Source organism: Corynebacterium sp. HMSC074A01, assembly GCF_001831515.1.
Taxonomy (GTDB): Bacteria; Actinomycetota; Actinomycetes; order Mycobacteriales; family Mycobacteriaceae; genus Corynebacterium.
On sequence record NZ_KV825628.1, the window covers coordinates 1 to 57,671 of the forward strand.

Below are 57,671 nucleotides of genomic sequence, written 5' to 3' on the forward strand. Positions count from 1 at the left end.
CTTACCAGAACCATCCTCGTAGCCCGGCTCAAGGGTTGCGGCGTCGGTCGGGTTACCCGGCTCCAGCGGGGTTGCCGGAATCGAGCCCTTATCCTTCGGGTTAGAGCCCTTCTCCTCCTCTTCCTCATCCGGGATGCCGTCACCATCATCATCCGGATCCGTCACATCAGGATCGCCGTCACCATCGGTATCCAGCTTGAAGTTCGCGTCCGTCTTGTCGGTGCTGCCATCCGGGTAGGTCACCGTAACCGGAACATCGAACTCCTCAGTGGTGTCGCCATTCAACTCCTTCGGAGCAGTGACAGTAATTACACCCGTGTTCTCGTCGATATCGACCGTGTAGCCCTCAGGCGCCTCAAAGTCATCCGAAATAGCAAACTTGGAACCCTCAGGCGCCTTGGTGTCCTTACCATCCTTATCGGTGAACGTCGGCTCAGACTCTGTCGGGGTACCCGGAACAACCAGCTTATCCTCGTAGCCCGGCTCGAACTCGTCGGCAGCATCAACAGCAACAGTAAACGGAGCCTTACCAGTTGCGGTGGTGCCATCTTCGTAGGTGACCTTCACCGGCACGTCGATCGACTTCGCATCCTCTGCAGGGAAGGTCACAGTGACCACACCAGAAGCCTCGTCGACCTTAACATCGTAGCCTTTCGGCACCGCGAAGCCCTCTGCCAGCTCGAACTTCGTCGGCTTCTTATCCGGGTCCTGCTTGGCCAGCTGCTCAGCAGTCAGCTTTTCGACCTCGTTGGTGTCGGTGCGGTCGAACGTCGGCGCATCAGAGGACTTCGTCTCACCCGGTTTTGCCTCAGTCGACTGATACTCCGGTGCCCAGTCAACCAGCACCGTAAACGCATCGGTAGCAATACGGCTGCCACGCTCACCCGTTTTAGCATTAACCGGGTACAGGTTCGCAGCAAACGTCGTCGTCTGGGTAATCCCATCCGGGAACAGGTTCTTGTCACCAGTATTCAGCGGGCACGATTCAATCGTGGTATCACCCTTAGCCGCCTGAGCCTCACACTTGTGCACGACCTCGCCGGTTGTGGTGTTGACCCACTCGATCTCGTACTTCAGACCGTCAACGAACTTCGACGGCAGACCGGACGTAAACGTTTCAGCCGTATCACCCGGCTTCGCGTAGTTCTGCTGCGTGTCGTACTCCAACACATCAAACACGGTGTAATCCGAGTACAGCGCGATATTGTTGTTCGCCAAACGGCCCGCCTGCACGGTATTCCATACGCCAGCCCAGGTCTGGTCCGTATTGACATCCGTTTTGTCAGTGTAGGCATTGGTGTGGAACGGTGTCACGACAGCAGCACCATCAACATCCTCGGTCGAAACAAACAACCAATCCCAGTTGATGTGCTTCGGCAGGTTCTCCCCACCACGACCAGAAGCATTCGACATCCAGCTACCGTAATCAGCTGCCGGTGCGACCGTGTTGAACAGGTCATACGCCTTGTGCTTCGAACCATCCGGGAAGATCGCCTCAGCATCATTATCGCGAGCAAGATCCGTGTAGATCAGCGATCCATCGTCGTAGCCACGATTATCCCAGGCCTTACCGAACGTGCCCTTAAACTGCAGGACGTAGTCGCCGTCTTCGCCAACAGTGGTCTCGGTGGTCTCAGCGATCCACTTATCCTTGCCCTCTTCGGCAATCTTGCGCTTAATCCAGTTCTGCAGCGCAGCCTCATCATCACGAGACCAGCCGGAACCGCGAATCTTCTTGCCACCCAGATCCTTCGGAGCCTCGTTGAGGATTTGCCCAACAGCGTAATCAGACAGGTACGAGCCATAAACCTTCAGGCCCTTCGCCGGCACATCCGCCTTGTTGTAGGCGACCCAATCGCTCCAACCTGCAACAGTTGCCGCACGAGTCAGATCCCAGTGCACCGTACCTGTGACCTGACCATAGGCATTTACACTGGGTTGCTTCCATGGCGCGTTTTCCTCAGACGCCTGAAGGTTGTGCATCACATCGTTTTGCGCCTTCTCACCAAACGCAAAACGAGCATTCTCAAGCCGGTCCGAACCAACAAGGTTCCTCATACCGGCCGAGAGCTCCATGGTGTTACCCAACGGGAACAGCTTGCCCTGGCCAGAGCCATAGAGCTGGGTGAACGCATCCGGATCTGGGTTCTCTGCCCAAATGCGGAACTTCTCACCCTCCGGTAGATTCGGGTCTGCGTCGAACTTGCGCACCTTGCCCAGCGAGTCCACGAAAGACTTCATCCCGATGGTGAAACGACCATCAGCACCAGTCGTGGTCGTGTAGATCGGAGAGGTAGCGCCGTCGCGCTCAACCCATTGTGCGTAAATACGCACCCCCTCCATCGGGATCGGCTTCAGGTTATTCGTACCTGGGTGCACCGACATGTTGCCGTTGCGCTGGTTAATAACATAACCCTCAATGGAGTTATTCGAACCGGCCTCGACATCAGATTCAATAGCGCCTTCAACCTTGATGGGCTGATCGCCAACGGTGTAGCGCGGTTCACCAACACCCGTCTGATACACACCCTCAGCATTCTCGCCCGGGTACTTAACACCATTGCCCTGAGCGTTGGGCTGTCCAGCCTCATCATGCGTGCCAGCATATGCTGCCGCAGCAGACTGCGGTGCAGCGATCGGCTGCGCAAACGGCGCAACCAGCGCAAAAGACAATGCCGCTGCCGCGAGTGACGTGCCGCGGCGGCGATTCACGAGATTCTTCTTCATGAAAACTCCTTCGGAAGACAGTGCCCCACGTTGAGACACATCGGTCATCCCCAGAAAACCGCAATCAAAAGATTAGACGATTCTGAGCTACCGCGTCCGATCCTAAAGCCTTGGACACTCGCTTGCAAGAAGTTTCCAAATTAAAAATACGCTACTGTTCTGTACGCCTGCTCCAATTGTTAGGAAATGCCACCGGACTGCCCGAGTAGCGTCTCACCGCTCACCCACGCAGCGCAGCCAGGACAGCCCAGCGAACCTACCCCTATTAACCTCTTACACCATCTGGGAAGCGCGTTAACTAGAGTCACCCGCACCTCTACCGCTCACACCATCGTTCACGTTGCCTCTGATGAGGCGGACAGCCGATTGGAAATGTAGCCAAACCAACATACTTTAGCTGGAACGCTAACACTCACGTTTCACACGAAATTGTATTGCACACTCAATCCTAAAAAGGCACTCGTTTGTCATTTAACTGAGAGATAGAGTATACGTTTCAAAGCCATTCAACTACGCATTCTTAGAGGAACTCTTAAGCTCCAGCCCCTTCACAAAGCTGCCTCCGCCATTCGGGGAGCAGTTGTCGTAGATCAGCGTGCCAGCAAGGATGCCAGCCGCGATCAGCACCAGACCACCAGCAACAGTAGCCAGGTCAGCACCGAACATACCCAGCTGCTGGTTGACAGCATCAACCTGCGCAGCCAGCTGCGCGTTGAACAGACCAGCCTGCTGCTGAATCTGGGTATTCGCAGCCTGGATCTGGGCATTAGCCTGACCAACGAAGTCAGACAGACCCGGGATTTGCATCTGGGTAGCCAGACCGATCGGGATCAGTGCCAGCAGCGGCAGACCGAAACCAGCCGCAGTAGCAGCACACTTGCCCGCGTCGATGCCAACCGTGCCAGTGGATTTGTTGCCATCACCGTCGGTCGCAATGACCTTGTCACCAGGCTTGAGCTCCACACCAGACGGAACATCAACCTTCCAGTTACCATTCTCATCCGTCGTGGTCGTGACAGTCTTACCACCCGGGAAGGTCACCGTAATCTCCTCATTCGGACGATCCCCCTTACCGGACACGGCCTTGTCACCCAAGTTCAGGACAGAAGGTCCATAACAAAACCCCGCTGCATGGTCGTTAAACCAATACAGCGGGGTTCGTGATGGTAGAGAATCTTAGTTCTCCTCAGCCTTCTCCTCGGAAGCCTCGGCTTCCTCAGACTCAGCCTTCTCGGCAGCCTCAGCGGCGGCAGCGGCTTCAGCCTCGGCAGCAGCCTTGGCCTCTTCCTCTTCCTTTGCCTTCTTGCGCTTCTCGGTGATGGCCTCGGCGGTCGGGCCGTTGTTGGCCTCCTCGAGTGCCTCGTTGAACAGTTCGAGCTTGGACTTCTTCTCCTCGGCAACCTTCAGGGTGCCCTCGGCGCCGTCCAGGCCCTTGTGCTTCTGCCAGTCACCGGTGATCTTCAGCAGTGCGGCAACCGGCTCGGTCGGCTGTGCGCCGACGCCCAGCCAGTACTGTGCGCGCTCCGAGTCGATGCGGATGAGCGAGGGCTCTTCCTTCGGGTGGTAGATGCCGATGTTCTCGATGACGCGACCGTCGCGACGGGTACGGGAGTCAGCGACGACGACGCGGTACTGTGCGTTGCGGATCTTGCCCACACGCTGCAGCTTGATCTTGACAGCCATGAAAATTCTTCCTTTACGGTCACTGGGCAGTGCAGACACCCGCCGTGTGCTGGCGGGCCGGTTCAACCCTTCTTCTTTAGCCTGCGCGTGACTGGCCGGTCGACCGCCCGAGTAAGACGGGTGCAGACGCTTCCGACGCGTACGCAGTATGCTGTCCCCGACATACATGCCGGGTAACTCGCAGTACTTTACCGTGGACGCAGCTGAAGACCAAAAAGCACCCAGCTCCCCCGCCTTCGGTGACATGCGTAGCGCTGCCCGCCGCGACGGTTCCGGCTTTTCTCCCGATACGCGGTAAGGTTTGCACAGTCACGGGAGCGTCCCGCGTATTGGCATGCCTGCACTTCGCAGAGCATTCGCCTGCGGATTGATGTTTCCCACACCATACCAAGAGTCAAACGGTTCGCAGAGGTTTTGAGGATAGATGAGCGCAACGACGGCGAAGCCTGCGCAGCACGATGCGGGAGAAAGTACACGAGCACGAACCTCGGCCTACCGCGTTGATATCGACGGCCTGCGTGGCTACGCCATCGGTCTCGTGGTGCTCTTCCACGTCTTCGTTGGCCGCGTCTCCGGCGGCGTGGACGTCTTCCTGCTGCTGTCCGGCTACTTCTTCCTCGGCGGGCAGCTGCGTTACGCGATGCGCCCCAACCCGAGCCTGAACCCATGGTGGCCGTTGTGGCGGACGATCCGCAGGCTGGTGCCAGCGCTCGTCGTGGTGATCCTGTCCGTGTTTGTGGCGGTGCATTACCTCACCCCAGAGCTGATGAGCGACGAGCTGGCCGCGCAGTTCACTGCCTCCATGCTCTATTACCAGAACTGGGAGCTCATGGTGCAGGCGGCAGACTACGCCGCGGCAAGCCAGGACACTTCTCCCCTGCAGCACCTGTGGTCGATGGCCGTCCAGGGGCAGTTCTACCTCTTTGGCATTTTGCTGGGCACGCTCATCGCCTTCCTTATTACCAAGTGCAACCTCCCGCGCACCTACGCCAAGCGGGGTGCGATCACGGTGCTCGCGATCATCACTCTCGCCTCACTCGCTTGGGCCTCCCGCTTCGGCTTCATTGGTACCGGCGCAAACTACTACTCCACCTTTTCCCGCGCCTGGGAGCTTTCGCTCGGCGCACTGCTGGCGTTTGTGCCCACCAGCCGCTTCCTGCCGCAGAAGACAGCCTGGCTCACTTCCGCGATCGGCATCATCTGTATCACCATTACCGGCGCGGTGGTCTCCAATACGCTGGCCTTCCCCGGCCCGATCGCCTTGCTGCCACTTATCGGCGCTGCGCTTGTCATCCTCAGTGGCGACGACAACCCCGTCTCCAAGGTGCTTGCCTCCAAGCCGATGACGTGGCTGGGTGGGATCGCCTACTCCCTGTACCTGTGGCACTGGCCGATGCTGATCATCGTCACCGTCATCGGCGGCTTTGGCACCCCGCCAGCGTGGGTTGGCGTGATCGTGATCGCGGCGTCACTCGCACTGGCGCACGTGACCCATGTGCTGCTGGAGCAGCCGCTGCGCCAGCACCGCAAGCGTCCGAAAGCCACCGATACGCCGGTTGCCGACGCCCGCCGCAGCCTGCGCACGCCCGCAGGCATCGGCCGCGCCGTCGGTGGCGTTGTCATCGCCGCACTCGTCGGCGCGGCACTGACCATCCAGCCGCTGTGGAACCAGAAGGTGGAAAACGCGAACCGTCCGCTGGACATAGAGATGTACCCCGGTGCAATGTCGATTGTCGGTACACCCGTCCCCGACGTCACGCCACAGCCGGACCCGAACCTCGTCTCCGGCATCTACCCTCCTGTCGGATCCGAGGGCTGCATGGTGTTCCAGAACGAGGACGCGGACGTCATGCCGCGCCCCGAGTGCATCTACGGCGACAAGGACGCCGAGACCACCGTGGTGATGGTCGGCGGCTCGCACATCGAGCCCTATGTCATCCCGCTCGACCGCCTCGGCCGCGAGCACGGATTCAAGGTCGTTCCTTTTGTCCGCCAGACCTGCCCGCTGACCATCGGCGGCGAGGACGGCACAGAGCTGGTCTCGGACGTGTGCTTCGAGTGGAGTCAGAACGTCTTCGAGGAAGTCGTGAACATGCAGCCGGATCTGGTGGTCTCCACCTCCACGCGCCCTGAGGGGCGCGCCGGCGACGTGGAGGTGACCGTCGACCACGTGCCGGACTCCTACCTCGTGCTGTGGGATGCGTTCGCGCAGTACGACATCCCGTTCTTGGGCTTCCGCGACAACCCGTGGATCTTTGACATCTTCGGCCAGATCATGGACCCCAACATCTGCATCGTCTCCGGCTTCACGGAGGAAGAGTGCTCGATGCGCACCGACGACGTCTACGGCCCCGTCGACCCGGCGGCTGAGTACCTCGACGGAACGAACAAGCAGTTCAGCGTGGATACCGCCCCGTGGTTCTGCGACGCCGAGCTATGCCGCCCCCAGATCGGCAACGTCTACGTCTACCGGGACCAGAACCACATCTCGAACGCCTACATGGCAACGCTGACGCCCTTGGTGTGGCAGGAGCTGCGCAAGGTTTTCGACGCCCTCGAGATCCCCTACGTAAGCACCGACGCCCCCGAGTACGAGGTCCCGCCACTGCGCCCGGACCCCAACGCCGAGATCCCCGTCGGTGAAGACGGCTCGGCCCCGGAGAACCTACCGGTCAACCCCGTCGACGGGCAACGCCAGCCGCTGGGACTCCTCGGCCAATAGGCCGGAGCCCCTCCGAACGAAAAGAGGTGGCCCCGCAACGCTTTCCAGCGTTGCGGGGCCACCTCTATCTGTTGGCTACTTGCCCTTGCCCATGCGCTTCATTGCCTCGTTGAAGTCGAGCTTGTCCAAGTCCAGGCCCTCCATGCCGGGTGGCATCTGCTCCTGCAGCTTCTTCAGCTCCTGCATGTCAGGCATACCACCACCCATGCCCGGCATTGGCGGCATACCCGGCATACCGCCGCCACTACGGCGCTTCGGCGGCTTGCGCTTGCCATTCTTGCCCCTGCGGCCCTTCGGCTTCTTCTTCGTCGCCGAACGCCCGCCGGGCATCCCCGGCATTCCGGGCATGCCGCCCATGCCGAACTGACCGGCCATCTTGCCCATCATCTTCTTCGCTTCGAAGAAGCGCTCCACAAGCTGGTTGACGTCGGAGACTTCGACGCCGGAGCCCTTGGCGATACGCTTGCGCCGAGAAGCATTGAGAATCTTCGGATCCTCACGCTCGGCAGGGGTCATACCTCGGATGATGGCCTGAATGCGGTCGAGCTGCTTCTCATCGACCATGTCGGCCATCTGGTTCATCTGCTTGCCGCCGGGCATCATCTTCAGCAGGTTGCCGATCGGGCCCATGCGGCGGATCATCAGCAGCTGGTCCAGGAAGTCCTCGAGCGTGAGCTCTCCGGAAGCCAGCTTGGTCGCAGCCGCCTCCGCGTCCTTCTCGTTGTAGGTCTGCTCCGCCTGCTCGATCAGCGAGAGCAGGTCGCCCATGCCCAGGATGCGGCTGGACATGCGATCCGGGTGGAAGACGTCGAAGTCGTCGAGCTTCTCGCCCGTGGACGCGAACAGGATCGGCTTGCCGGTGACCTCACGAATGGAGAGTGCGGCACCACCGCGGGCGTCGCCGTCGAGTTTGGTCAGCACAACACCAGTGAAGTCGACGCCGTCGGCGAAGGCCTGCGCGGTGCTTACCGCGTCCTGGCCGATCATGGCGTCAATGACAAAGAGGACTTCGTCCGGGTTCACCGCGTCGCGGATGTTGCGGGCCTGGGTCATCAAAGTCTCGTCGATACCCAGGCGGCCCGCGGTATCGATGATGACCACGTCGTGCTTGGTCTGCTTCGCATGCTCGATACCCTGCTGCGCCACCGCGACCGGATCGCCGTGGGAGGAGCCCATCTCGTGCTCGTAAGAATCGATCGAGGTGCCCGGGTCCGGCGCAAAGGTATCGACGCCCGCACGCTCGCCCACAATCTGCAGCTGCTGAACCGCGCCAGGGCGCTGCAGGTCACAGGCCACCAGCAGCGGGGTGTGCCCCTGCTTGGCCAGGTGCTTGGACAGCTTCCCGGCGAGCGTGGTCTTACCGGCACCCTGCAAACCGGCGAGCATGATCACCGTCGGCGGGTTCTTCGCCAGGTTGAGGCGGCGGGTCTCGCCGCCCAGGATGCCGGTGAGCTCCTCATCAACAATCTTGATGACCTGCTGCGCAGGATTCAGCGCCTCGGACACATCCGCGCCGAGGGCGCGCTCCTTGACGCGCTTGATAAAGGCCTTGACCACGGCAAGCGAGACGTCGGCCTCCAGCAGTGCGAGGCGGATCTCGCGCGCGGTGGCGTTAATGTCAGCCTCGGTGAGCTTGCCTTTACCACGCAGGCCACCGAGGGCGTCTTGCAAGCGGTCGGACAGTGACTCGAACAACGTAAGGTACTCCTGTTCGCTTCGTTTTATCAGCGTGCGCGGGGCGCTCGCCGTCAAAAATGTACTCGTTACAGCCTAGCGCCTAGCTGGGCGTACCCAGAACTTGCGCTAACTTGCGCTAGCCCAGCAACGCGTCGACGAAGCTTTCCACCTCAAACGGCGCGAGATCGTCCGCGCCCTCGCCCAGGCCGACAAGCTTGACCGGCACGCCCAGCTCCTCCTGCACCTGGAAGACGATGCCGCCCTTGGCGGTGCCGTCCAGCTTGGTCAGCACCACGCCCGTGATGTCCACAACCTCGCGGAAGACGCGCGCCTGCGCAATGCCGTTCTGCCCCACCGTGGCGTCGAGAACCAGCAGCACCTCGTCGACGTTGCTCTTCTTCTCCACCACGCGCTTGACCTTGCCCAGCTGGTCCATCAAGTCGGTCGAGGTGTGCAGGCGGCCCGCGGTATCAATGAGGACGACGTCCGCACCCTCCTGCACGCCGGTAGCAACAGCGTCGAAGGCCACGGATGCTGGGTCCGCGCCCTCCTTGCCGCGCACTGTGGACGCGCCGACGCGACGGCCCCAGGTCTCGAGTTGGTCGGCCGCGGCCGCGCGGAAAGTATCCGCCGCGCCGAGCACCACGGAGTGACCCATGGAAACCAGCACGCGCGCCAGCTTGCCGGTGGTTGTGGTCTTGCCGGTGCCGTTGACGCCGGCAACAAGGATGACAGCGGGCTTGCCCTCATTCGGCATCGCCTTGATGGAGCGGTCCATCTCGGGACGCGCCGCCTCGATCAGCGTCTCACGCAGCATCGCGCGCGCCTCTTCCTCCGAGGAAACCCCGCGCTCGGCGATCTTGCCCCGCAGCGTTTCGGTCACGCGCATGGTCAGGTTGGCACCGAGGTCCGCCATGATCAGCGTGTCCTCGATTTCCTCCCACGCGTCCTCGTCCAGGTCACCCGCAGTAAGGATGCCCAGCAGCCCCTGGCCGATCGCGTTCTGCGAGCGCGACAGACGCCCACGCAGCTTGCCGATGCGGCCGGCCGCAGGCTCGATCTCCTCGATGTCTTCGGTGGGCTCGTCATGCTTCTCGACGACCACATCCTCACTCACCTCAGCCACCTGAGCCTGGTCAGCCTCCAGCGCACGGGCAGCCTCCGCGCTCGCGGCAGCTGCTGCTGCGGCCGCCTCCTGCGCCTTGCGAGTCTGGTCCGCGTCTGCCTGCGGCTCCTCGGCCGGTTCTGCCTCAGGTTCCGGTGCGGGTTCCTCGGCCGGTTCCTCGGCGGCTGGTGCTTCCGGATTCTCCACCGGCGCTGCCTCATCCGGGGTCACGACGGTCTCGCGGGTCTCCGGGTCGGTCTCCGCGTCGGTGTTCACCACAACCTCGTCAGTCGGCTCCTCAACCTTGGCGGCCTTTTCTACCTTCGCAGCTTCCTCAACCTTGGCCGCCTTCTCAACCTTGGCGGCTTCCTCAACCTTCGCGGCCTTCTCGACCTTGGCAGCCTCCTCAACCGTTTCCGGCTCCGGTTCGACTACCGGTTGCGGGGCCTGGGCAGCCGCCTGCTGCTCTTGTGCAGGCTTCGGCTCGCGCGGCTCGTCGATACGCACCGGCTCCTTCTCCGGCGTGCTGGGGGCTGCAGCCGGCGCGAAGTTAAAACCGCCCTTGGCCTGGTAATTGCCCGACTTTTCCTGCTGTGTAAGCTCCTTCGGCTCCTCCGTCTTAGCAAAAGAGACAGTCTTCTCTTCTTTGCGCTTGCGCCCCACCACGACGATGCCCACAACGATGAGGGCAACGACGATGATGGCGACAACGATCCACAGAAGTGGCGAGTTCATTGCAAGTTCCATATCCATGGCACCCATAGTGCCATAGTGAATCGAACGGGCAGGCTAGCGATGTTATGTCCAAAGAGTTTTTGGACACGGAGTCCCGTGACTTATTGGACAAGGAGTCCATCGGGTTCCTGGGCAACCACAAATGGAGCTAGCTCCATTTAGGAACACCGCCGACCCGCGACCAGGGCTTTTACAACCGGCGCAACTCCAAATGGAGCTAGCTCCTTTTAGACAAACTGCCAACCCGCGACCAGGGATTTTACAACCGGCGCAGACCCAAATGGAGCTAGCTCCATTTAGAAAGCCCCGTGTGAGGAACCGCGCGTTAAGACACCCGCGTCAGCAAACCCGCGACAAACCCCCTAGTCAGCCGCCGGCTGCATGCGCTGCGAAAGCACGCGCGTCACACCGTCGCCGCGCATGGTCACGCCGTAGAGCACGTTCGCCACGTCCATCGTCGGCTTCTGGTGCGTGATCACGATCAGCTGCGAGTCCTCCCGTAGTTCTTTGAGGAGGGCGATGAGGCGGCGGAGGTTGACGTCGTCGAGCGCGGCCTCGACCTCGTCGAGCACGTAGAAGGGACTCGGGCGGGCCCGGAAGATGGCTACGAGGAACGCGAGCGCGGTGAGCGACTTCTCGCCGCCGGAAAGCAAGGACAGACGCTTGACCTTCTTGCCGGGCGGGCGGGCCTCGATCTCGATGCCGGTGGCAAGCATGTCCTCGGGCTCGGTGAGGATGAGGCGGGCCTCGCCACCCGGAAAGAGCGTGTGGAACACACGCGGGAATTCGGCCTCGACGTCTTTCCAGGCGTCGGTGAACAGCTGGAGGATCTGTCCGTCCACGTCATTGATCACGCCGATCAGGTCCTCGCGCGCCTGGATCACGTCATCAAGCTGCGTGGACAAAAACGCGTAACGCTCCTCGAGCGCCTTGAACTCCTCCAGCGCGAGCGGGTTGACCTTGCCAAGTGCCCGCAGATCCTTTTCCGCCTGCGCCAGGCGCGCCTTCTCCGACGCCTCGTCGAAGTCCTCGCCCGGCGTGTAGTCCCGCAGCAGATCCGGAATCGCGATGCCGAGCGATTCGGTGATCTTCTTCTCCGCCTCGTCGATACGCACCTGCGCCTGCGACTGCGCGATCTCCGAATTGTGCGAGCTCTCCGTGAGCCGCTTCAGCGTCTGCCGCGCCGCCGAGACCTGGCTGCGGGCTTGCTGCAACTGAGCCTGCAGCTTAGCGACGCCCGCCTGCCACCGGTCCCTCTCACTCCCCGCGCGGACAAGCGCGTCCTGGACGCGGGCGGCCACGTCGCGCCCCTGCTCCGCCACCGCCTGGGCCAGCTCGGCCTGCGCGCGACGCTTCTGCATCGCCGCGTCGTGGCGGGCCTTCGCCTGCTTCTCGTGCTCCGCTTGGCGACGCAACGCGTCTCCCCTACCGGCGCGCTGTTCCGCGGCCTGCTGGGCGGTACGCGAGGCGAGCGTGGCCTCCATCTCCATCGCCTTGACCTGTGCCAGCTCCTGCTGGGCAGCATCGCGCTGGGCCGAGGACGGCTCCTCGCTTGGCTGGTCCTCCGCGTTCACGCGCGCAAGACGGTCGCGGGTCTGCGCCAGCTCCTCGCGGCGGGCGGCGAGGCGGCCCTCTGCCTCGGTGGCGCGCTGGGCTGCGCGCTCGTGTTCACTGCTGTTGGCCTGCCACTGCTTCTCCAGGCGCTCGTGGTCGCGGCCCAGGCGCTGGGCTTCGGCGTCGTGCTCGCGCAGGGCGGCCTTGGCTGAAGCCGCGGTCACGCGCGCGTCCTCGGCGGCGATCTTTGCGCCCTCCAGCGTGCCCGAGAGCTCCTCGAGCTGGGCCTGCGCGATCTCAAGTTCGCTGCGGGCCTGCTCGATTTGAGCGGTGACCTCCACCGCGGTGGTGGTGCCCGTCCCGGCGGCGACCCAGCCTTCACCGACGAGGACGCCGTCGCGGGTCACGGCGCGCAGGCGCGGGTCTTCGGCAACTAGTTCGCGGGCGGTCTCAAGCGTGTCCGCGACCACCACGTCTACCAGCAGGCGGGTCACGGGGCCGAGGACGGAGTCGTCCACGCGCACATGGTCGAGTAGCCAGTCCACCTTTGCGTCGGTGTCGAGGCGCCAGGTGGTGCCGCCGTTGGTGTCGATGATGATGGTGCGCGCGGCGTCGGCAAGCTGGGCCACGGCGTTGGCGTTGACCTCACCGGTGAGCGCTTCCGCGTGCGCGCCGAGTGCTGCGGCCAAGGCTCGGTCCATACCTTCATCGGCGCGGAGCAGCCCGGCGAGCGGGGCGAAGTCTGCGAGCGTGTCCGCGGCCTTTGGGCGCGGGGCCTGCTCGACAAGCGTGGCAATGCGGGATTCGAGCGTGAACACGGCGCGTTCGCGCTCGCGCTGCTCGGCGCGGAGCTGTTCCAGGCGCTTATCGGCGGCATCCGACTCGGTGTAGGCACGCACGTGTTCCTCATCGAGCGGGGCGCGCTGCGTGTCCACCTCTGCGAGCGCTTCCGCGGCCTCGCGGGCTTCCTGTTCGGCTGCGCGGGCGCGAGCGCGGGTTTCTTCCAGAAGTTCGGTCAGTCGCGCGACCTCGTCTTCGGCCGCGGTGATCGCCGCCTGCTGCGACTCCTCTTGCGCGAGCAGTCGCACCACGCCCTCGCGCCGGTCGGCGATCGCGCGGACCTGCGCCATGTGCTCGCGCTCCGCGTCGTCAAAGGCTTCCTGCTTTTCGGCGACCTCTTCGCGCAGCGTCTCGAGCTTCTCGGCGGCCTCCTCGGCGGCTTCGAGCGCTTCGGCGTACTCCTCGTCGGCGAACTCGGCGCGGCGCAACAGCTGGTCCGGGTCCTGGCCCGCGTATGGCACCTGCGCCCCGGAATGCTGGGCGCGCTCGGTGGCGATGCGCACCGTGGCGCTGACCCGCTCCGCCAGGGTGGAAAGCTCAAACCACACCTTTTGTGCCTGCTCCGCCTGCGGCTGGGCTTCTTCCTGCTCGAACTCGATCTCGGCCTGCGCCTGCTCGGCTTCCTCGAGTACGGCCGTTGCGGTTTCGACTTGCTCGGCGAGTGCTTGGGCGGCGGCGGTGGCGTCGTGAAGCGAGGCGCGCAGGGTGACCACCTGGTGTCCGGCGAGTGAAAGGCGGGCCTCGCGCAGGGTGGACTGCACGGTGGCGGCGCGCTTGGCGGCCTCGGCCTGGCGGGCAAGCGGCTTGAGCTGTTTACCCAGCTCCTCGGTCAAATCGCTGAGGCGATCCAGGTTGGCCTGCATGCCGGTGAGCTTGCGCTGCGCCTTCTCCTTGCGGCGGCGGTGCTTGAGTACGCCGGCGGCTTCCTCGATAAACGCGCGGCGCTCCTCCGGGCGCGATTCCAGGATTTCCGAGAGCTTGCCCTGGCCGACGATGATGTGCATCTCACGGCCGATGCCGGAATCCGACAGCAGCTCCTGGATGTCCATCAGGCGGGCCTTGGCACCGTTGATCTCGTACTCGGAGGCACCGTCGCGGAACATGCGGCGAGTAATGGCCACCTCGGTGTACTCGATTGGCAGGTGCTTATCGGTGTTGTCGAAAGTCAGCGTGACCTCGGCGCGCCCCAGCGGCTTGCGGTCGCCAGCACCGGCGAAGATGACGTCCTGCATCTTGCCGCCGCGCAGATTCTTCGCGCCCTGCTCCCCCATCACCCATGCGAGCGCGTCCACCACGTTCGACTTGCCCGAGCCGTTGGGGCCGACGACGGCGCAGATGCCCGGCTCGAACTTCATCGTGGTCGCCGAAGCGAAGGACTTGAATCCTTTAAGCGTCAGCGATTTCAGGTGCATTGCCGTGAGTTTACCTGTCCGGTCTCGCGCTCGTTACTCAGCGCTCGTCGAAGCCGGAAGCACCGCGGGGCTCGCCGTACTGCTCGCCGACGAAGTCGACCCGGCCGGGCCGACGCGTGGTCGTTGGCTCCTCGCGCAGCAGCGCAAGCAGCGCGTCTGTGTGCTCGCGGGTTCCCTCGGCGACGACTTCCACGCGGCCGTCGGCAAGGTTCTTCGCGTAGCCGGCAAGCCCCAGCTCGAGGGCGCGGGAGCGGGTCCACCAACGAAAACCCACGCCCTGGACGTGTCCATGGACGTGGGCGGTGAGACGTACTCGTGTGTTGTCAGTGTGTGCGGTCATGCTCCCACACTAGTGGGGCTTACTTGTCCGGGCGGCCTGCAACCTTCAAATCCTCGACGCTGCGGCGGGTGACCGGGTCGGAGCCATCCCAGAACTCCACGTTTTTCAGCTCCGGCAGCATATCGCGGTGGAAGACAGGGTCGAGGCCCTTGGTGCGCTGCTCGCTGAAGTTGCGCAGCAGCTTGAAGGCCACGCCACCCAGCGGCACGATCGCGATGATGTTGATGATCGCCATGGTGCCTGCCATCGTGTCGCCGAGTGCCCACACCAGCGGCAGGGAGCCGAAGGCACCGAAGATAACAAAACCGATCACGCCGAGGCGGAAGATGGTCATGACAGCCTTGGAGCTGGTGAGGTACTCCACGTTGGCCTGCGCAAGGTAGTAGTTACCAATCACGGAGGAAAACGCGAGGAAGAAGAGGATGAACGTGATCGCGTGCGCGCCCCAGGCACCGACGGAGTCCGCCAGCGCGGATTGGGTCAGCGCAGCGCCCTGGATGTCATCCGTACCGTAGTTCACCGCCGGGCCGAGCAGCACGACGAAGGCGGTGATGGTGCACACCACGAGCGTGTCGAAGTACACGCCGAGGGTCTGCACCAGCCCCTGCTTGACCGGGTGGGACACGGTTGCGGTCGCCGCGGCGTTCGGAGCGGAGCCCTGACCGGCCTCGTTGGAGAACAGGCCACGGCGCATGCCGAAGGCGAAGGCTGCACCCACCGTGGCGCCAGCGACCTGCTGCAGGCCGAGCGCATGGCCGACAATCAGGCTGATCATGCCCGGAACCTCGGAGATGTTCATGATGACCACGACAAGGCCAATGAGGATGTAGGCGGTCGCCATGAACGGCACGATGATCTGCGTGGCGCTGGCGATACGGGTCACGCCGCCAAAGATGATCAGGGCAGTCAGCGTGGCGAGCACGGCGGCGACGATCACCTTCAGGGTCATCGAGTCGGTCTGCAGGGAGCCACCGACTGCCTCAACAATCGAGTTGGTCTGAATGGCGTTGAACACAAAGCCGTAGGTCAGCGACAGGGCAACGGCGAAAATGATGGCGAGCGGACGCCAGTTCAACCCGCGCGTCATGTAGTAGGCGGGCCCGCCGTGGTAGTTGCCGTCCTCGTCTTTCGTCTTCCAGAGCTGCGCCAGAGTGGACTCGACGAACGCGGTTGCGCCACCGACGATGGCGATGATCCACATCCAGAACACAGCACCCGGACCGCCCACGGAGATGGCCAGCGCCACACCGGCGATGTTGCCGGTCCCCACGCGCGAAGCAGCCGAGATCGTGAAGGCTTTGAACGCGGAAATGCCGCCGTATTCCTCGTCCAGGTCACGACCCTGGCGGTCCTTGCCCTGAGGCTTTTCGGTGACAGCCTTGAACATCTCGGGCAGGAGACGGACCTGTACGAAGATGGTGCGAAGGCCGAAGTAAATACCGGCTGCCAGCAGCAGCCAGGGAACGATTTCCCAGATCACGCCGTTGAGCGTGTCGTTTACAAAGGAAGTTGCGGAATCCATGGCGAGAATCTTATCTGGTGAGACAGAATCTCTTGCAACTTAAATGTTGGCTCCCCCACATTCGTGGGCGGAGTGGTGCGCAGCTACAGGACCTGGCAAGCCGGGCAGTAGTAGCAGGAGCGCCCGCCGACCACGCGCTTTGCAATCTCGGTGCCGCACCGGGCGCACGGCCGACCCGCCTGCCCGTAGGCATTAAGCGAGCGGGAGAAATAGCCGGAGGCACCGTTGACGTTGACGTAGAGCGAATCGAAGCTCGTCCCGCCTTGTGCAAGGGCGCGTTCCATTACCTCGCGCGCGTGGACCAACACCTCGACGGCGTCGCGCTGGCGCAACGTGCGCGCCATCCGCCACGGCTTCACGCGCGCGGCCCACATCGCTTCGTCGGCGTAGATGGAACCGATCCCGCTGACCAGTTCCTGGTTCAGCAGTACCGTCTTTAACGCCGAGCGCCTCGTGCGCAGGGCCCGCGCGGTGGCGGTGAGGTCGAAGTGTGGGTCGAAGGGGTCGCGCGCGATGTGGGCGACCGGTGCGGGCACCTCGCCGTCAAACGGCGCGTACTGCCACATGCCGAAGGTGCGCTGGTCCACAAAGTCGAGCTGGAGCTCCCCCAGGCGTGCGCGGATGCGCACGTGTGGGCTTTGTACCCCGCCGGGCGGGCCGACGAGCATCTGCCCGCTCATGCGCAGGTGGACGACGAGTGCGGCCGCGTCGTCAAGCGTGAGCCACAGGTACTTGCCGCGCCTACCGGTACCGGTAATCGTTCTGCCGGGCAGGATCTGGGCGAGGTCTTCGGTGTTTCCGCGCACCGCGCGCGGGTGCAGCACCTCAACGGTGTCAAAGGTGCGCCCCACCACGTGGTTGTCTAGGCCCCGGCGCACCACCTCTACCTCGGGCAGCTCCGGCACTTAGGCCTCCTCGGCGTTGCCAGCGACCCGCTCCGGGTGGTTGTGCAAAAAGCGCATGGCCGCACGTGCCGCTTCCTGCTCCGCGAGCTTCTTGGCGGTACCGCGACCGCGGCCCAGCAGCGTCTCGCCGGAGCGCACCTCGCAGTGGAAGAGCTTCTGGTGGTCCGGGCCGGTGGAGGTCGACGAGTACTCCGCCACCTGCGCGTCCAGCTCGGCGAGTCGCTCCTGCAGCGACGTCTTCCAGTCGCGGTGGGCGCTGGAGGCGGTTGCACCGCGGAGCTTCTCGTCGAAGAGGTCGAGGATGACATCGCGGGCGTACTCGAAGCCGTGAACCAGGTAGATCGCGCCAAGGAGCGCCTCGGTCGTATCCGCCAGGATCGAGTCCTTGTCCCGTCCGCCGCCGAGCTCCTCACCTCGGCCCAGCAGAACATGTTCGCCGAGGTTGATCTCGCGCGCGACGTCGGCAAGCCCGTAGCGCGACACGATGGAGGCGCGCATGGGCGACAGATCCGACTCAGGGCGCGAGGGGTAGAGCTCGAAGAGCTTCGTCGCCACGGTCAGTCCGAGCACTGCATCGCCCAGGAACTCGAGGCGCTCGTTGTTCGGCAGGGTGCCGTGCTCATTGGCAAAGGAACGGTGCGTCAGTGCGTGGCGCAGCTGATCCCTGCCCAGCTGCACTCCGATGCGGTCCAGCAACGGCTGGTGGTCTACGGCGGCAAACGCCTCCTGCCAGGCCTGCTCGTTGGAGATCCGCTTCTTCTTCGAGCGGCTCACAGGAACTTCTCCAGGTCCGCCCACCGCGGGTCAACCAGGTTGTTCTCCTCGCCCGAGACCCCGTCGGGGGCCGGGACGTCGGTGTCGCCCGCGCATTCAGGTTCGCAGACTGGGTTAAACGGCAGGGTCAACCCCGCCTCGTCGACAAACGCCTGCTCCACATCCACCGTCTCGTTCTCAATCCGGTGGATCTCGTCACCCGAGCCCTTGTCCTCCTCGGTCTCCTCGTCGCCGACGATGAAGCCGTCCTCGGCCTCGAAGACCTGGGAGATGGACAGCGTGTGGGTGGGCGTGAGCGTCTTCAGGCAGCGCACGCACTGGCCTTCGAGCTGGGCGGTCACCGATGCGTCGACAAGCACGCCCGCGCCCAGCGGGGTAATCGTTGCCTCCAGCTCAACCGGCTGGCCCTGCGGGATGGCAATCATCTCGGGGCCGATCCGCGAGGGGCTTTCGCCGGTGCGGTTCACGGTCACTGCCATGCCGTCGCCGTGCAACGCATCGGCGACATTAATGATGAAAGGATTCGTAGCCATAACAGCCCCTACCCTACAACCACTGCGGCCCGAAAGCGCTGCTAGTACTGATCCCGCTGCTCGCCGCGGGAACGGCGCGGGTAGCGGCGCGGTTCGTAGTGGCCAGTCTGCTCCTGGCGCTCGTTGCGACGCCCGCCGGACTCGCCCGCCGCACCAGCAACTCCGGCCCCGCGGCGCAGCGCCGAGCGGTCGGAGGCCACGGTGCGCAGGACCGAAGACAACGCCTCTTCGAACTCGGCCAGCTTGGAGTCGACGTACTCGTCGCACTCGCGGCGCAGGCGGGAGGACTCGGAGTGCGCGTTCTCCACTAGACGGTGGGCCTCCTCGTCCGCACGGCGCATGACCTCGGACTCGGAGATCAGGTGCTCCTGCTGGGCCAGGCCCTCGTCCACAGAGCGCTGGTACTGCTGCTTGCCGTCCTCCACCAAGCGCTCCGCCTCACTGTGGGCGGCGCTGAGTGCGGATTCGGCCTCCTCGCGTGCGTCGGCGACCAAGCGGTCGGCGTCCTCCTCGGAACGCGAAAGCAGCGCGGTGGCCTGCGCCTGTGCATCGTGCAGGACGGAATCAGCCTGGGCGTGGGCGTCGTCGACAAGTTGCTTGGCCTCGGCCTCCGCATCGCCGACGAGCTGGTGGGCGCGGTCCTCGGCACCCCGCAGGATCTCATCCTGGTTATCTAAAACGTCCTGGGCGTCGTCGATCTCGTCGGGCAGGGCTTCCCGGATATCGTCGAGAAGCGTGAGCATCTCGCTGCGCGGGACCATGCAGTTCGAAGTCATGGGCACGCCCATGGCGGCCTCGACGGTTTCAACGAGCTCATCTAGTGCTTCAAAAACGCGATACATAGCTCCTAAGCCTACTGCGTTACGCATACGGAAGGGCCCGCGCCACGAGGCACGGGCCCACAAGGTGTACGTTTACACCGTTTCTTTACACAACACCCTGGGCGAGCATCGCGTCGGCGACTTTCTTGAAGCCGGCGATGTTCGCGCCCACGACGTAGTCACCAGCGCGGTCGTACTCCTCCGCGGTATCGGCGGCAACGTTGAAGATGCCGGACATGATTTGGTGCAGACGACCGTCGGTGTAGTCGAAGGTCCAGGAATCGCGCGAGGCGTTCTGCTGCATCTCCAGCGCGGAGGTAGCCACGCCACCGGCGTTGGCGGCCTTACCCGGGCCGAAGGAAACCTTCTTCTCGCGGAAGACTTCGACGGCCTCCGCGGTCGACGGCATGTTCGCGCCCTCGGCGACGTACTTCACGCCGTTGGCAACCAGGGTCTTGGCGTGCTCGCCGTCGAGCTCGTTCTGGGTCGCGCACGGCAGGGCCACATCAGCCTTGAGGTCCCAGATGGAGCCGCCCTCGTGGTAGGTCGCACCGTCTGCCTCCTTGGCGTAGTCGGACACGCGGGCGCGGCGGACCTCCTTGATGTCGCGCAGCAGCTCGACGTCCACGCCGTTAGGGGTGTCTACCCAGCCGGAGGAATCGGAGAAGCCCACGACGGTTGCGCCGAGCTCCTGCGCCTTCTGGATGGCGTAGATAGCCACGTTGCCGGAGCCGGAGACGATCACCTTCGAGCCGTTGAGGGACTCGCCCTTGGCCTTCATCATCTCCTCGGTGAAGTAGACGCAGCCGTAACCGGTGGCCTCGGTGCGCACCAGCGAGCCGCCCCAGGTCAGGCCCTTGCCGGTGAGTACGCCGGACTCGTGCTGGTTAGCCAGGCGACGGTACTGACCGAAAAGGAAGCCGATCTCGCGGCCGCCGACGCCGATGTCACCGGCAGGCACGTCGCGGTACTCGCCGATGTGGCGCCACAGCTCGGTCATAAAGGACTGGCAGAAGCGCATGATCTCGCCCTCGGACTTACCCTTCGGGTCGAAGTCGGAGCCGCCCTTGCCGCCGCCGATGGGCAGGCCGGTGAGCGAGTTCTTAAAGATCTGCTCGAAGCCCAGGAACTTGATGATGCCCAGGTTCACGCTCGGGTGGAAGCGCAGGCCACCCTTGTAGGGGCCGAGTGCGGAGTTGAACTGGACGCGGAAGCCGCGGTTGACGCGGATCTCGTTGTTGTCATCCATCCACGGCACGCGGAAGATGATCTGACGCTCCGGCTCGCAGAGGCGCTCGATCAGGCCGTAGTCGGCGTAGTGCGGGTCCTTCTCCAGGACAATCTTCAGTGAGTCCAGCACCTCGGCGACGGCCTGGTGGAACTCCGGCTCACCAGCGTTGCGCTGCAACAGCTTGTCGTAATAGCCGGCTACCTCTTGTTCGATCGAGCTCATGAGCGTTCCTTTCAATACCTGTTAGGCAGTAGGTTTTAAGGTCGTGCAATAGCTTACAACAGGTTTCGGTCTTGCGATAGAAAACAGATCGCACTTCTGCGGATCGCGGCAGATAGAATGCCTGCAATGTCCCCCACACCCTCGAAAAAAGGCAGAACTATGAGCTTGATCACACAAGGCACGGAAGGTGCCGAAGCACCCTCCCCGCGCATCCTGATCGCCCCCGACTCCTTTAAGGGCACGGCTACCGCACAGCAGGCCGCCGAGTGGCTCGGCGAGGGCGTGCGCAGCATCATCCGGGACGCCGAGATCACCCTGCTGCCCATGGCCGACGGCGGCGAGGGCACCTCCAGCCTCTTTAGCGGCGAGCAGATCACCCTGCCCACCACGGATGCCGCAGGCCGCCTCACCGAGGCCACCTACACCTACGACGCCGAGACCACTACCGCGTTTATCGACGTCGCCGCCGCCTCCGGCCTCCCCGCCGTCGCCGACCGGCCAGTCCCGATGACCGGCGATACCTACGGCACCGGCGTGCTCATTGCCGACGCCGAGACCCGCGGCGCAACCCGCATCGTGCTAGGGCTCGGCGGCTCCGCCACCATCGACGGCGGCACCGGCATCCTCGTCGCCCTCGGCGCAAACCCGCTCGACGAGCGCGGCTACCAGCTTGCCCCCGGCGGCGGCTCACTGCACAAGCTCGGCGACTTCGACACCGCCAAAGTCAACATCCCGGCCGGCGCGCTCGAGTGGCATTTGCTTTACGACGTCACGTCCCCGGCCACCGGCCCGCAGGGCGCAGCATCCGTCTTTGGCCCGCAGAAGGGCGCCACGGAAGAGGACGTCGCCGTCCTCGATGCAGGCCTTGCTCGTTTCTGCGAGTTCGCGGGCATCGACCCCGCCACCCCGGGCATGGGCGCGTCCGGCGGGGTGGCCATCGGCATTACCTGGCTGTCGAGCCTGCTCCACGGCACGGCCGACCACGTCCACCTGCAGCCCGGCGCGCGCATGGTCGCCGAGGCGAATGGCCTGGCGGACGCGCTCGGCGAGGCATCCCTGGTGATTACGGGTGAGGGCCGCTTCGACGCGCAGACCGCCACTGGCAAGGTCGTTGCCACGGTGTGCGATTTGGCCCGCGAAGTCGGCGAGCACGCACCGACGGTCGCCGTGGTGGCGGGAAGCTTCGACGGCGAGCCGGACGAGGGGGTCCTCGCCGTGGAGCTCGAGGAGATAGTAGATACCCGCGAGCAGCTGATCCGCGCGGGCAAACAGGCGGCGGTGGCCTACCTCAACGCCGGCGCACGCTAGCGCAGGATAGTCACGGTCCAGGGGAATAGCGCCGGGACCTCGAAGCGGTCCTGCTGCTCCAGCGCGACGGGGTCTCGCGGCAGCTCCGCCTTCGGGGTGAGGATGCGCGAGAGCCCCATGGCCAGCCGGTTGTAGCTGTCCACGCCATCGGCGTCGATAAGGAAGCGGTGTACCTCGGCACCCTCTTCGTCGGCGGTGTAGCCGCGGTCAGCTTCGTAGGTTTGGGTGAGTTCGGCGGCTACGTTGGCGTCGATAAGCACTGGGCCCTGTGCCTCGAGCGAAGCGGAGCTGAGCTTGCCGCGGCGGACGAGGATGTCGAGTGCGCGCTGGAAGGCCTCGGCGAGTTCGCCGGCGTGGGCGGGCGGGACGAGGACATCGAATTGGATTCTGGGCATGCGCTAAGCCTAACCAAAGGTCTACGCTGGAGCGCATGAGCTTTCCCCTGCCCTCGTACAGAGATGCACTGTCCACCATGGCCGACGGGACGATCAAGCAGGTCAACCCGTTTTCCGGCACGCAAGTGTGGACGGTGCCGGGGCGCGGCAACCGGCCGCTGAGCAAGCCTTCGGGCGAGGCGCAGCCGGTGCGGGAGGAAGATTTCACCCACGCCTGCAACTTCTGCGAAGGCAAGCTGCTGGCCACCCCGCCGGAGAAGTCGCGCATGGTGCGCACCGAGGCGGGGTGGGAGATCCTGCGCAACCAGATGCCGCACGAGCTTGAGGCCACCCGCGCGGAGTTTCGCCGCGTGCCCAACCTCTTCGAAATCGTCTCCTACCAGTACTGGAAGGAGAACTACGGCTACGACATGTCGGCGGCGCAGCGCGAGCACATGGAGCACTACCTGGCAGATCACGCAGGCCGCGAGCACATCTTCCAGATCGTGCGCACGCGCCTGAACGCCTCCGGCTTTGTCGGCGAGCCGACCGAGGAGGAGCTGCTTGAGTACCTGCCGGCCTACTTCGCCGGCGGGCACGACGTGATCATTGGGCGCCGCCACTTTGTCGACGGCGCGGAAAACGACTCCCAGCTCGCCGGCTCCGGCACGCTCACCCCGGATGAGCACAACGCCTTTATCACCTTCACCATCGACGCGCTGCGCGACCTTGTCGACGAGAACCGCTACTCGCCATACGTGGTGGTCTTCCAGAACTGGCTGGCACCCGCCGGCGCCTCCTTCAATCACCTGCACAAGCAGCTGGTGGCTATCGACGAGCGCGGGGTCCAGGCCGAGCTCGAGATCTCCAAGCTGCGGCAGAACGTGAACATGTACAACGAGTGGGGGGTGAACTACGCCAGTTACCACAACCTGGTGGTCGCAGAGAACGAGGACGCGATCGTGGTGGTGGGCATCGGGCACCGCTACCCCACCTTGAGCGTCTATTCGAAGTCGCCGGTGTGCGAGCCGTGGCTGCAGTCCGAGCGCGAGGTGCGCAACATGTCCAACCTGCTGCACGCCGTGCACGCGGCAACGGGCACGGAGGTCTCCACCAACGAGGAGTGGCACTACCGGCCCGTCGACCTGGATCTGCCGATGCCGTGGCGGATCAACATCAAGTGGCGCATTTCCACGCTCGCCGGGTTTGAGGGCGGCACGAAGATCTACGTCAATACACTCTCGCCCTTTGATATCCGCGACCGCGTGGTGTCCAACATGTACCGCCTGCGCGACGAAAGGCGCATTGACCAGGACATCCGCATTGCCACGGAGTGCGCGCCGGCGCGCAACACACTGCGCTATAACCCGGCGGTTGGGTAGGCCTCCTTTTGCACTCCCCGGCCCCGCGACCTGGGCGACGATGGTAGACATGTAGCAACACCGAAGAAACCATCGAGCGCGCGGGCTAACTCCGCGCGGAGGAGTGACCTTGAGCGACACGAGCACGATCGCGTCCATCATCGAATCCTATGAGATCGATCCGGCCTGGCAGCGCCGGCTCTACGAGCTGCTGCACGCTAACCCGGAGCTCTCCCTCCAGGAGGAGGAGACCCACCAGCGCCTGCTGCTGGAGCTCAGCTACCTCGACTGCGAGGTCATCGCCCCGATTGGTAAGTACGGCATCTGCGCCATCTTCCGCAACGGCGAGGGCCGAACCGTGCTGCACCGCGCGGACTTTGACGGCCTGCCGGTCACCGAGCAGACCGGCGTGCCGTATGCCTCGCACAAGAAGGTCACCACCAAGGACGGCGAGGTCGTCGGCACGATGCACGCCTGCGGCCACGACATTCACACCGCGGCGCTGGTCGGCATGTGCCACCACTTAGACAACACGCGCGACAAGTGGTCTGGCACCTTCATTGCCTTATTCCAGCCGGGCGAGGAGATCGGCGCGGGTGCCGAGGCGATGGTGGACGACGGCTTGGTGGACAAGATCCCCTTCCCCGAGGTCTGCTTCGGCCAGCACGTCATGCCGGGCCGCGCGGGCCAGGTGATGTCCAAGGCCGGCCCGCAGTTCGCGGCCTGTGATTCCATCCGCATCCGGATCCCCGGCCGCAGCGCGCACGGCTCCATGCCGCACAACGCGATCGACCCCACCTACACCGCGGCGATGATCATCGCCCGCATGCAGGCTGTGGTGGGCCGCGAGGTCGACCCGAACGACTTCGCGGTAATCACTGTGGCCAGCATGCACGCAGGTACCACCAACAACATCATCCCGGGGCATGCAGAGCTGGTGCTCAACTGCCGCTTCTACAGCGAGCGCACCAAGGCGCGCGTGTACGCCTCCATCGAGCGTGTCGTCCACGCCGAGGTACTGGCGTCCGGTTCCACCGAGGCACCGACGATTGAGTACTTCGCGCACGGCGAGCTGATGAGCAACGACGCGATCGTCTACAACAAGGTCCGCGCCACTTTCGACGACGTCTTCGGCACCGAAAGCGTCAACGCCGCACGCAAGACCGTCTCGGAGGACTTCCCCGTCCTGCCGCAGGCCTTCGGCGTGCCCTACTTCTTCTGGCTCATCGGCTGCACGCCGCAGGAGCAGTGGGACAAGGCAGTCGCCGCCGACCGCGTGGAGCAGGACGTGCCGGTCAACCACATGTCCACCTTCCTGCCCGAGTACGAGCCCACCATCAAGGCAGCGACGAACGCAGGGCTTGCCGCAGTGCTGACGTACTTGGCAAAGACGGAAGACGTCGAGGACGACTGCGAGGACCCCGAGGATCCGGCCGACGCCGCACGCGCCGACATCGGGGAGCTCGGCCTGCCGGAGGCGGAGGCGCGCTGAGCGGGGGCTGAGCAGGGGGCTGTGCGCGCGGGCAAGCACAGTCGCGGGTCAATCTGTAGGCTCGGACAGCAGTGACGCGCATACAGCACGTAGCAGCCAATTGAAGGTGGAATGAGGTTCTTTTTAGGATGAATACCCCCGCACACGCCCCCGCGCTCAACGAAGCGCTCGCCGGACACGTCCGCGCGTTCGGCGGCCGCACCCCGGAAAACGCCACGAACAAGAAGTTCTGGACCGGCCTGTCCGCAGCCGTGATGGAACAGCTCGCCGATAACTGGGACGCCACCCGCAGCGCGTACGCGGGCACCCGCCAGGCAGCGTACTTCTCCGCCGAGTTTCTGCAGGGCCGTGCGCTGCTGAACAACCTGACCAACCTGGGCCTGGTGGACGAGGCCAAGGCCGCAGCGAAGGCCAACGGGCACGAACTCTCGGACGTGCTTGAAGCGGAGCACGACGCCGCGCTCGGCAACGGTGGCCTGGGCCGCCTTGCCGCCTGCTTCCTCGATTCGGCTGTCACGCAGGACTACCCGCTGACCGGCTACGGCCTTCTGTACCGCTACGGCCTGTTCCGCCAAGAGTTCGTCGACGGGTTCCAGAAGGAGCACCCGGACGCCTGGAAGGAGTCCTTCTACCCATTCATCGTGCGCCACGGCTCGCAGCAGCGCATCGTCAAATTCGACGACATGCACGTGCGCGCTATCCCGCATGACATGCCGATCACCGGCTACGGCACGGACAACGTCGGCACCCTGCGCCTGTGGGATGCCTCCCCGATGCACGAGTTTGATTACGACGCGTTTAACCACCAGCGCTTCACCGACGCGATCCTGGAGCGCGAGGCGGTCCACGACATCACGCGCGTGCTCTACCCCAACGACTCCAGCTACGCCGGCAAGCTGCTGCGCGTGCGTCAGCAGTACTTCTTCGTCTCCGCCTCCCTGCAGGAGCTGGTGGAGAACTACATCGAGCACCACGGCGAGGACCTGAGCAACTTCCACAAGTACAACTCGATCCAGCTCAACGACACCCACCCGGTCCTGGGCATCCCGGAATTGATGCGCCTGCTCATGGACGAGCACGACATGGGCTGGGACGAGGCCTGGGCGGTCACCTCCAAGACCTTCGCCTACACCAACCACACCGTGCTGCAGGAGGCGCTGGAGACCTGGGAAGAGTCCATCTTCAAGCAGCTGTTCTGGCGCATTTGGGAGATCGTGCAGGAGATCGACCGTCGCTACCGCCTCGACATGGAAGCCCGCGGCATCGCCCCGGAGACCGCGCACCACTACTCGCCGGTGCACGACGGCGCGATCCACATGGCGTGGATCGCCTGCTACGCCTCCTATTCCGTCAACGGCGTGGCCGCACTGCACACCGAGATTCTCAAGCGCGATACGCTGAACTACTGGTACGAGATGTACCCGGAGCGCTTCAACAACAAGACCAACGGCGTGACCCCGCGCCGCTGGCTGCGCATGTGCAACCCGCGCCTGTCCGAGCTGCTCGACCGTCTCGCTGGTAACGACGAGTGGGTCACCGACCTCGCCAAGCTGCGCGAACTGCGCCACTTCGCCGAAGATCCGGAGGTGCTGCGCGAGCTGCGCGAGATCAAGGCCGCCAACAAGCGCGACTTCGCCGAGTGGATCGCGCAGCGCCAGGGCGACGAGGTGGACCCGGACTCCATCTTTGACACCCAGATCAAGCGCCTGCACGAGTACAAGCGCCAGCTGATGAACGCCCTGTACATCCTGGACCTGTACTTCCGCATCACCCAGGACGGCGAGCGCGACGTACCGAAGCGCACCTTCATCTTCGGCGCGAAGGCGGCACCGGGCTACACGATGGCCAAGGGCATCATCAAGCTCATCAACGCGATCGGCCAGCTGGTCAACAACGACCCGGTCGCCTCGCAGTACCTGCACGTGGTCTTCGTGGAGAACTACAACGTCTCCCCGGCGGAGCAGATCATCCCGGCCACCGACGTCTCCGAGCAGATCTCCACCGCGGGCAAGGAGGCCTCGGGCACCTCGAACATGAAGTTCATGATGAACGGCGCACTGACCCTGGGCACCATGGACGGCGCGAACGTGGAAATCGTCGATGCCGTCGGCGAGGACAACGCCTACATCTTCGGCGCCCGCGAGGAGGAGCTGCCTGAGCTCAAGCGCAGCTACGACCCGAAGGCCGTCGCCGCGGAGACCCCCGGTTTGATGCGCGTGCTCGATGCGCTTGTCGACGGCACGTTGGAGGACAACGGCAGCGGCGCCTTCCACGACATCCGGGCCTCCCTGCTCGACGGCTTCGGTTTCGATGACCCGGACGTCTACTACGTCCTCGGCGACTACGCGGACTTCCGCGCCACCCGCGACCGCATGGCCAACGAGTACTACGCGGACCCGGACCACTGGGCAAAGATGTGCTGGATCAACATTTGCGAGTCCGGCCGCTTCTCCTCCGACCGCACCATCCGCGACTACGCAGAAGAGGTCTGGAAGCTCGACCCGACCCCGATCAACTAGCCCTGCTGGGCCGAGGGTGGGCGGAGTCGCCCCGGCAGTAAGATCAACGGCGCTATGATCTTGCTGCTGGATAACCGCGACTCCTATACCTTCAACCTCGCCCACCTCGTCGCCGAGGCCACCGGTATCTCACCGCTCGTCGTGGCCTGCGACGATCCGGCAGCTGACACGCTCCCCGCACGCATTCGTGCCGGGGAGTTTTCCCATATCCTCATCTCCCCTGGCCCGGGCACTCCTGCGCGCGAGGAAGACTTCGGTACCTCCCGACGCGTGATCGAGGCCGCTGCCGACGCCGGCATTCCGCTGCTTGGCGTATGCCTGGGCCACCAAGGGCTCGCGATGCTCGCCGGTGCGGCCGTAACGCGCGCGCCCGAGCCGCGCCACGGCTTCGTCTCCACGATCACGCACTCCGGCGAGGGCATCTTCGCCGGCATCCCGCAGGACTTCGAGGTGGTGCGCTACCACTCCCTGCATGTGGACGAGGAGGTAGAAGGCATCACGGTGCACGCTCGCAGCGAGGACGGCGTAATCCAGGCGCTCAAGGTCGACGGCCTGGACCACTGGGGCGTGCAATTCCACCCCGAATCCGTGCTCACCCAGCACGGTGCGGCGCTGATCCGCAACTTCATCGGCGGGTGGCGGCTCATCCACCGCGAGGTGCCCGGCGTGCTCGACTGCCAGCGCGTCTTCAACGCGATCAAACGCGAGAGCAACGATGCGTTCTTCCTCGACTCCGCCGACGCCCGCGGCAAGTACTCCATCCTCGGCGATACCGCAGGCGAGCTGTCGCGGACGTTTCGCTACGCGTTCGGCGATACCCCCGATATCCTCACCACTCTTGAGGCGGAACTTGCCACGCCCATTGTTGACGCCCCCGACCTGCCTTTCACCGGCGGGCTCATCGGCTACCTCGGCTACGAGTGCGCGCAGCTGACCTTGCCGATCACGCTGCAACACCGCTCGGAATATCCGGACGCCTATTTCGTGCGCCCCCAATCCTTCATCGTCTACGACCACGCCGCTGAGGTCGCGCACCTATGCGCGCTGGCAGGTGACGGCGCAGACGTGCTCCTTGACCGTCTCGAGAAGGCGCTTGCGGGCGCGGATGGTGGGCAGGGGGCGTCGATAAGCGAGGGCGTATGGGCCAACCCGGACTACCTTGGCAGCATCCGGGAAGCACAGGACCAGCTGCGCGCGGGCGAAAGTTACGAGGTGTGCCTGACTGATACCTACACGGCAGAGGCTCACGGCGATATCTACCGCGAGCTGCGCGAACACAACCCCGCGCCCTATGCCGCGCACCTGTTTTTTGACGGCGTGGAGGTTGCCAGCGCCTCGCCCGAGCGTTTCCTCACCGTGCGCGGGCGCGACGTGGAGGCCAAGCCGATCAAGGGCACCATCGCCGCCGACGAAGACCCGGCGCTGCTGAGTGACGCCAAGACTCGCGCCGAGAACCTCATGATCGTTGATCTGCTGCGCAACGACCTCTCGCGCGTCTGCGAGCCGGGCACCGTGCGCGTGCCCCGGCTCATGCAGGTGGAAAGCTACGCGACCGTCCACCAGCTCGTCTCCACCATCACCGGGCGACTTCGCGAGGGACGCACGGCCGTCGACGCAGTGCGGGCGGCGTTCCCGCCGGGTTCGATGACCGGCGCGCCGAAGCTGCGCACCTGCGAGATCATCGACCGGCTCGAGTGCGCCCCGCGCGGGGTGTACTCCGGCGCGCTGGGCTACTTCGGCTTCGACGGGCAGGCCGACCTCTCGGTGGTCATCCGCACTGCGGTGCGCGCGGGCAACACCGTGACAGTGGGCGCGGGTGGCGCGATCGTGCTCGATTCCGACGCGCACGCCGAGCTTGCCGAGCGCAACCTCAAAGCCCAGTCCGTGCTGGGGGCGTGGGATGCGTAAGTACGCCTGGCACGGCTCGTTCGTCGAGCGGGACTTCCCCGACGGCCCCCTCGACGTCGTCGACTCCTGGCGGCACTCCTCCGGCCGCGCGCACGGCCTCGAGGCGCACCTCGCTCGCTTTGCTCGCGCGGCAGGCCCGCTGCCCGCAGGTTTCGTCGATGCCATGCTGCCACTGCTCGCGGAAGGCGAGCTGTTTCCCCGTATCGCGCTGTCCCAAGACCTGTTGCTTCTCGACGTCCGCCCCGCCCCCTCCCCTCGCCCGCAGACCACCCTGACGTACGTCGTGGCCGACGACCCCCGCACGAAACCCGAGATCAAGGGACCGGACTTCCCCGCCTTCCACGCCTACCGTTCGCGGTATCAGGTAGATGGCACCGACGACACCGTTATCGTCGATGCGGGTGGCGCGATGCTTGAGACCACCACGGGTGCGCTAGTGATGTGGGATGGTACGACCCTGTGCGTCCCTGACGGTGTGAAGTTGCCGAGTATCACGCTGCACCAGGTCATCGAGCGTGCGGAACAGCTGGGCCTGCGAGTGGAATGCCGCCAATTGTTTCCCGACGCCGCGGCCTCACACCCCCTCTGGTTCCTCAACTCCCTGCACGGCATCAGCCCAGTCAGCGAGCTACATCTCGGCACGCGCGTGCTCACTCCCCCGGCGCACCCGGACGTCGACGCCTGGCGCGCCTGGTGGTGGGACGGCTTCCAGCCGGTGTAGGTCCCAAATGGAGCTAGCTCCATTTAGACCCGCGCCGCCCGCAAAACACCAGGTCGCGCAAAACCGCCGACCCCAAACGGAGCTAGCTCCATTTAGAACAACGCATCTAGACCCGCGCCGCGCGCTCGACGAGCACCCGCCCCGTCGGCGTGTCGCACGCAGCCAGCTCCGCCGGAGTACCAGAAGCAACCACCTGACCGCCCTCGGCACCCGCGCCCGGGCCCATCTCGATGATCCTGTCGGCCTGCGCGAGTACCGAGGTGTCGTGCTCGACCACAATGACGGTCTGGCCTGCGTCGACGAGGCTGTTGAGCTCGGTGACCAGCAGGGCGACGTCGGCGGGGTGGAGGCCGGTGGTCGGCTCGTCAAGCAGGTACACGGTGTGTCCGCGGCGTGAGTTGCGGGAGCGCTGCAGCTCGGTGGCCAGCTTGATGCGTTGCGCCTCGCCGCCGGACAGCTCGGGCGCGCCCTGGCCAAGCCGCAGGTACCCCAACCCCACGGCCTGCAGCGTTTCTACCGCGCGCAGGATCTTCGGCTCGTCGTCAAACACGTCCGCGGCCTCGTCGACGGTCAGGTCCAGCACCTCGGCGATGGTGCGGCCCTCCCAGGTCACCTCGAGGGTTTCGTCGTTGTAGCGCGCGCCCGCGCAGTCCGGACAAGTCGTGTACGAACCCGGCAGAAACACCAGCTCGACCTCGATCTTGCCGGCACCGCCACAGGTCGGGCACTGCCCCTGCTTCACGTTGTAAGAAAAGCGCGAAACCGTCCACTTGCGCCGTTTCGCCTCGTCAGTTCCCGCGAAGAGTTTGCGGACACCATCGAAGAGCCCCGTATACGTCGCCAGCGTCGAGCGCGGCGTGCGCCCGATCGGCTTCTGGGTGATCTGCACGACCCGGCGCACCGCGTCGAAGCCGGAATGCTTCTCGACGCTCCACTCCCCCGCCTCCTCACCGCTGTCCTCATCCACGACAGACGAGGCCACCTGCCGCAGAACACCCGCAAGCACCGTGCTTACCAGGGTGGACTTGCCGGAACCGGACACGCCTGCCACGGCGGTGAACTGGCCCAGACCGAAGGCAACGTCCAACCCGTCGATAGAACGTGCCTGCACGCCGGACAACTCAAGCGAACCGGCAGCATCGCGGGGCGCGCCGTTGAGCGACAGCGCCCGGTTGGCAAGCGCGCGGGCCGTCGGCGCATCACCTGCGTACTCGCTGGTGGGCCCCGAGTAGAGCACCTTGCCGCCGCCCTCACCGGCGAGCGGTCCGACGTCGACGAGCCAGTCGGTTTGGGCAACAAGCTCCATGTCGTGCTCGACCAAAAGGACGGAGTTGCCGGCCTCGATGAAGCGGCGGCAGATGTCCAGCACGGCTCCGCGCTCGGCGGGGTGCAGGCCGGCGGAGGGCTCGTCGAGGACGTAGGTGACGCCGAAGAGCCCCGAGCGCAGCTGGGCGGAAAGCCGGATGCGCTGCAGCTCGCCGGCAGACAGCGTGCGAGCGGGCCGGTCCAGGCTTAAGTGCGCAAGGCCGAGATCGAGCGCAGACTGCAGCGCAGGCAGGATCTGCTTGAGCAGCAGGTCCTCGGCCGAGCCCTCGGACGGTTCCTGCGCGGCCAGCACCTCGTAGACGCGGTCGAGCGGCAGGGCGCCGAGCTCGTCGATAGGCATCCCCGCGTAGGTGACCTTGAGCGCCTCCGGGTTGAGGCGGCGGCCGTGGCAAGTCTCGCACACGCGCGACTCCATGTAGGACAGCACGCGTTTGCGCAGCGTGTCCGATTGGGTCTCGGCGAGCGTGTTGGTCAGGTACGAGGCCACCGAGCGCCATGTGCCCTGGTAGTTGCGCTGGATCTGGTCCGCGCCGCGTAAGGGTTTGACGGTGACGACGGGGCGCTCGTCGGTAAACAGGATCCACTCGCGGTCCTTTTTGGGCAGCTCCTGCCAGGGCGAATCGAGGTCGTAGCCCAGGGTGGCCAGGATGTCGTGGAAGTTCTTGCCCGCCCACGCGCCCGGCCAGGCGGCGATGGCGCCGTCCTCGATGGACAGCGTGGGATCCGGCACCATGGATTCCTCGGTCGGCTCGTGGACCACGCCGGTGCCCTGGCAGGTCGGGCACATACCCTCGGGCGTGTTCGGGGAAAAGGAATCGGAGTACAGGCCATCCGGGTTCTCGCCGCAGCGTGAGTACAACAGCCGGATGCTATTCGACAGCGCGGAGACCGTACCCACAGTCGAGCGCGCCCCACCGCCCGAGGTCGACTGCTCGAGTGCGACCGTCGGCGGCAAGCCGTCGACGGAGCCGACCTGCGGATCCACCGCCGAGCCAATCAGCCGACGGGCAAAGGGCGCGACCGACTCCAGGTAGCGGCGCTGACCCTCGCCGTGGATGGTGCCAAAAGCGAGCGAGGACTTGCCCGATCCGGACACACCCGTGACCGCGACAAGCGTGCCGCGCGGGATATCCACATCCACGTTGCGCAGGTTGTGCAGGTGGGCGTCGCGTACACGGATGTCTCGGTTGTCATGCATACGCCCCACCCTACGCGCGCGGTGGGGCACCGCCTCCTAGTGGCTGGTGGTGTCCTCGCCCAGCTCGTGGACGCGGATGGTGTTCGTGGTGCCCGGAATCCCCGGCGGGGTGCCGGCGACCACCACGATGGTGTCCCCCTCGTTGTAGTCATCCAGTGCGAGCAGCGACTCGTCCACCACGGCGATCATGTCGTCGGTGGTCTGCGTGCGGCGGCACAGGAAGGTGTCGGTACCCCAGGTCACTGCGAGCTGCGAGCGCACCTGCTGGTTCGGGGTAAAGGCGAGCAGCGGCAGGTCCGGGCGCAGGCGTGCGACGCGGCGCGCCGTGTCACCGGAGGTGGTGAACGTGATGATCGCCTTGGCGTGCAGGTTGGTCGCGATGTCCTTGGCGGCGTACGCCACCACGCCGCGCTTGGTGCGAGGCACGTGCTGCAGCTTCGGCTCGATGCCGGAGTCCTCGGCGGAGCGGACGATGCGGCTCATGGTGCGCACCACGTTGTGCGGGTCCACGCCCACGGAGGTCTCGCCGGAGAGCATGACGGCATCCGCACCGTCGATGACCGCGTTGGCCACGTCGGAAGCCTCGGCGCGGGTAGGGCGCGAGTTCTCAATCATGGAGTCGAGCATCTGCGTTGCCACGATCACCGGCTTGGCGTTCTCGCGGGCGATCTGGATGACGCGCTTCTGCACCGCGGGGACCTCCTCGAGCGGGATCTCCACGCCCAGGTCGCCACGAGCCACCATCACCGCGTCGAAGGCGAGAATGATCGACTCGATCGCGTCGACTGCCTCGGGCTTCTCCAGCTTGGCGATCACGGGGACGCGGCGGCCAACCTCGTCCATGATCTCGTGGACCAGGTCCACGTCGGCCGGCGAGCGCACAAACGACAGGGCGATCAGGTCCACGCCCATGCGCAGAGCGAAGCGCAGGTCGTCCTTGTCCTTCTCGCTGAGTGCTGGAACCGAGATGTTCATCCCGGGCAGGGACACACCCTTGTTGTTGGAGACCGGGCCGCCCTCGGTCACGCGGCAGACCACGTCGTTGCCGTCAACCTCGACGCAGACGAGGCCGACCTTGCCATCGTCGACAAGCAGGCGATCGCCCGGGGAAGCATCACGCGCCAGGCCCTTGTACGTGGTGGAGACACGGTCGTGCGTGCCCTCGACATCGTCGGTGGTGATGCGGACGATCTCGCCGTCTTTCCACTCAGTCGCGCCTTCTTTGAAGCGGCCGAGGCGGATCTTCGGGCCCTGCAGGTCCGCGAGCACGCCCACGGCTTGCCCCGTCTCGTCGGTGGCCTCGCGCACCCAGTCGTAGTTCTGCTGGTGGTCGGCGTGGTCGCCGTGCGAGAAGTTCAGGCGCGCGACGTTCATCCCGTCGCGCACGAGGCCCACGATAGCTTCCTTGCTCGCCACAGCTGGGCCGAGCGTACACACGATCTTTGTTCTTCTATCCATGTTTATGCACCTACTTGGATGTAGCGAACGTACTGGGCCGAAATCAGACGTGTGTGTTGTTTCGTCCCTGTCTTGCAAGAGACCAGGCTACTCCCTTTCACACAATCATGCCCGATCGGACATAATCAGGCATTGTTCTCACCCGTCGTTCGCACTGCGCTCGCCCGCCTGTGCTTGCCGACGCGGGTCGACCTCCTCCGGCGTCTCTCTCCCCTTCGCACTGAAAAAGAAGAGCACAATAGCGATGAGGAAGACCAGCGCCGAAACCCAAGAGTTGACCCGCTGCCCGAGAATGAGCGTGGCCTCGTCGGTGCGCATCAGCTCGATGAAGAAGCGCCCGAAGGTATAACCGGCCACGTACAGCCAAAACACGCGGCCATGGCCCAGCCTAAAGTAGCGATCCGCCCAGATCAGCAGGCAGAAGACGGCCACGTTCCATATCAGCTCGTACAGGAAGGTCGGGTGCACGCTGGCAAGCACTTCCCCGGTTGAGCGGCCGGTCAGCGGCGCGAAGTTGCCGGCCTCGTCGACGCGGTAGTAGATGTCCAGCGCCCATGGCACATCCGTTTCCGCACCGTAGAGCTCCTGGTTGAACCAGTTGCCCAGTCGTCCGATGCCCTGGGCGAGTACGACTCCGGGCGCGAGCGCGTCGGCAAGCGGGGCAAACGGCACGTTGCGGTAGCGCATCAACGCCCACACCGCGAGCGTGCCAAGCGCGACCGCACCCCAGATCCCTAGGCCCCCGGCGGTGATATTGAAGGCCTGCCAGGGGTTTTTGCCCTCGCCGAAGTACTTATCGTAATCCGTGATCACGTGGTAAAGGCGGCCGCCGATGATGCCCGCGGGGATCGCCACAATCGCCGCGTCCCACACCACATCCGCGTCCCCGCCGCGCGCCGTGTAGCGACGCACGCCGATCCACAGCGCAACGAGAATGCCCGTGATGATGCACAGCGCGTAGGCGCGAATGGGAATTGGGCCGACGTGCCACACGCCCTGCGGCGGGGAGGGAATATTTGCCAGAATGTAGGTTTCCACGTCACACAGTGTGCCTGAGCCCGCCTGGAATTTCGAACACTGCCCCCGGTGCCCCCGCGGGCACTTAGCGACGCGACGGGCACGCCGGGTGCTGCCCCGCCGCAGCCAACGCGCGGGTGGCCTGGCAGATGTCGCCGCCGCTCATGATCGCCTCGGCGGCCAGCACCGCGTCCGCGCCGCACGCGGCGGCGTTGATGAGGTCGCGCGGGGTGGTCACGCCGCCAAGGCTGATCTTGATGACTTCGCTGGGCAGCCCCGGGGCGATCTCCGCGAAAGCCTCCGGGTTGCGCGAGTTTGTCTCAAAGGTCCACGAGTTCACCGCGATCACGCTCGCGCCGGCGGCGAGCGCGCGGTCCGCATCCTGGGGTGTGCGTACCTCGGCCATCACCACCATGCCGAGCGACTCCGCCCGGTCGATCAGCGACGCCAGGCGCGCCTGGTCCAGGATGCCCACCTGCAGCGGCAGCACGTCGGCGCCGAAGCAGCGGGCCTCGTGGATCTGATACGGGTCCACGATCACGTCGCGGCACACCATCGGCAGCTCGACGGCGGCGCGGGCGGCGGCCATATCGGTCAACGAGCCGTCGAAGCGCAGGCGCTCCGTCTGGCACGCGATCAGGTGCGCCCCGCCCTCTTCGATGGCATGAGCGACCTCTTCGATCGAGCGGTACTTCGCGGCGGTCGGCCCGTAGACGGGCGAATTGCGCTTGATTTCCGCGACCACGCCGCACCCCGGGCGCAGCAGGGCGGCGCGCGCATCCCTCGTGGGGGCCATGTCGCGCGAGCGCGCCTTGATCTCCTGGAAAGGCACGTCGGCCTCACGGCGTGCCACGTCGCGCAGCACGCTCGTCACGATCGCCTCGGCGACCTCCGCGATGCCTGCGGTGTCGGCAGTGTGAGGAACCACCATGACTACCTCCAGGAGTATTGACTCTTGTCAACAGAATAGACAACGCACACAGGTGCGCGAAATTCTCCCCTGCTTCTTAAGGGGACTTCCCGTCACGCGCGGGGTCTTCCGTCGGATCGATGTCCGCATCAAGTGCGTCCCACAGCACACGGCCTGAGTCCGGCTGGGATTCTAAGTCATCCCGGATCTTCTCGCGCCGTACCGTCTCCTGCTCGTACTTGTTCAGCTTCGCCGAGTCCTGCCCGGGACGCAGTGCGAGCGCCAGCCCGCCGAGCAGGGCGCACACGCAGCCGGCGAGCGCGCCTGCCGGGCCGGTAGCCGCCACCGTCGTCGCGGTGATCTCCGCCCAGTCCGCGATCGTGGCGGTGTCTGTGCTCTGGGCGGCCTGTGCGGCGTCGCTGCCGACGGTCAACAGCGCGTGCACCCGCTCGTACGAGATCGGGCCCGCCAGCACCGCGGCCGGGGAGACGGCCGCGCCGATACCGGCCAGCGCGCCGACCACGCCGATGATCCGTCGGCCAGTGCGCCGCAGCGCCAGCCCCGCAATCATGCCGACGACGAGTAAGAGTGCAAGCGCCGTCGTCTCCGTCGACCAGTCGGCCCCGGTGATTTCTGCCGTGCCGCTGCCGGCGAGGCTATCGTCGTACGCCGCCTCGATCCACGGCATGCGGGCGAAGAGCCACAGCGCGGACCCGCCGATGCCCAGCGCGGCCGCGCCCGGCTTCGACCAGCCTTTGTCCACGGCCTGATTGTCCACCTCAGCCATCTACAGCAACCTTTCCGCGTCAAAGCAGGTGCGATCCCCGGTGTGGCAAGCGCCGCCTTCTTGGTCGACGACGAGCAGGATCGTATCCCCGTCGCAATCCAGGCGCACCTCGCGCACGTACTGGGTGTGACCGCTGGTCAACCCCTTGATCCAGTACTCTTTGCGCGAGCGCGAGTAGTAGGTGCCACGCCTGGTGGCCAGCGTGTACGCCAGCGCGTGGTCATCCATCCAGGCGAGCATGAGCACCTCGCTGCTGCCTGCGGCCTGCACCACGGCGGGTACAAGGCCCGCGTTGTTGCGCTTCAGCTTCGCGGCGATGTCGGGGTCAAGCTCATACGATTCGGGGGTATCCGGGGCGGCCGACACTAGCGGACCTCCTGCCCTGCAGCCTTGAGCGCCTCCTTGACCTCGGCGATCGAAACTTCGCCGAAGTGGAAGATGGACGCCGCCAGCACCGCATCCGCGCCGGCCTCGACGGCGGGCGGGAAGTGCTCCGCTTTGCCCGCCCCGCCCGAGGCGATCACCGGGATGGACACCGCCTCGCGCACCAAGCGCAGCAGCTCCAAGTCGAAGCCCTCCTTGGTGCCGTCTCCGTCCATGGAGTTGAGCAGGATCTCGCCGACGCCTAAGTCCTGGCCGGTGCGGGCCCACTCGATGGCGTCGATACCCGCAGATTTGGTGCCGCCGTGCGTGGTGGCCTCGAAGCCGGAGGGTTGCGGGACTCCGCCTTCGGGCACGCGGCGCGCGTCGACAGACAGCACGATGCACTGCGCGCCGAACTCCTCGCTGAGCTCGCGCAACAGGTTCGGGTTGGCAATCGCAGCGGTGTTCACGCTGACCTTGTCCGCCCCTGCCCGCAGGAGCTCGCGCACGTCGTCAGCCGAGCGCACCCCGCCGCCGACGGTGAGCGGAATGAAGACCTGCTCGGCGGTGCGGCGCACCACCTCAATCATGGTGCCGCGGCCTTCCTTGGAGGCGGACACGTCTAAGAAGGTCAGCTCGTCGGCGCCCTCGGCACCGTAGCGCTTAGCCAGCTCGACCGGGTCGCCCGCGTCCTTCAAGTCGGCGAACTTCACCCCCTTGACCACGCGGCCATTGTCCACGTCCAAACACGGAATTACACGGATGGCAACAGACATCGTCTACAGCACTCTTTCTACAACGTATTGGGGCCAGGGGTGGGCGTATCACGCACGTCCCTCATGCTACCCAGCATCATTTCGTGCGCTGCGGCGGTCCCCACCACCACGCCCACGGACTCCGGTGTCCACGCGCTCCCGTCCGGCGTGCTCACAGTCGCGCCCGCGCTGCGCGCGAGGCACACACCGGCCGCGTTGTCCCAAATGTAGGGCGAAAAGCTCACGGCGGCCTGGTAAACGCCCTGTGCGACAAAAGCCAAGTCGACGCCGACCGAGCCCGAAATACGCGGGCGCAGGTCCACCTTTGCCAGCGCGCCGAGGAGCCCCAAACGCATGCTCGCGGGAAAAGCCTGCCGGTCGTCCGAGCCCACGGAGCCGACACCAACCTGCCAGGCCGCCACCGTGGTGTGGTCCACCGGCGGCAGCGGTTCGTGGTTAAGCAGCACCGGCGAACCCGCGTGGCAGGACAGCTGGGTGCGAAAAAGCGGGATGTCGGTGACCGCGACGACGGGCTCACCTCTCAACAGCAGGGAGACAAGGATGGCGCAGTTGGGGTTGCCAGATGAGTAGTTCGACGTACCGTCGATCGGGTCGACCACCCAGCAGGCTTCACTATTGAGCGTCCCGCCCTGCTCCTCCCCGAAAACCGGGATGCCGGTGGCCGCCTCGAGCCGACGGCGCAGCAGCTTCTCGATGGCCAGGTCGGCCTCAGTGGCAAAATCTCCTTTGCCCTTGTACAGGGCTGGGGCCGCACCCAGGTGCGCGAGGAAGATCTCCCGCGCCTCGGCGACAACCTCGTGCGCAACCCCCAGGTATTCCTCAAGCTGGTGCGCTGTGTTCGACTCTGCGGGCACGTGCCTTACGCCTTACTCGTCCGACGCCGGGGTGGCACCGGCGACAGCCTTGAGCGCCTCGTCGAGCGTGAACTTGTGCTCGTAGAGCGCCTTGCCAATAATCGCCGAGTCGATCCCCTCGTGTGCGTAAGAAGCCAACTCCACCACGTTGTCCAGGGTGGCAATGCCGCCGGAGGCCGTGACATATGCGTCGCAGGCCGCGGAGACCTCGCGCAGCAGGTCCACGTTCGGTCCGGTAAGCATGCCGTCCTTGCTCACGTCGGTGACCACGAAGCGGGAGCACCCGGCGGAGTCGAACAGTTCGAGCACCTCCCACAGGTCGCCGCCGTCCGAGGTCCACCCGTTGCCCTTCGTGCGCCACTGGCCGTCCTCTTCACGCACAGCCAGGTCGATGGCCACCTTGTCGCCGTAGCGAGAAATCACGTCGACCATCCACTCCGGGTGCTGCAGCGCTGCGGTGCCGATGTTTACCCGACGCGCGCCGGTGGCCAGGGCGCGCTCAAGCGAAGCATCGTCCCGAATGCCGCCAGTCAGCTCCACGTTGATGTCGAGCTTTTTGACCACGTCCGCCATCATCTCGTGGTTGGAGCCACGACCGAATGCGGCGTCCAGGTCCACGAAGTGCAGCCAGGTCGCACCCTGCTCCTGCCAGCGCAGCGCGGCCTCAAGCGGGTCACCATAGCTCTTTTCGGTGCCGGCCTCGCCCTGATCGAGGCGAACGGCCTGGCCATTGACTACATCCACGGCGGGCAACAGAGTGAAATCCATGAAGCACATGGTAGCAGCGTGACCACACGCACCGTGCAGTGTTGCCGCACCCGCTCAGCGCTGAATCGGAACCGATTCAGCGACGGATTACCTCAGCGTACCCACCCAGTTTTCCAACAGGTGCAGGCCTGCATCCCCGGACTTTTCCGGGTGGAACTGGGTCGCGCACAGCGGGCCGTTTTCCACCGCCGCCAAAAAGCGGCTTGCGCCGTGGGTTGCCCAGCTCAGCTTGGGGTAGGCGATGAACTCGTCGGCGACAAGCGGGAACTCGCGCACCCCGTAGGAGTGGACGAAGTAGAAGCGGGTATCTGAGTCTAAGCCTGCAAACAGCTCACTGTCCTTGGCCATCTCAACGGTGTTCCAGCCCATGTGCGGCAGCACCGGGGCATCAAGTTTTTCCACCACGCCCGGCCACTCGCCGAAACCTGCGGTATCTACCCCGTGTTCGACACCGCGCTCGAACATCACCTGCAGACCCACGCAGATCCCCAGCACCGGGCGCGAGCCTGCAAGCCGCTGGCCGATCACGCGGCCGCCGTCAACGCGGTTTAGCCCCCGCATGCACGCATCAAAGGCGCCGACGCCGGGCACGACCAGGCCCGCGGCCTCGGTGGCCACGTACGGGTCCGTGGTCACTGTGACCTCGGCACCGACGTGTTCGAGGGCGCGCTGGGCGGAGCGGATGTTTCCCGCGCCGTAATCTAAAAGGGCAACCTGCGTTAAGGGGCGAGCGACGTTCATGGTGGAGTATTCTACTGTCCGCCTGAGCGCTTTTTGCCGCCGCGGTTGTAACGCCGCGGCGCCTGGACGGATTGCAGGCGCGCGGCCAGGTTGTTTACCTCCACCACGCGGTGGCGTCCAAGCTGCCGGTCGAGCAGCGTGACTACCAGCCCCAGCACGATCACGCCCGAGGCGATACCGAACATCGGTGCAAACGCCATCGTGGTAAGCAACATGCCGTAGAAGGTCGAGCCCATGCCCGTGCCTCCGTCGTAAGCAATGTTCCAAATGGCGGCGGCCTCCGAAGTCTTCGAGCGCGGCAGTCGGTAGAACATCATGGTCAGCGCCTCGTTCTGCACCGCGCCGAAACCTGTGCCGTAGAGCAGCGCGGCGAGCGCCATCCACCACACCGGCAGGTCTAAAAATAGGATGCCCGCCATGACGAAAACGCCGAGTGCGGAGATGATCTGGAAGCGGATCATCACCGTGCCCGGCTGGCCTACCTTGTCCATCACCCGGCCCGCGTAGTAGCGCGACAGCATGGAGGCAAAGTTCATCAGACCCAGCATCAACCCGCCGAGTGTGGCACCGGTCGCTGCGTCGAGCTCGCGCATCGACGCCGGCAGGAAGTTCGTAATCGCGCCGTAGGCGGTGGTGACAAACATGAGCGCCAGGGCGGGCACGAGCACGAGCCGCCACATGGGGACGTGGATGTGGTCGGTCTCGGAGGACTTCTCGGTCGGTGGCGGGATCGGTGGGATGCCTTGGCAGGCCACCAGGGCAAGCAGACCAATACCGCCCGCGATGAGGTACACGGCGTCGTAGCCGATCCGCTGTACCAGCGCCATGCCCGCTGGCAACGCGATCATCTGCGCCAAACCAATCATGATACCGACCAGCCCGGTGGCGCGGCCCAGCAGCCGAATCGGCACGAGCTCGGCCACGATCGCCGCCTCCGCCACGGTCAGCGCGCCGAAGCCCACGCCACGGATCGCGGACACGGTCAGTACCGCCGGAGCGCTCATACCCAGCAGATAGCCCACGGCGGGAAAGCCGAGGAGGAAGGCAGAGACTGACAGGACCGTGGTATATCCCACCTTGCGCAAAAGCATGGGCGTGAAGATCTGGGTGACCACGGTAAAGAGCATGAACACACCAGTGGTCAGCCCTGCGAGGGTTTCGGACCCACCCGCGTCAAGCACCGCGGTCGGCACCACCGGCAAAAGGAGGGCCCATGCGCCGAAGGCGCAGATCATCGCCAAGAAGACGGGCTTAAGTCCGCGCGCCCGCCACACGCTTGTCAATGAGTTAACTTCCTCCGCAGTCACGGGACGACGGGAAAAGAGTGCCACCTTACACCACCTTTGCCATGTTGAACAGGGCGAATGCGAAAGCAATGACGGCGCACAGCGCCAGGATCACGGTGACGGCCTTCGAGCCGTTCTGGTAGGCCGACCACACCCCGCCGACGAGCATGCCGGCGAGCAGGAAGAGGATGACCACCCACATGCCGGCGGCGACGTTAAACATCTACAGCGCCCCCTTCGTGGACGGCACCCCCGTGATCTTCGGGTCGCGCTCCACGGCCTGGCGCAGGCTGCGGGCAACGGCCTTGTATTCCGCCTCGGTGATGTGGTGCGGGTCGCGCCCGTAGCGCACGTTGACGTGGAGAGTCATGCGCGCGTTGTACGCCAGCGTCTCGAAGAAGTGGCGGTTGATCACCGTGGCGTAGTGGCCGCCGATGACCTGCCAGTCCATGTGCTCGGGCTCGCCGTGCATGACAAAGTAGGGACGGCCGGACAGGTCCACCACGCCCTCGACGAGGGTCTCGTCCATGGGCAGCAGCATGGAGCCGAAACGGCGGATGCCGCGCTTGTCCCCCACGGCGTCGATAAGCGCCCAGCCCAGGGTAATGGCAGTGTCCTCTACCGTGTGGTGGGCGTCGATATGGGTATCGCCTGTGGCCTGGACCTTCAGGTCGAACGCGCCGTGGGTGCCGAAGGCGGTGAGCATGTGATCAAAAAAGGGCAGGCCCGTATCCACCTCGACGTTGCCGGTGCCGTCCAGGTTGATCTCGACGGCGATGTCGGACTCGCTGGTGGTGCGAGTCGCCGTGCCGATACGCGGCTCCAATTGTGCGTCCTTACGCGAGTTCTTCAGCATTGCGTACCTCCTTCGCTGCCTTAAGGAATGCGTCGTTTTCGTGCGGCAGGCCGATCGTGGTGCGCAGGTGGCCTGCCACCCCGACGTCGCGGATGAGCACCCCGCGGTCCAAGAATGCCTGCCACGCCTCGTGCGTTTTTTCGGTAGTCGAGCCGAAAGGTCCGAAGAACACGAAGTTCGACTCGCTCGGCACGACATCGTAGCCCATCGCCTCAAGTTCGGCCTGGACGCGCTTGCGCTCCTGCGCGAGTGTGTCCACGCTGGCCAGCGTCTCGTCGGCAAAGCGCAGCGCCACGCGTGCGGCAGCCTGCGAGAGCACCGAGAGGTGGTACGGCAGGCGCACGAGCATCACGGCCTCGATGAACGCAGGCGCGGCGACGAAGTAGCCCAGGCGCCCGCCCGCGAAGTCGAAAGCCTTAGACATGGTGCGCGACACCACCAGCTTTTCCGGGTACTTCTCCAGCAGGGTGGTCGCGGAAGCGCTCGGCGAGAACTCTGCGTAGGCCTCGTCCACGATCACGATGCCCGGCGCGGCCTTTAACAGCCGCTCGATGTCGTCCAGACTGGTCACATCGCCCGTCGGGTTGTTCGGGGTGGTGATAAATATTACGTCCGGCGCATGCTTTTCGACGCCCGCCAGCGCCGCCGCCATATCAATCCGGAAATCCTCCCCACGCGGGATCGGAATGAACTCCGTCTGCGTGCCTGCAGAAAGGATCGGGTGCATGGAGTAGCTGGGCACAAACCCCATGGCGCTGCGGCCCGGGCCGCCGAAGGCCTGCAGCAGCTGCTGCAAGACTTCGTTGGAGCCGTTGGCCGCCCACACGTTGTCGCGGGTGACGTGTACCCCGGTCTGGCGGGAGACGTAGGCGGCGAGGTCCTCGCGCAGCGCAACCGCGTCGCGCTCCGGGTAGCGGTTGAGCCCCTTGGAGACGCGGGCGACTTCGTCTACGAGGGCGTCGATAAGCTGCTGCGAAGGTGCGTACGGGTTCTCGTTCGTGTTCAGCGCGACCGGCACCTCGAGCTGCGGGGCACCGTAGGCGGATTTACCGCGCAGCTCCTCACGCAGCGGCAGCGCGCCAAGTTCGGTGTCGGCGGCGAGGGTGTTGTCCTTCAATTGCATTAGCTTTCCTTCCCCATGCGTGCGCGGATAGATTCGCCGTGCGCGGGTAGTTGCTCGTCGGTTGCCAGCGCGATGATCTCCGCGCCGATGTCCTGCAGGGCCTTCCTGTCGTACTCGATGAGGTTGACCGGCTTGAGGAAGGTGTGCGTGGACAGGCCCGCAGAAAACCGCGCCGTGCCGGAGGTGGGCAGCACGTGGTTCGAGCCTGCGGCGTAGTCGCCCAGCGGGACCGGCGAGTACGGGCCGACGAAGATCGCGCCGGCGTTGATGATGCGCTCGGCGACCTCGCGGGGGTTTTCCGTGTGGATTTCCAGGTGTTCGGCGGCGTAAGCGTTGGCCACGTCGATCGCCGCATCCAGGTCGGAAACCAAGACGATGCCGGACTGCTTGCCGCCGAGTGCGCTGCGGGCGCGCTCCGCGTTGATCGTTGCTTGCGAGCGCTCCTCCACCAGTGCGTCGACGCGGGCGGCGAAGTCTTCCGAGTCCGTGATGAGCACGCTGGCGGCCTGCTCGTCGTGCTCGGCCTGCGAGATGAGATCGAGCGCGACGTACTCTGCGTTGGCGTGCTCGTCGGCAATCACGGCGATCTCGCTGGGACCCGCCTCGGCGTCAATGCCGACGATGCCGTTGACCACGCGCTTTGCTGCGGTGACGAAGATGTTGCCGGGGCCGGTGACCATGTCCACCGGTTCCAGCCCGCACTCGTCGTCGCCGTAGGCCATCAGCGCAACGGCCTGCGCGCCACCGACGGCCCACACCTCGTCGACGCCCAGGAGCTGACAGGCGGCCAGCGTGGTCGGGTGCGGCCAGCCACCGAACTCCTCCTGCGGCGGGGTACACACCACCAGCGAGCTCGCACCCGCGGCCTGGGCGGGGATGACGTTCATCAGCACGCTCGAGGGGTAGACGGCCTTGCCGCCGGGCACGTAGAGGCCGACGCGGTTGACCGGGATGAACTTCTCGGTCACCAGCGCGGTCTCAGCCAGCCGAGTTGTGTGGCTTTGCGGCTTCTGTTCCTCGTGCACCTTGCGGATGCGCGCGATCGCCACCTCGAGCGCGTCGCGCACCGCCGAATCGAGTGCGTCGGTGGCCTGCTGGATCACCTCGGCGGGTACGCGCACCGCGGTCGGGCGCACATGGTCGAACTGCTCGCCGTAGTCCAGCGCGGTGGCGGCGCCGCCTTCGCGCACCGCTTCCACGATTGGTGTGACGGTGGGTAGCACCGCGTTGACGTCGGTACCGCCGCGCGGCAGGACCCGGCGCAGCTCGGACGTGGACGGGGTGCGGCCCCGTAAGTCTGTGACGTGCAGCATGAATTCTCCAGGAGTTGTGCTCTATGAAATGCTCTGTGATGCGTGCTTCGGGGCGTGTGCAGCCGAACGGAAGTGCCGGTACACTTGCACCCCAAGACAACACACAGTCTAGGGGGCGGGCTGACCACGCGTGGGGTGCGGGTGGTCCAACATGAGCGCACCGTGCGTGCCCCGTCAGCGAACACAACGAGGAGGCACCAATGGCGACACCGCAGTACGACACCGACCACGACGACAGCCAGCCACAGGGACTCACCACGCGGGTGACGCTTCCGCGGGTTGCACTCGCACTCGCCGAGCTGGGCTACGACCCGCTCGAGCGCGAAGATCGCCTGGTCATCGGCCTGCCCGGCTACATCCTGACCTGCTGGATGGAGCCGCAACTGCCCGCCTCGCTGCATCTGGACGGCCAGCTGCGCGTCCCGCTGCCATTAGCAGAGTCCAGCACACTCACCCGCATCCTCAACACCTACAACGGGCAGTCACCGGGGCCGGTGGCCAGCTACCGCGTCACCGACGCGGGCACGCTCGCCGTGCGCATGCGCGCGGGCACGTTCATCTCCGATGGGTTGAGCGAGGAGCAGCTGCACAACTGGCTGCGCACGCTTATCGACGCCACCGCGCACCTCGTCCACGAACTCGACCGCCTCTTCCCCGAAGCGGACATCTTCGCCCCACTTCCCGAGCCGCTGCGCACCGAGCAGGACTACGCCCAGCTGACCGGCAAGCACCCGAAGTGGCGCCACCGGGCGGAAACTCCCCGCAGGACCTGGACCCCAGAGCTGGACGAGTTCACCTACACCGACGCAGACCTTGCGAAGCAGGCACGGCTGCGCCCCAAGTGGCTCACCGAGCAGATGCTGCGCGAAGCCGTCGGCGGCCTCGGCGTGGTCTACGGCATCCGCGAAGACAACGTGCTGCTCACCACGATCAACGGCATGTCGATTTCCGTGGAGTCGCTCATTGGGCAGTGGGTGCGCGTCTACGGCATCTGGTTTACCGACTTGCCGTCAAAGGAGCACGCGACCAACCTCGCGCTGTTGTGCAACGAGGCCAACGACCGCACCCTGATGGAGGCCTGCAGCGTGTTTTCCGATGCGGAGCATGCCATCGTGGTGATCAGCTCGCATTTGCTTATCGACGCCGGCGTCTCCCCCGCCCAGCTATTCACCCACATCCAGTACGCGAACCGGTACCACATGGACATGCTGGACTACATCTCCACCCAAGCCACGGGCGAGTGCTGCATCGACTGGCCGCAGGAGTACCCCGACGACCCGCCGCGCTAACTTGCGCTTAGACGATTTCTGCTGCGCTGTCTCCTGCGCTGTCCCCCGACACGAAGGCGTACACGTTGGCCAGCCAGTAGGACAGGGCCGCGGTAAAGGGACCCACGCACCAGGCCACACCAAGGCTGACCGGCGGCACCACCTGCAGCGACTGGCCGTCAGCAAGCTCGGCAAACCCCTGCTGCTGCAGGCTAATCACCAGGTTGCCGGTGGTGTAAAGAGCAAAGGCCGCAGCAGCCGCGCAGACAATCAGCCACACCAGCGTGCTGACGCCACCGCGTCTCTCGCCACGGGAAGACTGCCGGAGCGCAACCACGGCGAGCACAGCGCCAATGACGGCGTTAAGCAGGCTAAACCAGCCGAGCGCGGCGAACTCCACGTTCGCGGGGCTGGCGATCTGGTCAACGGCCACCCCGCCGTGGGCGGCGGTGCCCACGTAGGCGGGCCGCAGCCACGCCCAGCCCAGCCCGCCAATGATGCCGAGGCCGAGCGCGCACGCGACAAGGCCCGCCCCTGCCCCAAGGCGTGCGAGAACTGCGCGCGCCCGACGGCGGGAGGCGGGCTTTGCCGCAGGTTCACTGCCCGCGGCAGAAACGGTTACAGCGGTACTCAACGCGATTAGTTACAGAGCTTCCAGCGGCCGTCCTCGCGCTGGAAGAGCTGCGTCTGTGTATCCTCGCCGGAATCATTGCGGGCGGTGACCGAGGCAGAAGCCCGGTCGCCGTCGACGCGCACATCCGCCAGCGAGATCTCCGAGCGCGGCAGCTCAATGCCCATACCGGCCTCTTCCTGCATGCGGGCGGCCTCTTCGACGGACTCGAGCGTCATGCCTTGGCGCTCCAGCTCCTCCATCGCCGGGTCGGTCACGGCCTTGCAGGAGTTATCCAAGATGACCCGGGTCCAGCTGGCCAGCGACTCCGGGTTGGAGACAGCCTCGACCACCTTGGTCATCTCATCAATGTCAGCCTGGGAAGCCTCCTGGCCGCCGGCGATGGGCTCGTGCGTGACCTGCTCGTACTGGCCGTCAGCAAACGGGTTGGCGATCGTGGGTACCTCGCCCGCGTCACCGGACTCGCCGGACTCGCCGTCCTTCTTCTCCGACTTCTGCTCTTTCTTGCCGTCGGTGTTCTTTTCCTTGTCGGCTTTTTCCTTGTCGCCCGAGTTCTCCTCGGACTTATTGGCAGCGCCGTCAACGGACTCGGTCGCCTCCGGGGCCTCGGCTGCGGTGGAGAGGCCGGAGCTGGTGGTTTCCTTGTCGGAGCCACATGCGGCAAGCGGAAGGACCAACGCCAACGCGGTCATGCCTGCTGCAGCAGCCTTCGATGTCTTGGTAGAAAACCTCACGTACTAACCTCTCTTTGTTTTCCGGCGACACATCAACGCCGGCCTCACGCAAAAGCCTTGCCGGTTCGTGAGTCCAGGTTCGTGGATCGACCCGCACGGCTCACGTGAGTTGCAAATACATTGTGTTGTTTCAAGCCATCTTAACAACGCTCAACTGGGTCACGGTTTCACTACAGGTGCTAACTCTCTGAGCGGTCTCTGTGAGGTTACATGGCACTCGTCTCTCAGTCGGCGTGTACAAAGCTGCCAAACGCCCCAACTCCGTCCTTGGCTAACCACTACGATGGAGGGCCATGCAGCTGTCCCGCGAAACGATTACCGCCGCCGCCCTTTCCATCCTGGGCGAGTACGGGCTGGGAGACGTTTCCATGCGCCGCGTCGCCACCGCCCTCGGCGTCGCCCCCGGCGCGCTGTACTGGCACATAGAAAACAAGCAGGAACTGATCGCCAGCCTCGCGGCCGAAATTGTGCGCCCGGTTTCCGCAGACGCGGCAGCCGCTGAAACTACCGACACAGCAGCGCTTGCCGCCTCGCTGCGCGCGCATGTGCTCGAAGTACGCGACGGCGCGGAGGTGGTCCTGGCCGCGCTCAGCCAGCCCGACGCCCCGGTGCGCGAGGAGCTCATTGCGGTGTTTGTGGCGCAGGTGCGTGCGGAGTGGGGCGAGCGGGCGTCGGCAAGCAAGGCGCGCGCGGCGGCCGCGAACCTGGTCTACATGACGCTGGGGGCCGCAATGGTCTACCAAGCTGGCGCGCAGCTGGCCTCGCTCACGGGCGAGGCCCCGGCGATTAGCGCTGCTGACGCCGCCAAAGAGCACGCCGAGGGGGTGGCACTGCTCCTGGCGGGCCTGCGCGCGCCGGGCGCACCGGGCACGGAGACCGGATTGGACTAGAATCGGCTCCCATGACTGAATCTGCAGCGACATCGCAATCCCCCGAAGCCCCGATCGTGTGGCCGGGGTCCGCCTACCCGCTGGGCTCAACCTACGACGGCGCTGGTACCAACTTTGCCCTCTTTTCTGGCGTAGCCGAGCGCGTCGAGCTGTGCCTGATCGACGACGACGGCGCGGAGACCCGCGTGGAGCTCGAAGAAGTGGACAACCACGTCTGGCACGGCTACCTGCCCACCGTCAGCCCGGGGCAGCGCTACGGCTACCGCGTGCACGGGCCGTGGGACCCGGCGAACGGCAAACGCTGTGATGCGAACAAGCTGCTCATCGACCCTTACGCGCGTGCCTTCGACGGCACCTTCGACACGCACAGCTCCCTGTTCTCCTACGACACCACCGCAGATGAGCCCGGCACCGGCCGCAACGAGGAGGACTCGCTGGGCCACACCATGCTCTCGGTGGTGATCAACCCGTTCTTCGACTGGGGCGATGACCGCAACCCGCGCATCCCGGACGAGGAGACCGTGATCTACGAGTGCCACGTCAAGGGCATGACGCAGACCCACCCGGAGGTCCCAGAAAACCTGCGCGGCACCTACGCCGGCATGGCACACCCGGCCGTGGTGGACTACCTCAAGGACCTGGGTGTGACCTCGGTAGAGCTGCTGCCGGTGCACCAGTTCTTCCAGGACGACCGCCTCAAAGAGCTGGGCCTGCGCAACTACTGGGGCTACAACACCTTCGGCTTCTTCGCACCCGAGCACCACTACGCCTCGAGCTCGAACCCGGGTGACGCGGTCGCCGAGTTCAAGCACATGGTGCGCGCCTACCACGACGCGGGCATGGAGGTCATCCTGGACGTGGTGTACAACCACACCGCCGAGGGCAACCACTTGGGCCCAACGATCGCCTTCCGCGGCATTGACAACGAGGCCTACTACCGCCTGGTGGAAGACGACAAGTACCACTACATGGACTACACCGGCACCGGCAACTCCTTTAACGTACGCGACCCGCACTCCCTGCAGCTGATCATGGACAGCCTGCGCTACTGGGTCACCGAGATGCACGTCGACGGGTTCCGCTTCGATCTGGCCTCCACGCTCGCGCGCGAGTTCTCGGACGTGGACCGCCTGGCCACCTTCTTCGACCTGGTGCAGCAGGACCCGGTGGTCAGCCAGGTCAAGCTCATCGCCGAGCCCTGGGACGTGGGCGAGGGCGGCTACCAGGTGGGCAACTTCCCCGCCCTGTGGAGCGAGTGGAACGGCAAGTACCGCGACACTATGCGCGACTTCTGGCGCGGCGAGCCCTCCACGCTCGGCGAGTTCGCCTCACGCCTGACCGGCTCCTCGGATCTGTACCAGCACAACGGCCGCCGCCCGACGGCCTCGATCAACTTCATCACCGCCCACGACGGCTTTACCCTCAACGACCTGGTCAGCTACAACGAGAAGCACAACGAGGCCAACGGCGAGGACAACCGCGACGGCGAGAGCCACAACCGCTCCTGGAACTGCGGTGTGGAGGGCCCCACGGATGATCCGGAGATCCGCCAACTGCGCGCCCAGCAGCGCCGCAACTTCCTGACCACGCTTCTGCTTTCGCAGGGCACCCCGATGATTTCGCACGGCGACGAGTTCGCCCGCACCCAGGGCGGCAACAACAACGTCTACTGCCAGGACAACGAGATCGCGTGGATGAACTGGGACCGTCTGCAGGAGGCGGACGAGCTCCACGACTTCACCAAACGCCTCATCGCGATCCGCCAGGCCCACCCGGTCTTCCGCCGCCGCCGCTTCCTCTCCGGCGGTGCGCTGGGCGAGGACGTGCTCGACCGCGAGATCGCGTGGCTGGTCCCGGATGGTCAGCTCATGGAGCAGAAGGACTGGGATTTCGCCTTCGGCAAGGCGCTGATGGTCTACCTCAACGGCGACGCTATCACCGAGCCGGACGCCCGCGGCCGCCAGGTCACCGACGATTCCTTCGTGTTGATGTTTAACGCCCACTACGAGGACATTGAGTTCCGCATCCCGCCGCAGAAGTTCGGCGCGAAGTGGGAGGTCCTCATCGACACCACGGAGCCGTTGGGCTACCCGGTCGGCTTCGCCCCGGCGGAGGCAGAGGGCACCCTGACGGTGCCCGCCCGCTCGACGATCGTGCTCAAGCAGATCGAGCCGCCGGTGATGTCCTAGGGCAACTGCTTATCGACGCCGCGTAGTCCCCGCTAGACTACCGCCTATACGTGCCCACTGTGATTGGAGAGTTTTCGACGTGATTGCTGCCCACGGCGCCCTGGTATCGGTGACGAACACCGAGGTGGTGGTCCGCCCCTCCCCGCTGTTCGCCGCCCTTTCCGGTCACAGCGCCGAGCGCAGCGTGGCAATCGACGACATCGCCGAAGTGCACGTGCACGCCGGCGATGGGGTCAGCGAGTACCGCGTCGAATGCGCGCTGCGCAGCGATTCCGAGCACCCGCTGATGCTGCGTTTCGCTCCCGGTGCGGCGGAGGAGGTCGGCGAGCTGGTCGAACTGCTCGAGCTGGCACGCCAGGGCAAGGCCCCCGAGGTGGACACGGTTGAAGCCGGCGGGAGTACTGCAGGTGTGCCGGGGCTGAGCTTTGTCGGCTTCGACGTGGAGACGGCGAACCCGCACTGGGGCTCAATCTGCCAGATCGGCCTGGTCAAGATCGTCGACGGCGAAGAAGTCGAGCGCGCCTCCTGGCTGTGCCAGCCGCCTGAAGAGTACAACTTCTTCGAGCCGGGCAACGTGGCCATCCACGGGATCCGCGCCGAGGATGTTGCCGACGCCCCCGGCGTGCGCGACCGCATCGACGAGCTGGTCGACTTTGTGGGCGACCTGCCACTCGTGGCGCACAACGCCCAGTTCGACGCCTCCGCGCTGCATTCGGCGTGCATCGCTACCGGCCGCGAGGTGCCCCCACTGGTGTTTGCGTGTACGCTCGCCCAAGCCCGCGCCAAGAAGCTCGGCGTGCGCAACCACCGCTTGCCGACGCTCGCGGAACACTTCGGCACCCCACTGGACAATCACCACGACGCCTGCGCTGATGCGGCGGCGTGCGCTGGCATCATGCTCGGCTTGGTCCGCGAGGCGGGCTACACCGGTTCGCTGATGGGCTTTGTCCACGATTCCGGGTTCGCCATGGGCACCATCGAGCAGGCGAAGGTCTCGCCGGTGGTGCGCGACCGTTCCGGTGAGAAGCGTGCACTGCAGGCCGAGCGCTTCGCCGAGGGCGGGGCGCGCACGGTGGTCGAGGCCGCTGCGGCTCCCCGGGGTAGTAACCAGGCGGGGCCGCAGCGTCGAGAAGCGGGCGCTTCTCGCGGCGAGTCTGCGCAGCGCAGGCCCGCGCCCTGGCAGTCCGTGGCCACCCCGGATACCGTGCCGGAGCCGAACCCGGACGCGAGCCCGGACTCTGCTCTGTTTGGCGAGCACGTCACGCTCACCGGCGAATTCGAGCCCTTTGACAAGGGCACGCTGTGGAATGGCATCGCCGAGCTCGGCGGCCAGGTGGGCAAGAACGTGACGAAGAAGACGACCATTCTGGTGGTCGGCGCGTGGAACTCGGTGACCTCGAAGGAAAAGCGCGCCAACGAGCTCAACGAGAAGGGCCAGGGCATCCAGATCTGGCAGGCAGACAAACTGCTCAATGTGCTGGGTCTGGACGAAACCCCGCCGTTTTAGGACCGGTTTTGCGGGCGCGAGAAAATTTCTTGCCCGCGGAGGGAACCGGAGCCACTTTGGCTGCGTCTAACTATGTATGACGCATTCCACCACCACTCTGTCTCCTGCCCACCGACCAACGCTGAAGGCTCCCGCTGTGATTCCACGGCTCGCGTGGCGCGACGAGCGCTACGGCACGGGCCCCTACGCCTGGATCACCGCGGGCCTGAACACCTCGACCGCCTATGTGCGCCTGTCGCGCGGACTCGCCTGCGTCTTTGATACGAAGGAGCACGGCGCGCTGTCCCACCAGCAGGTGGGCCACTTAGGCTTTAACGAACACCAGCTGTGGAACGCCGTAGGCGCGCACCTGGCGGGCCTGGCCGATACCTTCTGGGTGCGCCCCGCCTTGGGCAGTGATCCTGGGCAGCTGCTGAAAGGTGTCGAGGTCCAAGCGCGCGGGCACACCGCCGCGGGCTGGCTCGCCCACCCGCAGTCCTTCCAGAAGCTTCACCAGCACCTGGTTGCCACGCTGCGCCCGCGCCACGAGCTGACCTACTACGTGGGCGATGGCGACACGCTTTTTGCCTTCGATGCGACCGCGCGCCAGGTCGCGCAAACGCTGGGCTGGGATCGCCTCATGCGCTACTCGCTCGGGTTTCCGCTGCTGGCCGTGCCGCCCCGGACCCCGATGCGTTTTACCTAGTCCCCGGTTGTTCGCCCCGCTTTTCACTACAGTGTAGTGGGGTGTACTGGCACCGCGGAGGTGCCGCGAGACAAGCAAGCCCGCACAAGGAGCGAGACGTCATGCGTCAACCGATCACTTCCACCTACCGCTTGCAGCTGCGCGGACCCGGCGCGGATCCCTCCGGGCGCGCCTTCGGTTTCGCCGAGGCCGCCGAGCTCATCCCTTACCTGCGCACGCTCGGGATCTCGCACCTGTACCTCTCCCCCATCTTTACGGCCATGCCGGATTCCAACCACGGCTACGACGTGCTGGATCCCACCGAGGTCAACCCGCAGCTCGGCGGCATCGAAGGACTGCGCGCGCTCGCGTCCGCGGCCAAGGAGGCGGGCTTGGGGCTGATCGCCGATCTCGTGCCCAACCACGTCGGCGTGGAGGTGCCGCGCTACAACCGGTGGTGGTGGGACGTGCTCAAGCGCGGCCAGGACTCCGAGTACGCCTCTTTCTTTGATATCGACTGGCACGAGGACAACGGCGCGGGTGGCAAGCTGGGCATGCCGGTGCTGGGCAAGGAGGGCGACGAGGCGCAGCTGCGCCTTGTCCACCTGCCCGCCGAAGAGTTCCCGGCAGGCCTTGCGCCCGAGGGCGAGGACGTGCTTGCCTACTTTGACAACTACTTCCCGCTCGCCCCTGGCTCCTACGACAGCTTGGAGGACGACCCGCAACAGGTCTACGACCGCCAGGCCTACCGCCTGATGTTCTGGCGCGACGGAGTGATCTCCTACCGGCGTTTCTTCTCAGTCAACGGGCTCGCCGGGGTGCGCCAGGAGGACCCGCTGGTGTTCGAGCACACGCACCGACTGCTGCGCCAGCTCATCGCGGAGGACCTTCTCGACGGGGTGCGCGTCGACCACCCGGACGGGCTCACCGACCCCTTCGGCTATCTCTCCCGACTTCGCGATCTCGTCGGGCCAGACCGCTGGCTGGTGGTGGAGAAGATCCTCGAGGTCGACGAGCCGCTGGACCCGCGCCTGCGCGTCGACGGCACCACGGGCTACGACGCGATGCGCGAGCTCGACGGCATCTTCCTCAACCGTTCCGCCGAGGACACACTCAGCATGCTGGCGCTGCAGCAGTCCGGCTCCACCTGGAATGACGAAGCGATCGCCGCGAGCGCGCAGCAGCTCAAGCGCGACGTCGCCAGCTCCGAGCTCGCCGCAGAAATCCGCCGCCTCGTGCGTGCAATCCGGCGCGATAACTTCTCCGCGGCCTCTGCAGCGACAGCAGAGTCCGCGACCGCGGACTCAGATACCCGGGATACCGTCTCGGACGAGGAACTGGCCGCCACCGTCATCGAGCTCGTCGCCGCCATGCCCGTCTACCGCGCGGACTACCGCTCGCTGTCCCGCATCACCTCCACCGTGATCGCGGAGATGTCCAAACGTTTCCCCTCGCGCCGGGGCGCGCTCGACCTCATCTCCTCGGCCTTCCTCGCCTCCGGGGAAGCAAAGAACCGGTTTGCCCAAGTCTGCGGCGCTGTGATGGCCAAGGGCGTGGAGGACACCCTCTTCTACCGCGCCAGCCGACTCGTCGCCCTGCAGGAGGTCGGCGGCGCACCGGGTCGCTTCGGGGTGGGAGCAGCCGAGTTCCACCTGCTGCAGCACGAGCGGGCCAGCCTCTGGCCGCAGGCGATGACCTCGCTGTCCACGCACGACACCAAGCGCAGCGAGGACACCCGCGCCCGCATGCTCGAGCTTGCGGAGGTCGCCAACGATTTCGCCGAGCTGGTGCGCCAGGTCACGGCGATGGTTCCGCCGCCGGACGCCGCCACGGGCCACTTCCTGCTGCAGAACATCCTCGGGGTCTGGCCCTACAACGGGGAGATTACCGACGCGCTGCAAGCACGCCTGCACGCCTATGCGCTGAAGGCGGTGCGCGAAGCCGCGCTGCACACCACCTGGTTTGATCAGAACGAGCGCTACGAAAATCGCATCATCGACTGGGTCGATGCCGTGCTCTACGGCCCCGCGGCAGCCAAGCTCACTGAGTTTGTCCAGCAGCTGCACCCGGGCGCGGTGCAGGTGAGCCTGGGCAGGAAACTGCTGCAGCTGGTGGGCCCGGGCATCCCAGATACCTACCAGGGCCAGGAGTTCATGCAGCTCACACTGGTGGACCCGGACAACCGCGCGTTTGTGGACTACACCGCCAGGACCCAGGCGCTGCAGCAGTACGACGAGGCGCGCGCAGAAACCGACTTCTCGCTCGCACGTTTCCTCTACGGCGACCGTGAGCCCTCGCCGGAGGCGCTTGCCGACGCCGCCGACTGGGCCAAGCAGTGCGTCACCGCCGAAGGACTGCGCCTGCGCAAGGAGCTGGCCGAGGTCTTCCAATCCGGCACCTACCGCGCCGTGTTCGCCACCGGCGAGGCAAAACACCACCTCGTCGGCATGGCGCGCGGGCATGCAGGCGGCGAAGCACCAGAGAACACCGAGGTCATCGGCCTTGCCACCCGCGAGCCGCTCAAGCTTGCCCGCACCGGCGGGGGGGGTGAGACTTCCGTGGCACTGCCGCCCGGGGTGTGGGTCGACCGGATGACCGGCACCACGCATTCAGGTACTGCGGAGGTCGCGCAACTTTTCGCCACGCTGCCGGTCGCGCTGTTGGTGCGCGCCGAAAGGGACTAAGGGCGAGTATGCTGTAGCCTCTGATGGCTAAGGATCGAGAAAAGCGGCAAGGGGCGGATGGTGCCGCGTCGAAAAGCACAAAAAGCTCGAAGGGCTCGAAGCAGAAGGTGCCCGACGCGACCATCGCCAGCCTCGGCAACACCTACTTCACCTGGGTGAATGCCCACGAAGACGCGGCGACGACGTTCCGCCACGCGCTGCACGAGCTGATGCGCGACGCCGCGGTGAACTTTGATCGCGTCGACGCACGCATAAAAACGTGGCCCTCGCTGAAAGAGAAAGCTCGCAAGATTCGCGACGGCAAGCCGGTGTACCCGGATCCGTGGAACGACATTAAAGACATCATCGGCACCCGAATTACCGTGCTGCACTCCACCGAGATCCCAGCGGTGCAGCGGCTGCTTGCCGAGGAGTTCGAGGTGCTGCGCAGCGTGGACAAGGCCGAGGAGACGCGCGTGGCCGGCGGGTTCGGCTACGGCTCGCACCACCTCGTGCTGCGCGTGCAGGAAACTTCCGAGGGGCTGGAAGACTACGTGGGCCAAGCCTTCGAGGTGCAGATCCGAACGGTGCTGCAGCACGCGTGGGCCGAGTTTGAGCACGACGTGCGCTACAAGCGCTCCGCGGGCGAAGTCGACCCGCAGGTGGATCGCGCCTTCACCCTGGCCGCCGGGCTCATCGAGCTGGCGGACCAGCAGTTCGACCAAATCGCGGGCCTGACCGATCTGCAGCCCGGCGGAACGACCGACGAGGACTCACAGATCGCCCCGGAGACCCTGCCCGGCATTCTGACCATGCTGCTGGGCTCGCGCTACCCGCTCTCGCGCGCGGGCGATTACCGCTTCCTCAACGAGCTGCTGCGCGCGCACGGGCTCGAGCGGGTCTCGCAGGTCGCGGAGCTGATCAACCCCGCAGATCTCGAGGCCGTGTCCAACAGCCTGGCCTACACCTTCGTGCCCGGGCAGGTGCGGCTTGTCGACGACCTGCTACTCAACCGCTACGGCACCGACCACATCGAACGCACCTGGGACTCCGGTAACCGGCCGAAAGTACGCAAGGTGCGCCTGACCCGGCGTTTGGAGCAGTTACGCTCGGCGGGTTAGGGCTGTCTAGCGCCGTCGGCCGAGGAGGCGGTCGGTCTCGCGACGCTCTTTCTTCGTCGGCCGCCCCGCGCCCCGGTCGCGCTTCGGCATGCTAGCGAAGATGTCCATCGGCGGGGGCGGCGGCGAGTGGTCCACGTAGCACTGCTTCGCGACCGGCGCGCCCACCCGCTTGCGCACCGTCGCGGTGACCTCCAGGTCCCGGTAGCGGTGGTCCTTCCACACCCGCACCTCATCGCCCGGCACCACCTGGGCGGCAGGCTTGACCGACTGGCCGTTGAGCTTCACGTGCCCGGCGCGCACTGCTTCGGCGGCCAACGTGCGGGTTTTAAAGATGCGAACGGCCCACAGCCAGGCGTCGATCCGCACCGCTTTCCCGTCGGGCTGGGTCATCTAGTACACGTCTTTGTGGTTGACGATCTTCTGTACCTTCATCCAGTTGCCCACACCGCCAACCACGGCCACGACCAGGCCGAGGGCCAGAATGGCCCAGGAGCTGAAGATAAGTCCGAGTGCGATGCCGCCGACGACACCGCCGCCGGCCCACAACACGGCGTTGCGGCTATAGGTGCGCACCGCCTGCTTGCGGCGTTCGATCGGATTATTGGGGCGTGGCTGCATCGTCATGCTGCATAGTCTAGCGCCTCCGTGGTTTCGGTTCCCTAGCGTCCCGCGGTGAACGCGCCGGGGCCGTGCGAACTCGTGGTACCAACCGGGGTACCAACCGGAGTGCCAAACGGAGCTA

General features: G+C 65.4%; 48 protein-coding genes. 15 read left to right on the plus strand and 33 right to left on the minus strand.

All coding sequences use genetic code 11. The features are described 5' to 3' along the window. From HMPREF2550_RS08780 to rpsP, 3 genes are all read right to left on the minus strand, one after another. Nucleotides 1–2,727 (minus strand): YPDG domain-containing protein (locus HMPREF2550_RS08780; RefSeq protein WP_210400223.1); only part of this gene is annotated, 2,727 nt, incomplete at its 3' end. Nucleotides 2,728–3,237: 510 nt separating this feature from the next. Beyond that, a complete protein-coding gene (locus tag HMPREF2550_RS08785; RefSeq protein ID WP_141760577.1) occupies nucleotides 3,238–3,807 on the minus strand; it encodes a hypothetical protein in 570 nt (189 codons plus the stop codon). 96 nt (nucleotides 3,808–3,903) lie between these two features. Next, on the minus strand, nucleotides 3,904–4,410 hold the full coding sequence (gene rpsP, locus HMPREF2550_RS08790; RefSeq protein ID WP_070790723.1) for a 30S ribosomal protein S16: 507 nt from the start codon (nucleotides 4,408–4,410) through the stop codon (nucleotides 3,904–3,906). A gap of 148 nt (nucleotides 4,411–4,558) precedes the next feature. Between rpsP and HMPREF2550_RS12335 the strand changes: the two genes are divergently transcribed. Both HMPREF2550_RS12335 and HMPREF2550_RS08795 read left to right on the plus strand, forming a co-directional pair. Further along, nucleotides 4,559–4,708 (plus strand): hypothetical protein, encoded by a 150-nt coding sequence (locus HMPREF2550_RS12335; RefSeq protein WP_168167705.1) that lies wholly within the window; start codon nucleotides 4,559–4,561, stop codon nucleotides 4,706–4,708. A gap of 126 nt (nucleotides 4,709–4,834) precedes the next feature. After that, complete coding sequence (locus HMPREF2550_RS08795) at nucleotides 4,835–7,132, plus strand: acyltransferase family protein (protein WP_070790724.1); 2,298 nt, start codon at nucleotides 4,835–4,837, stop codon at nucleotides 7,130–7,132. Nucleotides 7,133–7,207: 75 nt separating this feature from the next. On the opposite strand, the gene ffh is transcribed toward HMPREF2550_RS08795, so the two are convergent. The 10 genes from ffh to gdhA form a co-directional block, all read right to left on the minus strand. Next, nucleotides 7,208–8,827 (minus strand): signal recognition particle protein, encoded by a 1,620-nt coding sequence (ffh, locus tag HMPREF2550_RS08800; protein ID WP_070790725.1) that lies wholly within the window; start codon nucleotides 8,825–8,827, stop codon nucleotides 7,208–7,210. A gap of 118 nt (nucleotides 8,828–8,945) precedes the next feature. After that, entirely contained in the window at nucleotides 8,946–10,649 is a 1,704-nt protein-coding gene (gene ftsY / locus HMPREF2550_RS08805; protein ID WP_070790726.1) for a signal recognition particle-docking protein FtsY, read from the minus strand. A 362-nt stretch (nucleotides 10,650–11,011) separates the two neighbouring features. Then, entirely contained in the window at nucleotides 11,012–14,455 is a 3,444-nt protein-coding gene (gene smc, locus HMPREF2550_RS08810) for a chromosome segregation protein SMC (protein WP_070790727.1), read from the minus strand. Nucleotides 14,456–14,492: 37 nt separating this feature from the next. Continuing rightward, nucleotides 14,493–14,795, minus strand: a complete 303-nt coding sequence (locus HMPREF2550_RS08815; protein ID WP_070790728.1) for an acylphosphatase — start codon at nucleotides 14,793–14,795, stop codon at nucleotides 14,493–14,495. A gap of 19 nt (nucleotides 14,796–14,814) precedes the next feature. Further along, a complete protein-coding gene (locus tag HMPREF2550_RS08820; protein WP_070790729.1) occupies nucleotides 14,815–16,317 on the minus strand; it encodes an alanine/glycine:cation symporter family protein in 1,503 nt (500 codons plus the stop codon). A gap of 83 nt (nucleotides 16,318–16,400) precedes the next feature. Next, nucleotides 16,401–17,222 (minus strand): bifunctional DNA-formamidopyrimidine glycosylase/DNA-(apurinic or apyrimidinic site) lyase, encoded by an 822-nt coding sequence (gene mutM / locus HMPREF2550_RS08825; RefSeq protein WP_070790730.1) that lies wholly within the window; start codon nucleotides 17,220–17,222, stop codon nucleotides 16,401–16,403. Continuing rightward, on the minus strand, nucleotides 17,223–17,996 hold the full coding sequence (rnc, locus tag HMPREF2550_RS08830) for a ribonuclease III (protein WP_070790731.1): 774 nt from the start codon (nucleotides 17,994–17,996) through the stop codon (nucleotides 17,223–17,225). Further along, nucleotides 17,993–18,529, minus strand: coding sequence for a YceD family protein (locus HMPREF2550_RS08835; protein ID WP_070790732.1), 537 nt, complete (start codon nucleotides 18,527–18,529; stop codon nucleotides 17,993–17,995). Before HMPREF2550_RS08835 ends, rnc begins: the two co-directional genes overlap by 4 nt. 41 nt (nucleotides 18,530–18,570) lie before the next feature. After that, nucleotides 18,571–19,371: a DivIVA domain-containing protein gene (locus HMPREF2550_RS08840; RefSeq protein ID WP_070790733.1), complete on the minus strand. Its 801-nt coding sequence runs from the start codon at nucleotides 19,369–19,371 to the stop codon at nucleotides 18,571–18,573. 85 nt (nucleotides 19,372–19,456) lie between these two features. Continuing rightward, nucleotides 19,457–20,803, minus strand: coding sequence for an NADP-specific glutamate dehydrogenase (gene gdhA, locus HMPREF2550_RS08845; RefSeq protein WP_070790734.1), 1,347 nt, complete (start codon nucleotides 20,801–20,803; stop codon nucleotides 19,457–19,459). A 159-nt stretch (nucleotides 20,804–20,962) separates the two neighbouring features. Here gdhA and HMPREF2550_RS08850 point away from each other — a divergent pair, with 159 nt between their 5' ends. After that, nucleotides 20,963–22,111 (plus strand): glycerate kinase, encoded by a 1,149-nt coding sequence (locus tag HMPREF2550_RS08850; protein ID WP_070790735.1) that lies wholly within the window; start codon nucleotides 20,963–20,965, stop codon nucleotides 22,109–22,111. Here the strand turns inward: HMPREF2550_RS08850 and HMPREF2550_RS08855 are convergent. Further along, nucleotides 22,108–22,506 carry a hypothetical protein gene (locus tag HMPREF2550_RS08855; protein WP_070790736.1) on the minus strand — a complete coding sequence of 133 codons (399 nt, stop codon included), beginning with the start codon at nucleotides 22,504–22,506 and terminating at the stop codon, nucleotides 22,108–22,110. The two genes, HMPREF2550_RS08850 and HMPREF2550_RS08855, sit on opposite strands and share 4 nt — an antisense overlap. A gap of 35 nt (nucleotides 22,507–22,541) precedes the next feature. On the opposite strand from HMPREF2550_RS08855, the gene HMPREF2550_RS08860 reads away from it, so the two are divergent. The 5 genes from HMPREF2550_RS08860 to HMPREF2550_RS08880 all read left to right on the plus strand — a co-directional run bounded on the left by HMPREF2550_RS08860 (nucleotide 22,542) and on the right by HMPREF2550_RS08880 (nucleotide 30,486). Further along, the gene (locus HMPREF2550_RS08860; protein WP_070790737.1) at nucleotides 22,542–23,867 is read left to right on the plus strand and encodes a DUF4921 family protein; all 1,326 of its coding nucleotides are present in this window, start codon (nucleotides 22,542–22,544) and stop codon (nucleotides 23,865–23,867) included. 109 nt (nucleotides 23,868–23,976) lie between these two features. Next, nucleotides 23,977–25,338, plus strand: coding sequence for an amidohydrolase (locus HMPREF2550_RS08865; RefSeq protein ID WP_070790738.1), 1,362 nt, complete (start codon nucleotides 23,977–23,979; stop codon nucleotides 25,336–25,338). A 128-nt stretch (nucleotides 25,339–25,466) separates the two neighbouring features. Further along, nucleotides 25,467–27,857 carry a glycogen/starch/alpha-glucan phosphorylase gene (locus HMPREF2550_RS08870; RefSeq protein WP_070790739.1) on the plus strand — a complete coding sequence of 797 codons (2,391 nt, stop codon included), beginning with the start codon at nucleotides 25,467–25,469 and terminating at the stop codon, nucleotides 27,855–27,857. Nucleotides 27,858–27,911: 54 nt separating this feature from the next. Further along, the gene (locus HMPREF2550_RS08875; protein ID WP_070790740.1) at nucleotides 27,912–29,765 is read left to right on the plus strand and encodes a chorismate-binding protein; all 1,854 of its coding nucleotides are present in this window, start codon (nucleotides 27,912–27,914) and stop codon (nucleotides 29,763–29,765) included. Next, on the plus strand, nucleotides 29,758–30,486 hold the full coding sequence (locus HMPREF2550_RS08880) for an aminotransferase class IV (RefSeq protein ID WP_070790741.1): 729 nt from the start codon (nucleotides 29,758–29,760) through the stop codon (nucleotides 30,484–30,486). The genes HMPREF2550_RS08875 and HMPREF2550_RS08880 overlap by 8 nt, the downstream gene beginning before the upstream one ends. Nucleotides 30,487–30,592: 106 nt before the next feature. Here HMPREF2550_RS08880 and HMPREF2550_RS08885 read toward each other — a convergent pair whose 3' ends face one another. The 15 genes from HMPREF2550_RS08885 to hisD all read right to left on the minus strand — a co-directional run bounded on the left by HMPREF2550_RS08885 (nucleotide 30,593) and on the right by hisD (nucleotide 45,262). Then, on the minus strand, nucleotides 30,593–33,010 hold the full coding sequence (locus HMPREF2550_RS08885) for an excinuclease ABC subunit UvrA (RefSeq protein WP_070790742.1): 2,418 nt from the start codon (nucleotides 33,008–33,010) through the stop codon (nucleotides 30,593–30,595). Between the two features lie 36 nt (nucleotides 33,011–33,046). After that, nucleotides 33,047–34,468: a pyruvate kinase gene (gene pyk / locus HMPREF2550_RS08890; protein WP_070790743.1), complete on the minus strand. Its 1,422-nt coding sequence runs from the start codon at nucleotides 34,466–34,468 to the stop codon at nucleotides 33,047–33,049. Nucleotides 34,469–34,606: 138 nt separating this feature from the next. After that, on the minus strand, nucleotides 34,607–35,506 hold the full coding sequence (gene lgt, locus HMPREF2550_RS08895) for a prolipoprotein diacylglyceryl transferase (protein WP_070790744.1): 900 nt from the start codon (nucleotides 35,504–35,506) through the stop codon (nucleotides 34,607–34,609). Between the two features lie 64 nt (nucleotides 35,507–35,570). Further along, nucleotides 35,571–36,416 (minus strand): indole-3-glycerol phosphate synthase TrpC, encoded by an 846-nt coding sequence (locus tag HMPREF2550_RS08900; RefSeq protein ID WP_070790745.1) that lies wholly within the window; start codon nucleotides 36,414–36,416, stop codon nucleotides 35,571–35,573. Nucleotides 36,417–36,492: 76 nt separating this feature from the next. Further along, nucleotides 36,493–37,182: a TIGR02234 family membrane protein gene (locus tag HMPREF2550_RS08905; RefSeq protein ID WP_070790746.1), complete on the minus strand. Its 690-nt coding sequence runs from the start codon at nucleotides 37,180–37,182 to the stop codon at nucleotides 36,493–36,495. After that, on the minus strand, nucleotides 37,183–37,548 hold the full coding sequence (gene hisI, locus HMPREF2550_RS08910) for a phosphoribosyl-AMP cyclohydrolase (protein ID WP_070790747.1): 366 nt from the start codon (nucleotides 37,546–37,548) through the stop codon (nucleotides 37,183–37,185). Then, entirely contained in the window at nucleotides 37,548–38,321 is a 774-nt protein-coding gene (gene hisF, locus HMPREF2550_RS08915; protein WP_070790748.1) for an imidazole glycerol phosphate synthase subunit HisF, read from the minus strand. The genes hisI and hisF overlap by 1 nt, the downstream gene beginning before the upstream one ends. 17 nt (nucleotides 38,322–38,338) lie before the next feature. After that, nucleotides 38,339–39,175, minus strand: coding sequence for an inositol monophosphatase family protein (locus HMPREF2550_RS08920; RefSeq protein WP_070790749.1), 837 nt, complete (start codon nucleotides 39,173–39,175; stop codon nucleotides 38,339–38,341). A 12-nt stretch (nucleotides 39,176–39,187) separates the two neighbouring features. Then, nucleotides 39,188–39,943: a bifunctional 1-(5-phosphoribosyl)-5-((5-phosphoribosylamino)methylideneamino)imidazole-4-carboxamide isomerase/phosphoribosylanthranilate isomerase PriA gene (priA, locus tag HMPREF2550_RS08925; protein ID WP_070790859.1), complete on the minus strand. Its 756-nt coding sequence runs from the start codon at nucleotides 39,941–39,943 to the stop codon at nucleotides 39,188–39,190. 87 nt (nucleotides 39,944–40,030) lie between these two features. Further along, a complete protein-coding gene (gene hisH / locus HMPREF2550_RS08930; RefSeq protein ID WP_070763556.1) occupies nucleotides 40,031–40,684 on the minus strand; it encodes an imidazole glycerol phosphate synthase subunit HisH in 654 nt (217 codons plus the stop codon). A gap of 11 nt (nucleotides 40,685–40,695) precedes the next feature. Beyond that, on the minus strand, nucleotides 40,696–42,015 hold the full coding sequence (locus HMPREF2550_RS08935) for an MFS transporter (protein ID WP_070790750.1): 1,320 nt from the start codon (nucleotides 42,013–42,015) through the stop codon (nucleotides 40,696–40,698). A 1-nt stretch (nucleotide 42,016) separates the two neighbouring features. After that, nucleotides 42,017–42,193 carry a hypothetical protein gene (locus HMPREF2550_RS12340; RefSeq protein WP_157727809.1) on the minus strand — a complete coding sequence of 59 codons (177 nt, stop codon included), beginning with the start codon at nucleotides 42,191–42,193 and terminating at the stop codon, nucleotides 42,017–42,019. Continuing rightward, on the minus strand, nucleotides 42,194–42,826 hold the full coding sequence (hisB, locus tag HMPREF2550_RS08940) for an imidazoleglycerol-phosphate dehydratase HisB (RefSeq protein ID WP_070790751.1): 633 nt from the start codon (nucleotides 42,824–42,826) through the stop codon (nucleotides 42,194–42,196). Further along, a complete protein-coding gene (locus tag HMPREF2550_RS08945) occupies nucleotides 42,807–43,943 on the minus strand; it encodes a histidinol-phosphate transaminase (RefSeq protein WP_070790860.1) in 1,137 nt (378 codons plus the stop codon). The genes hisB and HMPREF2550_RS08945 overlap by 20 nt, the downstream gene beginning before the upstream one ends. 5 nt (nucleotides 43,944–43,948) lie before the next feature. Next, nucleotides 43,949–45,262, minus strand: coding sequence for a histidinol dehydrogenase (hisD, locus tag HMPREF2550_RS08950; RefSeq protein ID WP_038591359.1), 1,314 nt, complete (start codon nucleotides 45,260–45,262; stop codon nucleotides 43,949–43,951). A 200-nt stretch (nucleotides 45,263–45,462) separates the two neighbouring features. Here hisD and HMPREF2550_RS08955 point away from each other — a divergent pair, with 200 nt between their 5' ends. Continuing rightward, nucleotides 45,463–46,551 carry a type III secretion system chaperone family protein gene (locus HMPREF2550_RS08955; protein WP_070790752.1) on the plus strand — a complete coding sequence of 363 codons (1,089 nt, stop codon included), beginning with the start codon at nucleotides 45,463–45,465 and terminating at the stop codon, nucleotides 46,549–46,551. A gap of 7 nt (nucleotides 46,552–46,558) precedes the next feature. Here the strand turns inward: HMPREF2550_RS08955 and HMPREF2550_RS08960 are convergent, their stop codons facing one another. Both HMPREF2550_RS08960 and HMPREF2550_RS08965 read right to left on the minus strand, forming a co-directional pair. Beyond that, nucleotides 46,559–47,164 (minus strand): hypothetical protein, encoded by a 606-nt coding sequence (locus HMPREF2550_RS08960; RefSeq protein ID WP_141760578.1) that lies wholly within the window; start codon nucleotides 47,162–47,164, stop codon nucleotides 46,559–46,561. Nucleotides 47,165–47,169: 5 nt separating this feature from the next. Beyond that, complete coding sequence (locus HMPREF2550_RS08965) at nucleotides 47,170–47,895, minus strand: hypothetical protein (protein ID WP_141760579.1); 726 nt, start codon at nucleotides 47,893–47,895, stop codon at nucleotides 47,170–47,172. Between the two features lie 293 nt (nucleotides 47,896–48,188). Between HMPREF2550_RS08965 and HMPREF2550_RS08970 the strand changes: the two genes are divergently transcribed. The 6 genes from HMPREF2550_RS08970 to HMPREF2550_RS08995 all read left to right on the plus strand — a co-directional run bounded on the left by HMPREF2550_RS08970 (nucleotide 48,189) and on the right by HMPREF2550_RS08995 (nucleotide 56,929). Beyond that, nucleotides 48,189–48,785: a TetR/AcrR family transcriptional regulator gene (locus HMPREF2550_RS08970; protein WP_070790754.1), complete on the plus strand. Its 597-nt coding sequence runs from the start codon at nucleotides 48,189–48,191 to the stop codon at nucleotides 48,783–48,785. A gap of 11 nt (nucleotides 48,786–48,796) precedes the next feature. Beyond that, a complete protein-coding gene (gene glgX / locus HMPREF2550_RS08975; protein ID WP_070790755.1) occupies nucleotides 48,797–50,974 on the plus strand; it encodes a glycogen debranching protein GlgX in 2,178 nt (725 codons plus the stop codon). Between the two features lie 79 nt (nucleotides 50,975–51,053). After that, nucleotides 51,054–52,481, plus strand: a complete 1,428-nt coding sequence (locus HMPREF2550_RS08980) for a 3'-5' exonuclease (protein WP_070763538.1) — start codon at nucleotides 51,054–51,056, stop codon at nucleotides 52,479–52,481. Between the two features lie 136 nt (nucleotides 52,482–52,617). Then, a complete protein-coding gene (locus tag HMPREF2550_RS08985) occupies nucleotides 52,618–53,166 on the plus strand; it encodes a hypothetical protein (protein ID WP_070763536.1) in 549 nt (182 codons plus the stop codon). Between the two features lie 101 nt (nucleotides 53,167–53,267). Continuing rightward, a complete protein-coding gene (gene treY, locus HMPREF2550_RS08990; protein WP_070790756.1) occupies nucleotides 53,268–55,829 on the plus strand; it encodes a malto-oligosyltrehalose synthase in 2,562 nt (853 codons plus the stop codon). 107 nt (nucleotides 55,830–55,936) lie between these two features. Further along, complete coding sequence (locus HMPREF2550_RS08995; protein WP_070790861.1) at nucleotides 55,937–56,929, plus strand: GTP pyrophosphokinase; 993 nt, start codon at nucleotides 55,937–55,939, stop codon at nucleotides 56,927–56,929. A gap of 6 nt (nucleotides 56,930–56,935) precedes the next feature. On the opposite strand, the gene HMPREF2550_RS09000 is transcribed toward HMPREF2550_RS08995, so the two are convergent. Beyond that, nucleotides 56,936–57,319: an RNA-binding S4 domain-containing protein gene (locus tag HMPREF2550_RS09000; protein ID WP_070763530.1), complete on the minus strand. Its 384-nt coding sequence runs from the start codon at nucleotides 57,317–57,319 to the stop codon at nucleotides 56,936–56,938. Next, the gene (locus tag HMPREF2550_RS09005; protein WP_070763528.1) at nucleotides 57,320–57,553 is read right to left on the minus strand and encodes a hypothetical protein; all 234 of its coding nucleotides are present in this window, start codon (nucleotides 57,551–57,553) and stop codon (nucleotides 57,320–57,322) included. Between the last annotated feature and the right edge of the window lie 118 nt (nucleotides 57,554–57,671).

Excerpts from the sequence above, each read along its gene's own strand:
- rpsP (WP_070790723.1), bottom strand. The coding sequence starts at position 4,410 with ATGGCTGTCAAGATCAAGCTGCAGCGTGTGGGCAAGATCCGCAACGCA.
- hisD (WP_038591359.1), bottom strand. The coding sequence starts at position 45,262 with ATGCTGCACGTCACAGACTTACGGGGCCGCACCCCGTCCACGTCCGAG.
- HMPREF2550_RS08880 (WP_070790741.1), top strand. The coding sequence starts at position 29,758 with ATGCGTAAGTACGCCTGGCACGGCTCGTTCGTCGAGCGGGACTTCCCC.
- smc (WP_070790727.1), bottom strand. The coding sequence starts at position 14,455 with ATGCACCTGAAATCGCTGACGCTTAAAGGATTCAAGTCCTTCGCTTCG.
- HMPREF2550_RS08815 (WP_070790728.1), bottom strand. The coding sequence starts at position 14,795 with ATGACCGCACACACTGACAACACACGAGTACGTCTCACCGCCCACGTC.
- HMPREF2550_RS09005 (WP_070763528.1), bottom strand. The coding sequence starts at position 57,553 with ATGACGATGCAGCCACGCCCCAATAATCCGATCGAACGCCGCAAGCAG.
- HMPREF2550_RS08905 (WP_070790746.1), bottom strand. The coding sequence starts at position 37,182 with ATGGCTGAGGTGGACAATCAGGCCGTGGACAAAGGCTGGTCGAAGCCG.
- HMPREF2550_RS08840 (WP_070790733.1), bottom strand. The coding sequence starts at position 19,371 with ATGTATCGCGTTTTTGAAGCACTAGATGAGCTCGTTGAAACCGTCGAG.
- hisH (WP_070763556.1), bottom strand. The coding sequence starts at position 40,684 with ATGAACGTCGCTCGCCCCTTAACGCAGGTTGCCCTTTTAGATTACGGC.
- HMPREF2550_RS08860 (WP_070790737.1), top strand. The coding sequence starts at position 22,542 with ATGAGCTTTCCCCTGCCCTCGTACAGAGATGCACTGTCCACCATGGCC.
- HMPREF2550_RS08850 (WP_070790735.1), top strand. The coding sequence starts at position 20,963 with ATGAGCTTGATCACACAAGGCACGGAAGGTGCCGAAGCACCCTCCCCG.
- HMPREF2550_RS08885 (WP_070790742.1), bottom strand. The coding sequence starts at position 33,010 with ATGCATGACAACCGAGACATCCGTGTACGCGACGCCCACCTGCACAAC.
- HMPREF2550_RS08900 (WP_070790745.1), bottom strand. The coding sequence starts at position 36,416 with ATGGTGGTTCCTCACACTGCCGACACCGCAGGCATCGCGGAGGTCGCC.
- HMPREF2550_RS08875 (WP_070790740.1), top strand. The coding sequence starts at position 27,912 with ATGATCTTGCTGCTGGATAACCGCGACTCCTATACCTTCAACCTCGCC.
- HMPREF2550_RS08955 (WP_070790752.1), top strand. The coding sequence starts at position 45,463 with ATGGCGACACCGCAGTACGACACCGACCACGACGACAGCCAGCCACAG.
- hisF (WP_070790748.1), bottom strand. The coding sequence starts at position 38,321 with ATGTCTGTTGCCATCCGTGTAATTCCGTGTTTGGACGTGGACAATGGC.
- HMPREF2550_RS12340 (WP_157727809.1), bottom strand. The coding sequence starts at position 42,193 with ATGTTTAACGTCGCCGCCGGCATGTGGGTGGTCATCCTCTTCCTGCTC.
- HMPREF2550_RS08835 (WP_070790732.1), bottom strand. The coding sequence starts at position 18,529 with ATGGCTACGAATCCTTTCATCATTAATGTCGCCGATGCGTTGCACGGC.
- ftsY (WP_070790726.1), bottom strand. The coding sequence starts at position 10,649 with ATGAACTCGCCACTTCTGTGGATCGTTGTCGCCATCATCGTCGTTGCC.
- HMPREF2550_RS08855 (WP_070790736.1), bottom strand. The coding sequence starts at position 22,506 with ATGCCCAGAATCCAATTCGATGTCCTCGTCCCGCCCGCCCACGCCGGC.
- HMPREF2550_RS08970 (WP_070790754.1), top strand. The coding sequence starts at position 48,189 with ATGCAGCTGTCCCGCGAAACGATTACCGCCGCCGCCCTTTCCATCCTG.
- treY (WP_070790756.1), top strand. The coding sequence starts at position 53,268 with ATGCGTCAACCGATCACTTCCACCTACCGCTTGCAGCTGCGCGGACCC.
- pyk (WP_070790743.1), bottom strand. The coding sequence starts at position 34,468 with ATGGATAGAAGAACAAAGATCGTGTGTACGCTCGGCCCAGCTGTGGCG.
- HMPREF2550_RS08870 (WP_070790739.1), top strand. The coding sequence starts at position 25,467 with ATGAATACCCCCGCACACGCCCCCGCGCTCAACGAAGCGCTCGCCGGA.
- HMPREF2550_RS08795 (WP_070790724.1), top strand. The coding sequence starts at position 4,835 with ATGAGCGCAACGACGGCGAAGCCTGCGCAGCACGATGCGGGAGAAAGT.
- HMPREF2550_RS08820 (WP_070790729.1), bottom strand. The coding sequence starts at position 16,317 with ATGGATTCCGCAACTTCCTTTGTAAACGACACGCTCAACGGCGTGATC.
- priA (WP_070790859.1), bottom strand. The coding sequence starts at position 39,943 with ATGGATTTCACTCTGTTGCCCGCCGTGGATGTAGTCAATGGCCAGGCC.
- glgX (WP_070790755.1), top strand. The coding sequence starts at position 48,797 with ATGACTGAATCTGCAGCGACATCGCAATCCCCCGAAGCCCCGATCGTG.
- hisB (WP_070790751.1), bottom strand. The coding sequence starts at position 42,826 with ATGCTGAAGAACTCGCGTAAGGACGCACAATTGGAGCCGCGTATCGGC.
- gdhA (WP_070790734.1), bottom strand. The coding sequence starts at position 20,803 with ATGAGCTCGATCGAACAAGAGGTAGCCGGCTATTACGACAAGCTGTTG.
- HMPREF2550_RS09000 (WP_070763530.1), bottom strand. The coding sequence starts at position 57,319 with ATGACCCAGCCCGACGGGAAAGCGGTGCGGATCGACGCCTGGCTGTGG.
- HMPREF2550_RS12335 (WP_168167705.1), top strand. The coding sequence starts at position 4,559 with ATGCTGTCCCCGACATACATGCCGGGTAACTCGCAGTACTTTACCGTG.